This window comes from Aquicella siphonis (assembly GCF_902459485.1).
Taxonomy (GTDB): domain Bacteria; phylum Pseudomonadota; class Gammaproteobacteria; order DSM-16500; family DSM-16500; genus Aquicella; species Aquicella siphonis.
In genome coordinates this window covers 2,131,013-2,188,683 of record NZ_LR699119.1, presented here as the reverse complement: position 1 = coordinate 2,188,683, position 57,671 = coordinate 2,131,013, and the positions used below count along the sequence as shown (strand labels likewise).

50 protein-coding genes and 1 tRNA gene (2 of these 51 running past the window's edge) are annotated in these 57,671 nt (G+C 50.5%); 25 read left to right on the top strand and 26 right to left on the bottom strand.

The window, feature by feature from the left end; genetic code table 11:
- The 3 genes from AQULUS_RS10120 to AQULUS_RS10110 form a co-directional block, all read right to left on the bottom strand.
- Positions 1-2,518 carry the 5' portion of a RasGEF domain-containing protein gene (locus tag AQULUS_RS10120; RefSeq protein WP_172622821.1) on the bottom strand. It extends 2,645 nt beyond the left edge of the window, so 2,518 of the gene's 5,163 nt are visible here — the first part of the coding sequence; the start codon lies at positions 2,516-2,518; the stop codon falls past the left edge of the window.
- Between the two features lie 278 nt (positions 2,519-2,796).
- Complete coding sequence (gene groL / locus AQULUS_RS10115) at positions 2,797-4,434, bottom strand: chaperonin GroEL (RefSeq protein ID WP_172622820.1); 1,638 nt, start codon at positions 4,432-4,434, stop codon at positions 2,797-2,799.
- A gap of 40 nt (positions 4,435-4,474) precedes the next feature.
- Complete coding sequence (locus tag AQULUS_RS10110; RefSeq protein ID WP_148340030.1) at positions 4,475-4,777, bottom strand: co-chaperone GroES; 303 nt, start codon at positions 4,775-4,777, stop codon at positions 4,475-4,477.
- A 238-nt stretch (positions 4,778-5,015) separates the two neighbouring features.
- Here AQULUS_RS10110 and AQULUS_RS10105 point away from each other — a divergent pair, with 238 nt between their 5' ends.
- Positions 5,016-6,830 (top strand): adenosylcobalamin-dependent ribonucleoside-diphosphate reductase, encoded by a 1,815-nt coding sequence (locus tag AQULUS_RS10105; RefSeq protein WP_197737314.1) that lies wholly within the window; start codon positions 5,016-5,018, stop codon positions 6,828-6,830.
- 32 nt (positions 6,831-6,862) lie between these two features.
- Here the strand turns inward: AQULUS_RS10105 and AQULUS_RS10100 are convergent, their stop codons facing one another.
- The 12 genes from AQULUS_RS10100 to AQULUS_RS10045 all read right to left on the bottom strand — a co-directional run bounded on the left by AQULUS_RS10100 (position 6,863) and on the right by AQULUS_RS10045 (position 16,477).
- Positions 6,863-7,462, bottom strand: coding sequence for a Maf family protein (locus tag AQULUS_RS10100; RefSeq protein ID WP_148340028.1), 600 nt, complete (start codon positions 7,460-7,462; stop codon positions 6,863-6,865).
- A gap of 50 nt (positions 7,463-7,512) precedes the next feature.
- The gene (locus AQULUS_RS10095) at positions 7,513-7,752 is read right to left on the bottom strand and encodes a type II toxin-antitoxin system RelE family toxin (protein WP_148340027.1); all 240 of its coding nucleotides are present in this window, start codon (positions 7,750-7,752) and stop codon (positions 7,513-7,515) included.
- Between the two features lie 6 nt (positions 7,753-7,758).
- Positions 7,759-8,016: a type II toxin-antitoxin system Phd/YefM family antitoxin gene (locus tag AQULUS_RS10090; RefSeq protein WP_148340026.1), complete on the bottom strand. Its 258-nt coding sequence runs from the start codon at positions 8,014-8,016 to the stop codon at positions 7,759-7,761.
- A 99-nt stretch (positions 8,017-8,115) separates the two neighbouring features.
- Entirely contained in the window at positions 8,116-9,150 is a 1,035-nt protein-coding gene (locus tag AQULUS_RS10085; protein WP_148340025.1) for a class I fructose-bisphosphate aldolase, read from the bottom strand.
- 167 nt (positions 9,151-9,317) lie between these two features.
- Positions 9,318-10,823, bottom strand: a complete 1,506-nt coding sequence (proS, locus tag AQULUS_RS10080; RefSeq protein WP_148340024.1) for a proline--tRNA ligase — start codon at positions 10,821-10,823, stop codon at positions 9,318-9,320.
- Positions 10,810-11,271, bottom strand: a complete 462-nt coding sequence (gene bcp, locus AQULUS_RS10075; protein WP_148340023.1) for a thioredoxin-dependent thiol peroxidase — start codon at positions 11,269-11,271, stop codon at positions 10,810-10,812. Before bcp ends, proS begins: the two co-directional genes overlap by 14 nt.
- A gap of 230 nt (positions 11,272-11,501) precedes the next feature.
- The gene (locus AQULUS_RS10070) at positions 11,502-11,702 is read right to left on the bottom strand and encodes a hypothetical protein (RefSeq protein WP_148340022.1); all 201 of its coding nucleotides are present in this window, start codon (positions 11,700-11,702) and stop codon (positions 11,502-11,504) included.
- A 49-nt stretch (positions 11,703-11,751) separates the two neighbouring features.
- Entirely contained in the window at positions 11,752-12,600 is an 849-nt protein-coding gene (locus AQULUS_RS10065) for a 23S rRNA (adenine(2030)-N(6))-methyltransferase RlmJ (protein WP_148340021.1), read from the bottom strand.
- Between the two features lie 4 nt (positions 12,601-12,604).
- Complete coding sequence (murI, locus tag AQULUS_RS10060; RefSeq protein WP_148340020.1) at positions 12,605-13,432, bottom strand: glutamate racemase; 828 nt, start codon at positions 13,430-13,432, stop codon at positions 12,605-12,607.
- Positions 13,433-13,945: 513 nt separating this feature from the next.
- On the bottom strand, positions 13,946-14,683 hold the full coding sequence (dapB, locus tag AQULUS_RS10055; RefSeq protein WP_148340019.1) for a 4-hydroxy-tetrahydrodipicolinate reductase: 738 nt from the start codon (positions 14,681-14,683) through the stop codon (positions 13,946-13,948).
- Positions 14,684-14,756: 73 nt separating this feature from the next.
- On the bottom strand, positions 14,757-15,527 hold the full coding sequence (locus tag AQULUS_RS10050) for an ABC transporter ATP-binding protein (RefSeq protein WP_148340018.1): 771 nt from the start codon (positions 15,525-15,527) through the stop codon (positions 14,757-14,759).
- Positions 15,521-16,477, bottom strand: coding sequence for a FecCD family ABC transporter permease (locus tag AQULUS_RS10045; protein WP_148340017.1), 957 nt, complete (start codon positions 16,475-16,477; stop codon positions 15,521-15,523). The genes AQULUS_RS10050 and AQULUS_RS10045 overlap by 7 nt, the downstream gene beginning before the upstream one ends.
- Positions 16,478-16,544: 67 nt before the next feature.
- On the opposite strand from AQULUS_RS10045, the gene rppH reads away from it, so the two are divergent.
- The 4 genes from rppH to AQULUS_RS10025 are packed head-to-tail and all read left to right on the top strand — an operon-like array spanning position 16,545 to position 20,930.
- Positions 16,545-17,078, top strand: a complete 534-nt coding sequence (gene rppH / locus AQULUS_RS10040) for an RNA pyrophosphohydrolase (protein WP_148340016.1) — start codon at positions 16,545-16,547, stop codon at positions 17,076-17,078.
- Positions 17,078-19,348 (top strand): phosphoenolpyruvate--protein phosphotransferase, encoded by a 2,271-nt coding sequence (gene ptsP / locus AQULUS_RS10035; RefSeq protein WP_148340015.1) that lies wholly within the window; start codon positions 17,078-17,080, stop codon positions 19,346-19,348. The genes rppH and ptsP overlap by 1 nt, the downstream gene beginning before the upstream one ends.
- A gap of 2 nt (positions 19,349-19,350) precedes the next feature.
- Positions 19,351-20,139, top strand: a complete 789-nt coding sequence (gene lgt / locus AQULUS_RS10030) for a prolipoprotein diacylglyceryl transferase (protein ID WP_148340014.1) — start codon at positions 19,351-19,353, stop codon at positions 20,137-20,139.
- Positions 20,136-20,930 (top strand): thymidylate synthase, encoded by a 795-nt coding sequence (locus AQULUS_RS10025; RefSeq protein WP_148340013.1) that lies wholly within the window; start codon positions 20,136-20,138, stop codon positions 20,928-20,930. Before lgt ends, AQULUS_RS10025 begins: the two co-directional genes overlap by 4 nt.
- A 54-nt stretch (positions 20,931-20,984) precedes the next feature.
- On the opposite strand, the gene AQULUS_RS10020 is transcribed toward AQULUS_RS10025, so the two are convergent.
- Both AQULUS_RS10020 and AQULUS_RS10015 read right to left on the bottom strand, forming a co-directional pair.
- The gene (locus tag AQULUS_RS10020) at positions 20,985-21,209 is read right to left on the bottom strand and encodes a hypothetical protein (protein ID WP_148340012.1); all 225 of its coding nucleotides are present in this window, start codon (positions 21,207-21,209) and stop codon (positions 20,985-20,987) included.
- A 53-nt stretch (positions 21,210-21,262) separates the two neighbouring features.
- Complete coding sequence (locus AQULUS_RS10015) at positions 21,263-26,005, bottom strand: hypothetical protein (protein WP_148340011.1); 4,743 nt, start codon at positions 26,003-26,005, stop codon at positions 21,263-21,265.
- 340 nt (positions 26,006-26,345) lie between these two features.
- Between AQULUS_RS10015 and rnr the strand changes: the two genes are divergently transcribed.
- Positions 26,346-28,670: a ribonuclease R gene (rnr, locus tag AQULUS_RS10010; RefSeq protein WP_148340010.1), complete on the top strand. Its 2,325-nt coding sequence runs from the start codon at positions 26,346-26,348 to the stop codon at positions 28,668-28,670.
- Positions 28,671-28,856: 186 nt separating this feature from the next.
- Complete coding sequence (gene rlmB, locus AQULUS_RS10005) at positions 28,857-29,603, top strand: 23S rRNA (guanosine(2251)-2'-O)-methyltransferase RlmB (RefSeq protein WP_148340009.1); 747 nt, start codon at positions 28,857-28,859, stop codon at positions 29,601-29,603.
- 74 nt (positions 29,604-29,677) lie between these two features.
- Here rlmB and AQULUS_RS10000 read toward each other — a convergent pair whose 3' ends face one another.
- The 9 genes from AQULUS_RS10000 to lolB form a co-directional block, all read right to left on the bottom strand.
- Positions 29,678-30,448: a CvpA family protein gene (locus AQULUS_RS10000; protein WP_148340008.1), complete on the bottom strand. Its 771-nt coding sequence runs from the start codon at positions 30,446-30,448 to the stop codon at positions 29,678-29,680.
- A gap of 225 nt (positions 30,449-30,673) precedes the next feature.
- Positions 30,674-31,765, bottom strand: a complete 1,092-nt coding sequence (gene ychF / locus AQULUS_RS09995) for a redox-regulated ATPase YchF (protein ID WP_148340007.1) — start codon at positions 31,763-31,765, stop codon at positions 30,674-30,676.
- 21 nt (positions 31,766-31,786) lie between these two features.
- The gene (gene pth / locus AQULUS_RS09990; RefSeq protein WP_148340006.1) at positions 31,787-32,374 is read right to left on the bottom strand and encodes an aminoacyl-tRNA hydrolase; all 588 of its coding nucleotides are present in this window, start codon (positions 32,372-32,374) and stop codon (positions 31,787-31,789) included.
- A gap of 105 nt (positions 32,375-32,479) precedes the next feature.
- Positions 32,480-33,163 carry a 50S ribosomal protein L25/general stress protein Ctc gene (locus AQULUS_RS09985; protein WP_148340005.1) on the bottom strand — a complete coding sequence of 228 codons (684 nt, stop codon included), beginning with the start codon at positions 33,161-33,163 and terminating at the stop codon, positions 32,480-32,482.
- Between the two features lie 165 nt (positions 33,164-33,328).
- The gene (locus AQULUS_RS09980; protein ID WP_148340004.1) at positions 33,329-35,239 is read right to left on the bottom strand and encodes a M10 family metallopeptidase C-terminal domain-containing protein; all 1,911 of its coding nucleotides are present in this window, start codon (positions 35,237-35,239) and stop codon (positions 33,329-33,331) included.
- A 153-nt stretch (positions 35,240-35,392) separates the two neighbouring features.
- Complete coding sequence (locus AQULUS_RS09975; protein ID WP_232051874.1) at positions 35,393-36,685, bottom strand: MFS transporter; 1,293 nt, start codon at positions 36,683-36,685, stop codon at positions 35,393-35,395.
- 222 nt (positions 36,686-36,907) lie between these two features.
- Positions 36,908-37,849, bottom strand: a complete 942-nt coding sequence (locus tag AQULUS_RS09970) for a ribose-phosphate pyrophosphokinase (RefSeq protein WP_332066324.1) — start codon at positions 37,847-37,849, stop codon at positions 36,908-36,910.
- 69 nt (positions 37,850-37,918) lie between these two features.
- Positions 37,919-37,993, bottom strand: a tRNA-Gln gene (locus tag AQULUS_RS09965).
- A gap of 228 nt (positions 37,994-38,221) precedes the next feature.
- Positions 38,222-38,824, bottom strand: coding sequence for a lipoprotein insertase outer membrane protein LolB (gene lolB / locus AQULUS_RS09960; protein ID WP_172622819.1), 603 nt, complete (start codon positions 38,822-38,824; stop codon positions 38,222-38,224).
- A 74-nt stretch (positions 38,825-38,898) separates the two neighbouring features.
- On the opposite strand from lolB, the gene hemA reads away from it, so the two are divergent.
- The 18 genes from hemA to AQULUS_RS09870 all read left to right on the top strand — a co-directional run.
- Positions 38,899-40,167, top strand: a complete 1,269-nt coding sequence (hemA, locus tag AQULUS_RS09955) for a glutamyl-tRNA reductase (RefSeq protein WP_148340001.1) — start codon at positions 38,899-38,901, stop codon at positions 40,165-40,167.
- Positions 40,164-41,246 (top strand): peptide chain release factor 1, encoded by a 1,083-nt coding sequence (prfA, locus tag AQULUS_RS09950; protein WP_148340000.1) that lies wholly within the window; start codon positions 40,164-40,166, stop codon positions 41,244-41,246. Before hemA ends, prfA begins: the two co-directional genes overlap by 4 nt.
- A 6-nt stretch (positions 41,247-41,252) precedes the next feature.
- Positions 41,253-42,134 carry a peptide chain release factor N(5)-glutamine methyltransferase gene (prmC, locus tag AQULUS_RS09945; RefSeq protein ID WP_148339999.1) on the top strand — a complete coding sequence of 294 codons (882 nt, stop codon included), beginning with the start codon at positions 41,253-41,255 and terminating at the stop codon, positions 42,132-42,134.
- Between the two features lie 86 nt (positions 42,135-42,220).
- Positions 42,221-42,682, top strand: coding sequence for an RNA polymerase-binding protein DksA (dksA, locus tag AQULUS_RS09940; RefSeq protein WP_148339998.1), 462 nt, complete (start codon positions 42,221-42,223; stop codon positions 42,680-42,682).
- Between the two features lie 336 nt (positions 42,683-43,018).
- Positions 43,019-44,167 (top strand): type IVB secretion system coupling complex protein DotM/IcmP, encoded by a 1,149-nt coding sequence (gene icmP, locus AQULUS_RS09935; RefSeq protein ID WP_148339997.1) that lies wholly within the window; start codon positions 43,019-43,021, stop codon positions 44,165-44,167.
- A 53-nt stretch (positions 44,168-44,220) separates the two neighbouring features.
- Entirely contained in the window at positions 44,221-46,578 is a 2,358-nt protein-coding gene (locus AQULUS_RS09930) for a TraM recognition domain-containing protein (protein WP_148339996.1), read from the top strand.
- Complete coding sequence (locus AQULUS_RS09925; RefSeq protein WP_172622818.1) at positions 46,571-47,353, top strand: OmpA family protein; 783 nt, start codon at positions 46,571-46,573, stop codon at positions 47,351-47,353. The genes AQULUS_RS09930 and AQULUS_RS09925 overlap by 8 nt, the downstream gene beginning before the upstream one ends.
- 12 nt (positions 47,354-47,365) lie before the next feature.
- Complete coding sequence (locus AQULUS_RS09920) at positions 47,366-47,578, top strand: hypothetical protein (RefSeq protein ID WP_148339994.1); 213 nt, start codon at positions 47,366-47,368, stop codon at positions 47,576-47,578.
- Positions 47,579-47,584: 6 nt separating this feature from the next.
- Positions 47,585-48,205, top strand: a complete 621-nt coding sequence (locus AQULUS_RS09915; RefSeq protein WP_148339993.1) for a DotI/IcmL/TraM family protein — start codon at positions 47,585-47,587, stop codon at positions 48,203-48,205.
- 1 nt (position 48,206) lies between these two features.
- The gene (locus AQULUS_RS09910; RefSeq protein ID WP_148339992.1) at positions 48,207-48,890 is read left to right on the top strand and encodes a DotI/IcmL/TraM family protein; all 684 of its coding nucleotides are present in this window, start codon (positions 48,207-48,209) and stop codon (positions 48,888-48,890) included.
- Between the two features lie 74 nt (positions 48,891-48,964).
- Positions 48,965-49,624 (top strand): DotI/IcmL/TraM family protein, encoded by a 660-nt coding sequence (locus AQULUS_RS09905; protein WP_148339991.1) that lies wholly within the window; start codon positions 48,965-48,967, stop codon positions 49,622-49,624.
- 5 nt (positions 49,625-49,629) lie between these two features.
- On the top strand, positions 49,630-50,727 hold the full coding sequence (locus AQULUS_RS09900) for a DotH/IcmK family type IV secretion protein (protein WP_172622817.1): 1,098 nt from the start codon (positions 49,630-49,632) through the stop codon (positions 50,725-50,727).
- Positions 50,727-53,045 (top strand): TrbI/VirB10 family protein, encoded by a 2,319-nt coding sequence (locus tag AQULUS_RS09895; protein ID WP_148339989.1) that lies wholly within the window; start codon positions 50,727-50,729, stop codon positions 53,043-53,045. Before AQULUS_RS09900 ends, AQULUS_RS09895 begins: the two co-directional genes overlap by 1 nt.
- A 117-nt stretch (positions 53,046-53,162) precedes the next feature.
- Positions 53,163-54,377: a hypothetical protein gene (locus tag AQULUS_RS09890; protein ID WP_148339988.1), complete on the top strand. Its 1,215-nt coding sequence runs from the start codon at positions 53,163-53,165 to the stop codon at positions 54,375-54,377.
- A gap of 59 nt (positions 54,378-54,436) precedes the next feature.
- Positions 54,437-55,075, top strand: coding sequence for a hypothetical protein (locus tag AQULUS_RS09885; protein ID WP_148339987.1), 639 nt, complete (start codon positions 54,437-54,439; stop codon positions 55,073-55,075).
- 68 nt (positions 55,076-55,143) lie between these two features.
- The gene (locus AQULUS_RS09880) at positions 55,144-55,524 is read left to right on the top strand and encodes a type IV secretion protein IcmD (protein ID WP_148339986.1); all 381 of its coding nucleotides are present in this window, start codon (positions 55,144-55,146) and stop codon (positions 55,522-55,524) included.
- A 49-nt stretch (positions 55,525-55,573) separates the two neighbouring features.
- Positions 55,574-56,206 carry a type IVB secretion system protein IcmJDotN gene (gene icmJ / locus AQULUS_RS09875; RefSeq protein WP_148339985.1) on the top strand — a complete coding sequence of 211 codons (633 nt, stop codon included), beginning with the start codon at positions 55,574-55,576 and terminating at the stop codon, positions 56,204-56,206.
- A gap of 15 nt (positions 56,207-56,221) precedes the next feature.
- Positions 56,222-57,671 carry the beginning of a type IV secretion protein IcmB gene (locus tag AQULUS_RS09870; protein WP_148339984.1) on the top strand. The gene runs 1,577 nt beyond the window's last position, so 1,450 of the gene's 3,027 nt are visible here — the first part of the coding sequence; its start codon is at positions 56,222-56,224; the stop codon falls past the right edge of the window.

The following is a 57,671-nucleotide window of genomic DNA, read 5'->3' as shown; positions in this document are numbered from 1 at the left end:
TTACGTCAATCGGGACTTCAGTTCGTACTGTTCTTAACCCTTCCAGAGTATGCGAAGATTGCTGCGCAGCCATGCCGCAAATATTTTCATGCAGGCGAGCGAGTTTGACCAGAATGTCGAGGATTTCTCCGTGTTTTTGCGCGTCAAATTTTTGCATGGATTCGCGCAGAAATTCGAGTTTTTCAAGCGGCGATATGTTTCCGTTACCAAGTGTGACATATATGCCCGTGATCAGGGGTTTTAATTCGGCTGGCTCAACATGGGATTGTTTTTCTTTTAATTGTTTGATGAGTTCATCTTTTTCCCTGAAAACCAGGTTCAGCAAGCCAGTGATTTGTTTAACCGCGGAACTCTCTTCTGTCAGAATGAATTTTTTGTAATTTTTCTTTTGTAATATGTCGCACTTGGCAGATTTGTAAACCGCATCATCTTTGTACGGTTTGCTGTGTTCCTCGCATCTTTTTTCGACCACGCGTATTTCTTCATCTGATCTTCCTTCCATGACGCTGCGTGTAAAGGGGGAAAGTGCGGCGGCGGCGGGCTTGGGGAGCAGCGCTTTTTGTTTTCTTGATAATTCCTCTATGACTTCATCGTTGGCCTTTTTGAATCCGGCGTAGGCATTCTGGTATTTTTCATCAAGTTTTTTGAGTTCGCCTGCCCAAAAATCCTTGTCATCCGAAAGCATGTGTTCGCTGCCGTCAACCAGTAATTGATTGAGCTGTTCCAGGCGGCGTTTGTTTCTATTCAGTGTGTCTTTGAATTCTGTGCCGATAGCCTCCAGCCGTTCCTGATCTCCTTCCTGGGGTTTACCTTCAGCGATACGGTCTTTAATACGTTTTTTTTCTGATGATAGCGCGCCTAATTGTTTTGATATTTCGGCCAGGTCGGATTTGACTTCTTCCAGGTCGGTTCTTTGTTGAGACTTGGCTTTTTCAAGTTCCTTGATGACGAGATCTTGAGGGTTAATTTCAGCGATATGTTCCCGCATCATGTTTTTTAACTCTGCCAGTTTTTCATCCTGCTCGATTTTCCGGAGTTTTAATGGTTCCAGTTCCTGTTCCCTTAATCTTTTTGCTTCCGCGGGGGCGGCGTGTGCAGCAAGAATTCTTTTTTCAATTTCTGCGATTTTGACATCCGCTTCTTTTCGCTCTCGCACCAGTTTTGCAAGTTCTTGTGTGTATGTTTCATGAAGCCCGTTTTTTTCCAAGGATTCTTTGTGTTTTGCAAGCAAGCCATCCAGCAGCATGACTGCATCTGTCCAATCCTTTTTTTCAATGATTTTATCGGCAAGATTAAGCCTTTCTATCAATTCCTTGCCTTGTGTTTCATCTACTTTCCCATCGTTTATGGTAAACAGGGAGATATACCAGCCGTAATGAGGGATGTATTGGTCTTGTCTGTCCTGGCTGATACGAAGGCCGAAAAAGGAAGTCACGCTTTTCCCGTCATACCGCAGATGCTCGAGTACTTGTTTTGCCGTGTCAGATAAATCATCGGTAATATTGAAACGAGCGATAGGCACGGCATCAAACGATGCCTGTATGGCAGAAGCGATGGTGAAATTCCCTAACTCCATGCTTCTTTGCAGGATGGCCACCCATCGTTCCATGATGAGCGCTCTCTGTGCCTTGGATTCAGCAAAAGTGATTTCTTCGGTGATATAATTGGTCAGGGTGTTATAAGCACGGGTTAATTGCTGTATCGATTCCGGGCGCGGTTCTTTGATATTGGATAATTCTTCCTTGGGAATATTCAGAAACAAAATGGCGCTGGCTTGCCGCAGTTCCACAGAGAGAGTTTCCAGATAAGATCTATATAATTTATTTAGGGCTTGACGCTGCTTCTTAGTCAGGGTCTTTCTTTGTTTTTCTTCAGCCAGTATGCGCTCTATTTCAGCCAGTTTTCTCTGGGTGTCATTTTCATGGGTTTCGTCCAGTGCTTGTTTCAATAGTGAAATGTTTTGCAGCATGGCTTTAGTGACAGCCAATTTGCTTGTCGCTTCTCTGGCTGTCTGGCGCAGTGGCCGTGGTATGCTGCGCGCAGATCTGCTGCTTTCCAGGCGGGTTTGTGAGGCAGCGGTTTTTTGCAGCGTGTCCCGGCAAGCGCGGAGCGCGGCTTCGTAGTAAGGCTGTAAATCTGTTTCAGGTTCTGCGGAAGTGGCGGGCTGGTCTGGCGCGAGCATTTGGTTAAATGCCGCAATCGCAGAATTTCCCTTTATGTCTTTTGTCAATCCATACAATAACTGAGTTTTGGTTTGCAGATCCAGGGGTGGAGAATCCTGTTCAATGACGGGAAGTAAAAACTCATTGAACTTGTCAATCAGGCTGACGTTCGGGCTGCCCAAGATGCCGAGAATATACTCTGGTTTTTCAGCGGGGGATATTTTCGCCAGAATTTGTTTGGCTAGCGGTACTTCTTCAGCTTTCATTTGCGCGAATAAAATATCAGGATGGACATCTTTTAATGGTTCTTCACTTCCCAGGGCATCATAAAACTCCTGCAATGTGGGTGATTGCATTCTCAGCACCTGATTTCTCCTCATGCTCTAAAAATTGAATATTTTTTATCTTTATTATCTTAACAATAGGCTTTTCAAATTAAATTAACCTTAACTACCCTTAACCGGCGGTATTACTTTAATTATAGACCAGATAAATCAAACGGAATGGCATGGTTATGGTTTTACAGGAATTATATGCGCACGCCCGGCAGCGGTGCCTGGATTCAGGGCAAAAAAAAACCCCGCCGCGGCGGGGTTTTTCCCCGCAACAAGTGCGGGGGCAACAGTTTTTTGAATTACATCATGCCTTCCATGCCGCCCATTCCGCCGCCGTGTCCACCCATAGGGGCTTCTTCTTTTGGCAGTTCGGTGATCATGCACTCGGTGGTGATCATCATGCCGGCAACGGATGCAGCCTGTTGCAGCGCGGTGCGTGTCACCTTGGTGGGATCCAGGATGCCCATGTCCAGCATGTCGCCATATTCGCCGGACGCGGCATTGAAGCCGTAATTGCCTTTGCCTTCAACAATCTTGTTGAGGACAACGGAAGCTTCGTAGCCGGCATTGCCGACGATTTGACGAACAGGCGCTTCGAGAGCGCGGCAGATCAGCTGTACGCCCACGGTTTGCGCTTCATTGTCACCCTTGGTGTTTTTGAGTGACTGCATCACGCGTATCAATGCGACGCCGCCGCCAGGCACCACGCCTTCCTCGACTGCTGCGCGAGTTGCGTGCAATGCGTCTTCAACGCGGGCTTTCTTTTCCTTCATTTCGATTTCGGAAGCTGCGCCAACCTTGATAACAGCCACGCCGCCAGCGAGTTTGGCAACGCGTTCCTGCAGTTTTTCGCGGTCGTAATCGGAAGTGGTTTCTTCCATGCGGGCTCTTAATTGCTTGACGCGGTCCTGGATGTCTTTCTTGTCACCGGCGCCATCAATGATGGTGGTATTGTCCTTGGTGATGTGTACGCGTTTTGCGGATCCCAGATCCTGCAGGGTGGTGGATTCCAGCGTGCGGCCCACTTCTTCGGCAATGACCTGGCCTTTGGTCAGGATAGCGATGTCTTGCAGCATTTCCTTGCGGCGGTCACCAAAGCCCGGTGCTTTCACGGCGCAGACTTTCACAATGCCGCGCATGTGGTTGACCACGAGAGTGGCCAGCGCTTCGCCTTCCACGTCTTCAGCAATGATCAACAAGGGGCGGCCTGACTTGGCAACGGCTTCGAGCACGGGAATGAAATCGCGAATCGAGGAAATCTTCTTGTCGGTGATGAAGATTAGTGGGTTGTCCAGCTCGGCAGACATGTTTTGCTGGTTGGTGACGAAGTATGGCGATTGGTAGCCGCGGTCAAACTGCATACCTTCAACCACGTCGAGTTCGTTATTCAAGCCGGAGCCTTCTTCAACCGTGATGACGCCTTCCTTGCCGACTTTCGCCATGGCATCCGCAATGATGCGGCCGATTTCTTCATCGGAGTTGGCGGAAATGGTGCCGACTTGCGCGATGGCTTTGTCATCCTTGCAAGGCACGGACAGCTTTTTCAATTGCTCGACGGCGGCGACAACAGCTTTATCAATGCCGCGCTTCAAATCCATGGGGTTGTAGCCGGCAACAACGGCCTTCAAACCTTCGACGAAGATTTGCCGGGCTAACACGGTGGCGGTGGTGGTGCCGTCGCCAGCTTCATCAGACGTATGGGAAGCCACTTCCTTGACCATCTGGGCGCCCATGTTTTTGAATTTTTCCTTGAATTCAATTTCTTTGGCAACGGTTACGCCGTCTTTGGTGACCAGCGGAGCACCAAAGGATTTGTCTATCACCACATTGCGACCGCGCGGGCCCATGGTGATTTGTACGGCATCGGCCAGTTCTCTCACGCCGGCAAGCATGAGTTGGCGGGCATCTTCGCTGAATCGTAATTCTTTAGCAGCCATGATTTTTTTCCTCTTGAATAGTAGCTAGTTGATAAATTGGTTACTCAATAACGCCCATGACATCTTCTTCACGCATGACAAGAAATTCCCTGTCTTCGAGCTTGATGTTGGTGCCGGCATATTTGCCGAACAGCACGCGGTCGCCCACTTTGACTTGCAGCGGCTGCATTTTGCCGTCGATGTACTTGCCGTTACCAATGGCAAGAACCGTGCCCTGCATGGGCTTGTCTTTGTCAGCGGTGTCGGGGATCACGATCCCGCCGGCGGTTTTGGATTCCACTTCTTTGGGTTCAACAACGATTCGATCAGATAATGGACGAATCTTCGGAGTATTTTTGGACATAGTATAGTCTCTCCATTTAATTTAATTAGTCATCAATTTATAGGCCAATTGGTAGGCACAAGAGCTATATAGGGGCAATAGCAGCCAGTTCAAGGGGAGGTTCCCACTTTTTTATTTATTTTTAATGAATTTGTTCCCGGCGGGGTGCGGCAAGGAAGTTTTCAGGGAGAACGCCCTGGATTCCGCTTGGATACGTCTGCGCGTGTTAAAATAATAAATAGGTGGCTGCCGAGGGGGGATGATGAAAACCCTGAATGAACCTATCTCCATGATAGTTTGGGAAAATAAATACCGGTATCAGTGCGGCGGGAAAATTGTTGACCAATCTGTGGAAGATACCTGGCGGCGGGTCGCCCGGGCCATGGCGGGGGTAGAGCGCAAGCCTGAACGCCGTGAGTGGCAGCGGCAATTTTACCGGATACTGGAGAATTTTCACTTCTTGCCGGGCGGCCGCATCCTGGCGGGCGCGGGCACGCGTCACAAGGTGACTCTGTTTAACTGCTTTGTCATGAATATCGCTTCTGATTCGCTGACGGGCATATTCGATGCCCTGGAGGAAGGCGCTTTGACTCTGCAGCAAGGCGGGGGTGTGGGGTATGATTTCTCCGTGTTGCGCCCATTCGGGGACACGGTCAAAAAGACGGGAATTCAGGCTTCCGGCCCGGTGTCATTCATGCGCATATGGGATGCGATGTGCGGGGTGTTGCTGTCAACGGGTACGCGCCGCGGCGCCATGATGGGTGTTTTGCGCTGTGATCATCCGGATATAGAGGCATTCATTACCGCGAAAGAAGATCCGCGTGAGCTCAGGCATTTCAATGTGTCTGTCATGGTTTCGGATGATTTCATGGCCGCTGTTAAAAATGATGCGGAATGGCAGCTGGTTTTTCCCGTGGAAACGGAAGGTGAGGCAGGCAGGGTGGTGTTCCGTCAATGGGGAAGTGCGCCTGGGCCCGTCCCTTGCAGAATTTACCGTACTCTCCGCGCACGGGATTTGTGGGAAAAAATCATTCGTTCTGCCTATGAATATGCGGAGCCGGGGGTATTATTCAGCGATACCATCAACCGCATGAATAACCTGTGGTATTGCGAGCGGATAGCCGCGACTAACCCCTGCGGTGAAATTCCACTTCCTCCCTACGGCGCCTGCGATTTGGGTGCCGTTAACCTGACGCAGTTTGTGACAGCGCCGTTTTCCGCCGGTGCGGCTATCAACTGGAACGCCCTGGAAGAAACAGTCAGGGTCGCAACGCGTTTTTTGGACAATGTGATTGAGGTGTCGCGTTATCCGCTCAGGGCGCAGCGGCAGCAGGCGTTCGCCACGCGCCGCATCGGGCTGGGTGTGACGGGCCTTGCCGATATGTTGATCATGATGGGCATACGCTACGGAAGTCCGGAATCACTGGCGTTCGCGCGTGACGTGATGAAGCGGGTCGCGGATGCGACCTGGCAGACATCCATCGAACTTGCGCATGAAAAAGGCGTGTTTCCTGCTTATGCCAGATCATATCTGCAAGGCAGGTTTGTACAGTCGCTGGATGCGTCATTGCGCGCCGGGCTGGACAAATTTGGCGTGCGCAACAGCCACCACAACACCATTGCGCCCACTGGCACCATCAGTCTGCTTGCAAACAATGTTTCCAATGGCATTGAGCCGGTGTTTCGCGCGGAATATATCCGGCACATGCGCATGCGCAAGGGTGATGCCGTCTCGTTCCGCGTGCAGGATTATGCGTATTATCTTTGGCGCAGCAACCACCCGGAGACTGACAGCCTGCCGCCGGGCTGGATGGATACGGATACGCTGCCGCCGGCGGCGCATCTGCAGGTGCAGGCGGCGGTACAGCCGCATATCGATAATGCGATTTCAAAAACCATCAATATCCCCCGGCATTTTCCCTTTGAACAGTTGATTGACGTCTATTCACAGGCTTATGCGCTGGGATTAAAGGGATGCACAGTCTTTCGCCCCAATCCAGTCACTGGCAGTGTCATAGAAGTGCCTGAAGAGCATTGCTGCCAGTATGACGGCGAAAATGCCCTGCAAAAATAATCCCCGGCCGAGTTCCGGTTCGGTTGCAGCGGTTATTCTCCCAGTGGATTCACGCCGGCTTTTTCCAGCATGTCCACCAGACGGATAAGAGGAAGGCCTATCAGCGCGGTATAATCATCGCCATGAAATTGATTGATCAGGACAACGCCTAATCCTTCGGCCTGAAAGCTGCCGGCGCAGTGATAGGGTTTTTCATGCTGAAGGTATTGGTTGATCCGGGCGTCTGATAATTCGCGGAAATGCACATCATAGATTTCAATCGCGGATTGAAGTTGTTGGTTGCGGGTATCAAACAGGCAGATCGCGGTGTAAAACCGGATCGCTTTCCCGCTCATGCGGCGCAGTTGATGCACAGCGGTTTCGTGCGTCAACGGTTTGCATAATACGGTGTCTTCCAGGATGCCGACCTGATCACAGCCAATCACCAGCGCGCCCGGGAAAGCGGAGGCTGCTTTTCTTGCCTTGAGTTCCGCCAGCCGCCGTACCATGCTTTTGACATCTTCATCCGGCAGCGGTGTTTCATCAATATCCGGCGAAAACACGGCGTGTGGTAAAGGCAGGCGCTTCAACAAGGCGCGTCTTGCCGGCGAAGAAGAGCTCAGTACAAGCAGGGGTATCCGGGAGTCAGTCATGCGGCAAACCTCATTGTGATGGTGTATGGATGCGGTTGCGGAGAAAGAGCTTATTTCACCATGAGCAACAGGACTTCCTGTTCTTCAACCTTGTAGATCAGACGGTGATGGTTAACATCTTCAGAATAAAGCCCCGTCATGCCTTCAATTTTCGTTACCCCGGGCGGCCGGGGATTGATGGCCAGCGCTTCAATCAGTTTGATGATGGTTTTTTGATTTTTGGCAGGCAGGGCACGGATATGCCGCTGTGCTGCCGGAGCAATTTTTACATGATAAGGTGTTTGTGCCACGGTTACCTAACCTATTTCGGCTTTCAGGTCTTCAAGCGTCATGGTGCCCTGGCTTCTCGCTTCCTGCAAAGCTTCTACCGCTTCGTCGAGATCCAGTTTATTTTGTGATTCCTGCAGATACTGAAAATCTTCCAGTGGGACGATGGCCGCGACTTCTTTCCCGCGGCGGGTCAACAGTATGCGTTCCTTGTTATGTGAAACGCGGTTGATCAGTTCAGAAAATTCTTCCTTGGCATCTATCGTGCTGACATACGTAGTTGACATACGCTTATCCTTGTTGAAGTGCCTGCGTAAGAAACTCTCCTGTTGTTCCGGCTTTTACATACTCGGGACAACAGGATGCGTTATTCCGCCGCGCAGATGTCATGCGTGTGAAACAGCTTCTTTTTCCATGGTCTCGGCATAGGTACCGGTTGCGGCCAGGCTGTTCAGCTTTGCCCGCTTTGCGAATGCGGCCTGGGCTGCGGAAATGTTTTTAGGCTGACCGGCCCAGGCTTTCATTGCGTAGTCCTGCAGCGCGCGCGCATAGGAAAAGCTGAGGTTCCAGGGGAGACGGCCGGACTGGTTCATGGCGTTCAGATGGGCTGTGGATTGTTCAGGGGTTTGGCCGCCGGAGAGGAAATTAATGGTGGGAACAGCGCCCGGGACCGTGCGCTTCAGCACTCGGAGTGTCGCTTCGGCTACTTCTTTCACGCTGGCCTTTTGCGGGCAAGCCTTGCCATTAATCACCATGCTGGGCTTGAGGACGATGTATTCCAGTTTGACCTTGTGACGGTATAAGGCGTTGAATACTGCATGTAAAACAGGTTCGGATACTTCTTCGCAGCGCGCCAGGGTATGGTCGCCGTCAATCAGGACTTCCGGTTCAACAATCGGAACAATGCCGTGTTCCTGGCACAAGGCGGCGTAACGCGCCAGCACTTCCGCGTTGGTTTCAATTGCGAGTGCGCTGGGAGTGGAGGTGGAAATGGCGTAAACGGCGCGCCATTTTGCAAAACAGGCGCCTTTGGTTTTGTATTCGGTCAGTCGTTCCGCCAGTCCATCCAGGCCCTGGGTTACTTGTTCATCCACGGTGTTGGCGAGATGGACCAGCCCTTTGTCAACCTTGATGCCTGGTAAAATGCCCTGGTTTTTGAGGGCTTCCGGAAACGGGATGCCCTGGCTTGTTTTCTGATTCAGGGTTTCTTCAAACAGGATGACGCCGGCAATATATTGATTGCAGCCCGGCGTGGTCATGAGCAGTTCGCGGTAAGCGCGGCGGCTATCTTCGTTGGATTCAATGCCAATGGCCTGGAACCGCTTGCTGATGGTAGCGGTGCTTTCATCAGCAGCCAATATGCCTTTGCCTTTGGCGGCAAGCTTGCTGACGGTTGCTTCTAATTCTATGAGGTTAGTCATTCGGGTTGTCCTTTTGAGCAGGTTGAGTGCGTGAGAGGGTAGCATAAATTTGCCGGGAGATCGAGTCTGGACAGGCTTGAAAAAGATCTGGTACGGGCAGGGTATGCGAGCCAAGAGGGGCAGCAGGATTTCTGCCGCCCCTCGCTGCCGCTATTTTGAAATGAGATCTAGTATGCCTTGGCAAAGATGACTCTTTGCGGACTGGGTTCGCCAGTGAATATGCACTGACCAGGACCGGAATGATTGTCAAACGGGATGCAGCGCAAGGTCACGCTTAAATCCTGTTTTACCTGGGCTTCTGTTTCAGCGCGCCCGTTCCAGTGCGCCAGCGCAAAACCGCCGCTTCCCGAGAAGAAGTCATAGAACTCATCCCGGCTGTTAATGGTGACTGTATTGCCATTGTGAAATTCCTGGGCACGTAGCAGCAAGTGCGCCTGAATGTCATCGAGTTCTGCCTTGACGAGATGCAGGAATTCCTGACGGGAAAGTGTTTTTCGGTCTTTATAGTCGCGGTCGCGCCGTCCCATGAATACTGAATTGGCGGAGTATTCCTTGTTGCCGATTTCAAGGCGGATGGGAACGCCTTTCTTGACCCAGCTCCAGCTTTTTTCACCGCCGGGCAATTCCCGGGTGTCAATTTCCACGCCCAGCCTGCGTCCGTGGTAATGCATGTCCCGCAATTCATCCGCCAGCTGCTGGCAGTAGGCGAGAATGTTCGCGCGGTCTTCCTCTTTGTGTATGACAGGCAGGATGACAATATGGGAGGGCGCGAGCTTGGGTGGAAGCACTAAGCCGTTGTCATCGCTGTGAGCCATGATAAGCCCGCCTATCAGTCTGGTGGAAACACCCCATGATGTGGTCCAGGCAAATTCTTCTTTGCCGGCGGCGCTCAGGTATTTGATATTGAAGCCGCGTGAAAAATGCTGGCCCAGGAAATGCGAGGTGCCGGCTTGCAAGGCTTTTTTGTCTTGCATCATGGCTTCTATGCAATAAGTGTTGACCGCGCCCGGAAAGCGTTCACTCGCGCTTTTTTCCCCTTTTACGACTGGCATGGCCATGTATTCTTCCGCGAACCGCGCATAGACATCCAGCATGAGACGGGACTCCTGCATGGCTTCTTCGGCGGTCGCGTGGACCGTGTGCCCTTCCTGCCAGAGAAATTCCGTGGTGCGCAGAAACATGCGGGTGCGCAACTCCCAGCGCACCACATTGGCCCATTGATTGATGAGCAGCGGAAGGTCACGGTAAGACTGTATCCAGCGGGAAAATGCATCGCCGATGATCGTTTCCGATGTGGGGCGCAAGATGTAGGGTTCTTCCAGCGGGCTCGCGGGAATCAGTTTGCCTTCTTCATCTTTCGCGAGGCGGTGATGGGTGACGACGGCGCATTCCTTCGCAAACCCTTCGATATGCTCGGCTTCCTTTTGCATAAAGCTCAGAGGGATCATCAGTGGGAAGTATAAATTTTTATGCCCTGTTGCCTTGAATGCGTCGTCCAGTACTCGCTGCATGTTTTCCCAGATGGCAAAGCCCCAGGGCTTGATGATCATGCATCCGCGCACCGGCGATACTTCCGCCAGGTCAGCGGCTTTGATGATTTGCTGATACCATTCAGGATAATTTTGTTCGCGGGTAGGCGTGATAGCCGTTTTAACAGCTTTATTTGAGTTCATCTAATACTTGCTCCACATGTCCGGGGACCTTGACCTTGCGCCAGATCGCGCGAATGATGCCCGCTTCATCAATAAGAAACGTTGATCGCTGTATGCCTAAAAAGGTTTTTCCAAACAGGCTTTTTTTATTGATGACACCATAGGATTCGCATACGTCCCCGTTGGTATCAGCCAGAAGTGTGAAGGGCAGCGCGTACTTTTCCCTGAACCGGGCATGGCTTTTGGTGCTGTCCCTGGATATGCCAAGGACTTCCACTTTCCGCTGCTTGAATGTATCAAACTGGTCGCGAAAGTCGCAGGATTCTTTTGTGCAGCCGGGAGTACTGTCTTTGGGATAAAAAAAGAGCACCACTTTTTTGCCGCGCAGGTCAGCTAGTGTCACTTCCTTGCCTTCAATATCTGTTGCCAGCGTAAATTCCGGCGCTGGATCGCCAATTTTCAGAGCCATGGATTGTCCTCAATAATTTTTTATTTTGGCAAGAATATCATCTAACTAGCAGATCGTCATCTCATCTGGCGAGGCTGCCTGGAATACGCGAGGGAGCATGGATATGGATGTGTGTGCAAGGATGGAAATAAGAGATAGAAATAAAGGCTATAAGAATGACACTCCCTCCGGAAAGAAAATTTCAGATTCCGGAGGGATAACAGTGTGATAAAGCCGGCTAATCATTGGCATTAGCGAGTAACTGCGTGCCCAATCAGGCCGCCGCCAACAGCGCCGACCGCTGTACCCGCAGCACTGCCGCCAGTTACACCGTAGCCGACCACACCGCCTAATGCAGCACCGCCAGCTGTTCCCATTTCCCTGTTAGTACAGGCGCAGAGCAACCCGGCTGCCAAGATGACTGTCATCATTGAAAGTGTAAGTTTTTTCATATAACCACCTCGTCCATTAATTAATGTAGTCACACTATTATTCTAGCAATTATTTCAGCATTGCGGTGTGATATGCGCCTTGGCTGTTGATTGTTAAGGTTTTCCATAGCCAGGGGAGAATTTCTTTCATGGATTCGGGGAATTGCCAGGGCGGATTGATGACCGTCAGGCCGCAGCCGTTCAAGTGTTGCGGCAAATCTGGGTAAATTGTTAATTCTATTATAAAAATTGGCAGACTGACGGCGGCTTTCAGCGCGCGGTAATAATGTTCGATGGAGGATTTGTCCTTGATCGGATACCAGATGGCGTAAATGCCGGTTTCCCAGCGTTTTATCGCGTAAGACAGCGAGTGTGCGATACGGGTAAATTCATCAGGATCTTCATAAGGAGGGTCAATGAGCACAATTCCGCGGCGTTCCCGCGGAGGCAAAAACGCCTTGAGTCCGACAAACCCGTCTGTATGGTGCACAGCCACTTGTTTGTCGCCCGCGAAAGCGGACTTGAGCGCCTGATATTCCTGAGGCTGCAATTCACAGGCGATAATGCGGTCATGCGCGCGCGAGAGACAGCGCGCGATCATGGGTGAGCCTGGGTAATAGCGCAGGGAAGAAAACCGCGAGGCAGTCAGACGGTTATTGACTTGATGCACGCAGTCCAGATAGCGTTTGACCAGCGGCGGTGGATTTTCCTGTTGTATCACTTTTTCTATGCCGCCTTCATATTCCCTGGTTTTTTTGGAAAATTCCGAAAACAGATCATAATATCCTGTGCCGGCGTGTGTATCGATGTAGCAAAAAGGCGTGTCCTTGCGGTAGAGAGAAGTGATGAGCGCGGTGAGAATGACGTGTTTGACTACATCCGTGAAGCTGCCCGCATGGTAAGAATGCCGATAATTCATCTTGTCAATCCCAAAGCGGATAATGTTCTAAGGTAATTTCCTCGCCAAAAAACAAGCGGGCATTCGCCGCGAATGATTCCGTATAGTCAGAGACGTAAAAATGTTTTGAACAGACGCCGTTGGCGTTAAGCAGGTTATGCGTTTCCAGCTGTTTTTTGACCGCCTGCGCGACAATATCGGAAGAGTCGATGATATCGATGGTGTTGTGGTTGGAGGAAACATACTGTTCCAGTATCTTGTTTTTAATAACCGGATAATGTGTGCAGGCCAGGACCAATGCGTCAATATTCCGCAGATTGGGATGAGACAGGTAAACGCGCAGCAGTGAATCCAGCACCTGGTGATCGCCAAATTCTTCAATGGCTGACGCCAGCAAGTTGGTGGCGTGGGATGACAGCCGGATGTTCAGGTTCAATTCATCAATTTTTTTCTTGTAAATATGTGAATTTACGGTCTGCCGGGTACCGATGAGGCCAATGTGCCTGGATGCGTATTTTTCTTTTAACAGCCTGACAGTCGGGTCTATGACATTCGTGACCAGTGCCTTGCTGCCAATGTACTCCTTGACTAATTCATATGCGGCCGCGGAAGCCGAATTGCAGGCAATCAGTATGAGCTTGCATTCCTGCTGCAGCAACATATGCGCAATTTTGACAGAATAAGCCTGTATGGCCGCTGTGGATTTGTCGCCGTAAGGCAAATGTGCGGTATCGCCAAAATAAATGATATTTTCTTTTGGCAGATAACGGACGATGGCGTGAGCGACGGTGAGTCCGCCTATGCCGCTGTCAAAAATGCCTATGGGCTGCGTGGATGCATGGTTGGGTTTCATGGAGAATATTGTATGTTCCGATCCGGCAAAAGTCTTGTGTTTTGGGAAGCTGCCGCGGCATTGGCGGCATGGTTGTGGATTCGGGTTGATAAACGCCCTCGAATTGTGACTAACAAACAGGGCTGGCAAGAATCATAGGTAAAATGAGAAATATTTTTCCTATAAACAATTATTGGCCACATCATGAGCATTCGGCGGTGTTGTTTGCCAGTGCAACCCGGCATTAAATATCTGTATAATGAAAATGTTGATTTAAATTTTTTTTACTTAAGTAAACAAAAGGAGTTGAGCAATGAAGAAAGTGACTGGATTATTACTGGTAGTAATGATGATGGGTGTACTGGGTGGATGCTATTCAACCGCTTGTCAGCAACCCGCTCCAATGAATATGAAAGGCGAAGGCTAAACCTATTCGACCTGTCAAAAAGGGCATCGCAAGGATGCCCTTTTTATTTTAAGTCATCCCTGCGCTTCTGCGCCGCTTCCAGCGTAACCTGGGAACAGCAGCCGTCATCAAAGGATTTCTTCAAGGCCGTATATCAGGTGGTCAATATCCATGACTTTTTCGCAGGCAAGGCAGACGCCGGGCATAAAACATTGCCGGTCCAGGCTGTCATGACGCAGAGTCAGTGTTTCGCCGGTGTTTCCGAAAATGATTTGCTGGTGCGCCAAAAACCCGGGCAGCCTGACGGCGTGAATCGGGATGCCGTGATATTGCGCGCCGCGTGCTCCCGGCACGGTTTCGCGTGATGTCTTGACGGGCTGGTTTACGTCTATCGCCGCCTGTTCCAGCATCTCGGCGGAACGTAGCGCGGTTCCCGAGGGACTGTCAGCCTTGTTGTCATGATGCATTTCAATGATTTCAACATGGGGAATGTGCTTTACGATTTCTTTCGCGTATTTCATCATCAATACAGCGCCCAGCGAAAAATTGGGCGCGATGATTCCGCCTAATTTCAATTTTGCGCACTGGTCTTGCAGCGCGCGGATTTGGGCGCCGGTCAGGCCGCTGGTGCCGATTACCGGGCGTGCGCCGGTTTCTATAATGTCACTGGTGTTTTTGAATACGGATTCCGGATGCGTGAAGTCAATCACGACTTGAGCGCGACTGTCACGTATCGATTTTTTTAAATCATATTCACGGCCGGTCTGGCCGACCAGTTCTAAACGGGGATGAGTGCTGATCGCTTTGACGGTCATCTGGCCCATGCGGCCGAACGCGCCATTAACAAGTATTTTGATGGGTTTCATGCAATTTGTCCTGTATTGCTTCGCTCAGAATCGGGATCCATTCAAGGCTGCGGATGTTTCAGGTCGGGAAACCTCAGCAACCAGGCCTGGGCTGCCAATATATCATATCCCCATGATGAATGGAGTCTATTGGATGCCGGTAAAGACGAGTCAAATGTTCCGGTGTCAGCATGTCAAGAATCTTTCCCTGCATGGTTTCGCCGTCAGGGTACATCAGCAAGACATGGTCGCAGTAATGCTGGGCGAGATTGGCATCGTGCAGTGACATCATGACAACGGCGTTGTTTGTGTCTGCCAGACGGCGAAAATGACCAAAGACCAGGCCTTGATAGCGCACGTCAAGGTGATTGGCGGGTTCATCGAGAAAATAGATCGCGGGTGTCTGGGCCAGCAGGGCGGCGATGGCGAGGCGTCTTTGCTCGCCGCCGGATAATTGCGTAACACGGCGGCGAGTGTGGGATTGCAGCTCCATGGTTCGCAGTGCTTCGCTGATAATTTGAATATCTGCCGCGCTTTCCTGTTTCAGGAATGGAAGATGCGGATAGCGCGCCGCGCGGCAATAATCCCAGACTGTTTGGGGGAACACAACGGTAATATCCTGGAACAGCAATCCGATGGAGCGGGCAATGGTTTTGACCGGAAGCTGGTTCAATAATTGACCACCCAGTCTGATTTCTCCGCAGGTAACCGGCCGCAAGCCGCATAGCGCGTGCAATAACGTGGTTTTACCGCAGCCATTAGGCCCTAAAATACCCCAAACCTCGCCGGCACGTAATTGAAGATTGAGCGATTGACAAAGTTTTCTGTTCCCCATGGTGAGGGTGAGGCGCGAGGCTGTCAGCATGATTGTCTCTGTAATAACCAGATAAACAGCGGCACGCCCAGCAACGCCATTAAAATCCCGACCGGGATTTGCTGCGGGGCAAGCCAGGTGCGCGCGCAAGTGTCCGTGAGTGTGAGAAAACTTCCCCCAAGCAGCGTAGAGACGGGTAGTGTGATGCGATGGTCATATCCACTGATCATGCGCGTCAGATGAGGGATGATCAATCCTATAAAGCCTACACAGCCAGCCAATGTGACTGCCGCAGCTGTAAACAGCGAACTCAGCAGATAAAGCGCAAGGCGATATTTTTCGCTGGGAAGACCCAGAGCGCGGGCTTGCTGTTCTCCACGGCCGAGGATATTCAGTCCCGGAGCAAGCAGCAGGCAGACGGGCAGGCCTATGGACAACACCAAAAGTCCGGTCCAGGGAAAGCGCGCGTCATTCAAATCGCCGGACAGCCAGAAAAGCATACTGTGGAGACGGGACGCGGGACTCACGAGGAGAATGAAATTGATGCAGGCGGAAAATCCGCAGGCAATCGCAATACCTGAAAGCAGCAAGGTATTTGTCTGCCAGCGGTGCTTGCGGGACAGCAGCAGAATAATGGCGATCGTGAGGAGGCTGCCAAACCAGGCGCCGCCCAGTATGCCGAAAGTACCGGCGCCCAGCGACATCATGATCAGGGTGAAAAGTGCGGCACCGCCTGATATTCCCAGTACGTAAGGGTCGGCCAGGGGGTTTTGCAGTAATAATTGCATCAGGCTGCCTGAAAGGGCAAGCAGGCCGCCGCATACAAAGGCGGCCGCGGTCCTGGGGAGGCGAAGCTGTAAAAAAATCGTACTAAACTGATTGTTTTCACTAAACAAAAGTTGATAGATCGGGATAGACGTACTACCTTTAGATAAGGATAGTAAAATCGTCGATAAAACCAAGCTGACGACCAAAAAAATAAGACGGGACCTGGATAGCATATTGGAACTCGTTTGCTCATGAGATGGTATTTTGGAACAATGCGAAAAAGATTATAGGTGACAAAAAGTGATTGATAAAGCTGGCTACAGGTATGGTGTGGGGATCATTCTGGTTAATGGTAACCGTCAGGTTTTTTTTGCCAAGCGCATAGGCATGCTTGCCTGGCAGTTTCCCCAGGGCGGCATGAAGGAAGACGAGACGCCTGAGCAGACCATGTACCGGGAGTTAAAAGAAGAAGTGGGTCTGAATCCGGAAGATGTTGAAGTCCTCGCCACGACCAGGCGCTGGCTGCGATATCGGCTGCCAAACCGTCTGGTGCGGCATTACGCAAAACCTTTATGTATCGGGCAAAAGCAGAAATGGTTTTTGCTGCGCTTGTCCAACCAGGATGCAAAAATTGATTTGCAGGCTAACAATGATCCGGAGTTTGATTCCTGGGCCTGGGTCTCATACTGGTATCCGTTGCGTCAGGTGGTGACATTCAAGCGGCGGGTTTATGTGATGGCGCTGAAAGAGTTTGCCAAAATTGTTTTATCGAAACGGTTTTGGAATCAGGACAGCAGCAGCCGGTTGGCTGGCGGCGAGACAGAGGCGAAATAATGCTGACGATTTTGCGCCATATTATCCAGGAGGTGACCAGCGCCCAGAGCTTCAGCGACGCGCTTGAAATCATGGTAAAGCGCATCGCTAACGCCCTTGCGACGCAAGCCTGTTCTATCTTTTTGCTGGATAGGCATCATGGCGAGTATGTGCTGGTTGCGACCCAGGGGTTGAATCCGAAAGCGGTGAACAAAATACGCGTTCCCATCAACAAGGGATTGATCGGTCTTGTGGGTGAACGCGAAGAACCTATCAATATCGATGACGCCACCAAGCACCCCCGCTTTTTGCATGTCGCTGAAGCGGGAGAAGAAGCATACCGTGCGTTCCTCGGCACGCCGGTCATTTATCATCGCCAGGTACTGGGGGTGTTGATTGTCCAGCAAGAGGAACCCCGGCGTTATGATGAATCAGAAGAAGCATTTCTCGTCACGCTCGCCACGCAGCTGGCTGCCATCATCGCTCACGCTGAAGCGACGGGCGCTCTCGCTGAGCTCATGGAAAATTCAAAAGGCAAGCGTCACGATCTTGTCTATTCCGGCGTGCCCGGCGCTCCCGGCATCGGTATGGGGACAGGGGTGGTCATTTATCCGCCGTACGATCTGGATTCAGTGCCTGATCGTGAACCCGACAATATTGAAGCGGAAATCGAATTGCTGGATGCGGCTTTCGCGACGGTGCGTGAAGATTTGCGGCAGTTGAGCGAGCGTTTGTATCCCACCCTGCCTTCAGAAGAACGAGCCTTGTTTGACGTTTATCAGCGCATTCTGGACAGTGCCGATCTGGGCAAGGAAGTGGCTGACAACATTCGCGCGGGAAACTGGGCGCAAGGCGCGCTGCGGCAATCCATACAAACGCATGTGCGTCGTCTCGAAAGTCTGGACAATGAATATATGCGCGAGAGGGCGGTGGATATTAAAGATCTGGGGTTGAGGGTGCTGGCCTGCCTGCAGAAAAATAATCGTATTACGCCTCAGTATTCAGAAAAAACCATTCTGATTGGTGAAGCGCTTGCGCCGACTGATTTGGCGGAAGTGCCGGAAGGATGTCTTGCCGGAGTGGTATCTGCAAGCGGTTCGGGAAATTCCCATGTCGCCATTCTGGCGCGCGCCATGAAAGTGCCGACAGTCATGGGGGTGGGCGAAGCCCAGATTCATGACTTGCAGGGCAAGGAAATCATTGTTGATGGTTATTATGGCCAGGTACATGTTTCTCCTGGGCTGTCATTGCGCACCGAATTTGAGCGCCTGATCCAGGAAGAAAAAAAACTTGACGCGGAACTGGATGAAATCCGTGATTTGCCGGCGGTGACCAAGGACGGGCAGCGCATCGGGCTGTTGGTCAATACGGGATTGGGTGCGGATATCAGTATATCGCTGGCTGCCGGCGCGGAAGGGGTGGGTTTGTACCGCACGGAAATTCCGTTTTTAATGCGCGATCGCTTCCCGTCAGGTGAAGAGCAGCGCATTATTTACCGCCAGCTTCTGGCTTCGTTTGCTCCGCGCCCGGTGATTCTTAGGACGCTGGATGTGGGCGGAGACAAGCCGCTGCCTTATTTCCCGATCAAGGAAGATAATCCGTTCCTGGGGTGGCGCGGCATACGCATAACCCTGGATCATCCGGAAATCTTTTTGTCACAAATCCGCGCCATGATGCGGGCCAGCGAAGGTCTGAACAACATGCGAGTCATGCTGCCCATGATCACGGATGTCACCGAAGTGGATGAGGCGTTACGCCTGTTGAAGAAAGCTTATGCGGAAGTGAGAGACGAGGGTTACGATATAGAAATGCCTCAGATAGGCGTGATGATTGAAGTGCCTTCGGCGGTGTATCAGGCGAGAGCGCTCGCGAAGCGGGTTGATTTTCTCTCGGTGGGAAGCAATGATTTGACCCAGTATCTCCTGGCGGTCGACAGAAATAACCCGCGTGTCGCAAATCTTTATGACGCGCTGCATCCCGCCGTACTGAGAGCTTTGATACAAATAGTGGAAAGCGGGCATCAGGAAGGAAAACACATCAGCATTTGCGGTGAGCTCGCCGGCGATCCTGTGGCGGTGATGCTGCTGATAGCCATCGGATTCGATTCGCTTAGCATGAATGCGTCTTCGGTGGGCCGCATACGCTGGGTCATCCGGCATGTCACCAAGAAAAAATCGGCGAAATTATTACACGAGGTATTGAGTATGGAGAGTGCGGTCATGATTCGGTGTCACATGGAGCTCGCCTTGGAGCGGGCCGGACTGGGTAATCTGATTCGGGCGGGAAGATAACCATGTTGACGTATCCGGCAATCGATCCCGTCGCGTTTCATATCGCCTCCTGGCCTGTGTATTGGTACGGCCTCATGTATCTGATTGGTTTTCTGGCCGGCTGGGCGCTGCTTTCCCTGCGTACCCGTTATTCGCCGCGAGGTTTTACACAAGACCAGGTTTCGGATATCGCGTTTTATACCGCGTTGGGCGCTATCATCGGCGGCCGCCTGGGTTATATGTTTTTTTATGACTGGAAGGTTTTGTTTTCAGATCCGCTGTTGATTTTTCAAACCTGGAAAGGCGGCATGTCATTTCATGGCGGACTGCTCGGCGTCCTGATCGCGATGATGTTGTTCGCCCGCAAGGCGAAGAAGCCTTTTTTGGCGCTAACGGACTTTATTGCTCCTGTTGTGCCCATCGGATTGGGTGCGGGACGCATTGGCAATTTTATCAACGGCGAATTATGGGGCCGGATCACGGACGTCTCGTGGGGAATGATTTTCCCTCATGGCGGTCCCTTGCCGCGTCATCCCTCCCAGTTGTACGAATTTTCCATGGAGGGAGTGCTGCTGTTTCTTATCCTGTTTGTCTATTCCTGGAAGCCGCGTCCCTTGGGGGCGGTTTCCGGATTGTTTGCCTTGTTTTATGGCTTGTTCCGTTGCATAGCCGAATTTTTTCGCGAGCCCGATGCGCAAATCGGTTATCTTTTTGGCGGGATGACTGAGGGTCAGCTGCTTTCCATCCCGCTGATTCTGGCGGGTTTACTCCTGCTTTTGTGGTCTTACAAGAAAGGAAAAATGGTGACATGAGGCAATATCTCGAATATTTGCAGTATATTCTCGATCATGGTACGAGCAAGGTCGATCGTACCGGTGTGGGGACACTGAGTGTTTTTGGCTATCAGATGCGGTTTGATCTGAGAGAAGGATACCCTTTGGTCACGACGAAAAAACTTCACACTAAAAGCATCTTCCATGAATTGTTATGGTTTTTGCGCGGTGACACCAATATTGAGTATTTGCGGCAAAACGGTGTGAGCATCTGGAATGAATGGGCGGATGCAAATGGCGACCTGGGGCCGGTTTATGGCAAGCAATGGCGCCGCTGGCAGGCATACGACGGCCGCGTAATTGATCAAATGAGTGAATTGGTGCAGCAGATCAAGCAGAATCCCGACTCCAGGCGTCTGATTGTGAGCGCCTGGAATGTGGGTGAACTGGATAAGATGGCTTTGCCCCCCTGTCATCTCCTGTTCCAGTTTTATGTTGCAAACCGGGAGCTGTCCTGCCAGTTATATCAGCGTTCCGCCGACTCGTTTCTGGGCGTTCCTTTTAATATCGCCTCATATTCCTTGTTGACTCATATGATTGCGCAGCAATGCGATCTCGAGGTGGGAGATTTTGTCTGGACAGGCGGTGATTGTCACATTTACCTCAATCATCTCGAACAGGTGCGGCTGCAACTGACCCGCGCGCCTTATCCGCTGCCTCAGCTGCGATTTGTGCGCCGCCCGCCATCGCTGTTTGATTATGCCTTTGACGATATAGAGATTCTGAACTATCAGGCGCACCCGCACATCAAGGGCACGGTGGCGGTGTAAGGGCGCTTTGAACACCCTCTGTAAAACACGACCACTCTCGGAACCTGTGCCTATTTATTCCTCACAGTTTTCCCTGTCGTAAGTCCTTTGCTGCAGGGGTTCCTCGCTGGCCTGTATATTGGCTTCGCGGGTATTGCTGGTGGAACCGCTGAATACCATGCTGCTTTTCAGCATATTGCAATAGGCGCGCTTGGCCGCGGTCGGCGTCATGGATGAGCAGGAAGTCAAGCCGGCGGACAATAACAGGGCGCAGATGACCATGCGAAAAAGAGGTTTCATTCAGACAGGCTCCTTGAAAAGGATTTCCATTCATATTCTTACATTGTATTGCCTTATTCACTGGAAGGGAATATGGATTTTTTATTCTGACCGCGGTCATTGACAGGATGAAAATATTTTTCTGTGACGGCGCGCATTTCCCGCAGCAGTGAGATATATGGCCTGGCATTCGGAAGACGGGGATTGCTCTTGGGTTCAGTCATGAGTTGTTCCAGGCACGTTGAGACAAGAGAAATATTTTTTCCATCGATCAGGGTGCGCCCAAGCAGCGCGTAAAGGCTGATCAACCCCGCCATTCTGGCTGCGTCAGCGTCATGTTTGAGGGCGAATGTTTTCTTGAGTTCGGGCAGGGTGGTGAGTGCATTGATCCTGTTTTCATGAAACTCCGCATCATTGCAGTATTGTTTGAAAGAATCCAGTTGGTTTTTGTTGATAATATGCAGCAGGTATTTTTCGATTTTATGCATCAACTCCAGGGAGACTGCCTTGTAAACGCTGGTCATGAGCGGCTGGGCCGATTTTTCAAATTCAGTTCTGTCTTGCCATAAAAACCTGTTTTGCGTCGCTAGCTGTACTTTTCCCATTTGTTGATCCAGCGCCTGCATGGAGGACTGGATTTTTTCGATTTGAGGCAGGCGGCTGAGATAGGATTTGAGCAGTGAATGCTGATTTCTGGCTCTCGCCAGAATGGCATCAGAAACCTTGGCGAGAAGCCTGATCATGAAGTGAACGTATTGAACTTTCACATGCGGATTCAGGTTTTCGATAAGCAGTTTGTCGGCGCATGCGTTCCAGAGGCGGAGCAGATGTTTGTCTTTTACCCGCGCATCGATCAGCATCGAGTTGAAATCCCGGGATTCCGGCTTCACGGAGTCGACGCCGGCTTCCTTGATCAAGGACAGTTTGATCAGCTGATGCGTGCGGCTCTTGATCCGGGTCAGGTGCTTCGCGAATAAAAGCGCGTGCCGGAAATCGTTTTCTGACAGGAATGCTGCGTCTGGTTTGCGCGACAGTTTCTCGAGCTCTGCCACGCTGTTCTTTTCATCCAGGTGGTTGATCAGGGTATACCAATAGGGATTGTCCTCGAGATGTTTCAGATTGGCATTCAGCAGCAATAGTTTCATGTTATCCGACGCCAGGTAGCGCATCAAATTCGCCAGCGTGAAAAGTACCTGGAAATCCAGGGTGCTCTCGTGACGGGAAAGGATTATGTCAACGCGGCGCAGAATTTCATTGTCGAAAAAAGCCAGATACTGGTTGATGTTCTGGTCGGACAGAATTTGTTTACGTTCAATTTTTGTAATGGTCTGTATGATGGACAAAATCAGATTGTGCAATTCGACGTGGTTTTCTGATATGCCAAGCAGTGAAGATTGCTGTTTAATGACGGTGTGCATCTGATAATGAAGCTGGATCTTTTTTTTCATTTCGTCTATGCCGGATAAAAAGGTTTTTGCCTCCCGGTTGTTTCCGTAAATTGTGTAGAGCGAGGCGAGCGGTTTGACGCATGCAATGACTGTAAGCAGGTTTTTATATTCAAATCGGGTGATCTCCCGGGAGTCAAGATGATGGTTTGCCTCTATGAGATCTCTCAGCAGAAGACTGATTCTGTCAGTCAGGCGTTTGATGTTTTTTTCACCATAAAATTGCGTGTAAAATCGGACTTCCTTTTCGCGGTCGTCCGGTCGGCGGGTCTGCGCGTCCGCCAGTGCCTGTCCTAGCCATGCGGCGGAAAAATCGGCCGGGTTATCCAGGTAATGCAGGGTGTGGCGCAAGTGAAGCTCCTGTTTTTGTTCCTGTGAGCCGCAAACATGGACGACTTGTTCCAGCATGAACGACCATGTCTGGCCGGCAATCAGATGGTCGAGATAAGTTTTCAGATTGAAATGAGAATCGACGGGGGTCTTGATATCCAGTATGTGGTTTTCAATGGATATGCGGGAATTAAGAGTCGAGGTGAAAATTTCGAATAGAATTTTGGCTGCCCTGTCATCAATGCGGCCCGGTGCCGAGAGAGAAATCAATTCCAGGATTTTTTTCATCCGGTAGGCGTATACCGACTTTTCATCTCCGAATAATTCGATGATGGATGCCGCCGCCGGTTTCCAGGCGGCGGCTGCATCAGCCAGGCTGGACTGGATGACGGGAGCGAACTGGCGCCGTGCGGACTGAAGCATGCCCGAAATGACTGATTGTGAAGAATATTGCGAAAAAAACAGATAGTCGTCCGGATCGGCCTCCTGGCAGTGCAGGATGTAATCCAGGCGCCTTTTTGCAAAGCGCGTAATAATGCTGTTTTGGGCGGGAGTATTCAATTTCGCGAAGAGGCGCGTAAGCAGCGGCTCAAGATAAGGTGTCGTGCCGTCGTAGGTGTCAGCGAAGGCCGAGAGTATCTTGATCATGTCTTCATCCCCGCCCAGGCCGGCTATCAGGTCTTCTCCTGCCAGCGTGCTGATGTTGCTGAAATATTCCATATCGGGCTTTTCATTTTTTTCAACGCACCGTATGCAATATTGTTTGACCAGGGAAAGAATGGATTTGGACAGGGATTCAAGAATGATCTTTCTGCATTCGATGTTGGTAAAGAATTCATTGATGCGTGTTAAAAGCAAGGCGAGCCTGTTGACGCTAATGTTGTCGGCGTCGGGCAAATACAAATAACTCTTGATCATGAAGAAATCGTTGATCCTGGCCAGAATGCATCTTTCCAGTTCCGCTCTAAGTGATGCCAGTACATCCTTGCGTATCATCGGTTGTTTGATGTCGCGCTCACAATCCTGTCTGATATTATTAAACAGGGTTAATATTTCGTTATCGTCGAAATTGCCAAAATCAATATAGGGCGACAGCGCGCTGATTTTGAGCATCACATTTTTGACATAGGCGCAGATGGAAAATAAATATATTTGCTCTGTGGTCATTCCGGGTGTGATAGTGAATGCAGGGCTCCACTCTTCTCCATAGGTCTCTGCGATGTGTTGATGCCGTTTGACCGCGGTGGCCAGGCTGTCCTGGGTGAGCGACGGTGATTCAAGAATGTTAACCAGCAGATGCAGCAAGCCGGCTTCATTTTCCTCATGCAGTTTTTTCGCAGAGTCGGAAACTTTTGCCAGCGCTTTTTTCAGAGATGAATAATCTTTATCGTTTTTTTTCGGGGAAATGTATGGAATGAATTCAATGATATTGTTGATTTGTTCGGGCGTGAGGTCATGATTGGACAGAATCAGGTGTTTTATCCTGCTGGCGAGCGCCAGGAACAAGTCAGATCCGGAATGGTAGTGTTCATGCGGGAAATTCCTGAAAAACAGCCTGGCTTGCCTGATCTGATCCAGCGCGCATGAAAGGGTTTCTGCATTCAGCCGGGCGCCGCTTAATATGTGATCCGTCAAGTCGCTGACCAGGCTTTTGACTTCGATCTCAAATTTGATGCTTAATTCTTCCAGGAAGCGCGCATAAACCTTATTCTGGTCCTGTATGCTCTTTATCAACAGGTCACGCAGGGCGCCGGGTTTTTGTCCGGCAATACGTCGTTCTTCCTGTGCCATGTATTTCATGAGCGACTTGAGTTTGTTCAGAACGAAACCTTTATCCTCGAGCTTTCCCTGTTTCAGGGCGTTGGATGCCAGGCGGACATCTTGATGGGCTTCTTCAATCAGGAGCGGTAAGGTGTTTGCGCTGAAAAGGAACACCGGGTAAGCGCGCAAGCCTGTCAATGTGTTCTCATCTTCGCACATGCTTTTCCAGTGACGGGGAATGTTCTGCATGCGAAACTGTCGGAGATTATACAAGATGGATTTTTCAGAGGGATTATCTTCACAGTATTTGTTAATCACTTTTAAAAAATCCGCCATCAATCCGGGCGTGAGACTGCGCCTGGCATCCGGCTTTTTCCCGGTTCCCAGAATGTTGATGCCGCATTGGTCTTTGATCATGCCGCAGACGTGCGTAATCAGATCATCCATTTTAATGTCATGGTAATACTCCGCACATGCCAGTCTGAAATACATGGATTGGACGGCGGATTTTTTTAACTTTTTAACTTCATAACGAAGAAAGCCCAGATAATTCCTGATAGCGGGATGCCATTTCTTGGTTTGCGAATTTTGGGGATCCAGGGCCTCGTTCAGCCATCCTTCTATCTTGCGGATAAAATTCTGATAGAATTCCAGCAGTTTTTCACTGGAATAGCCGCAAAAAAACTGATGGGATATCCAGTCGTTTTTTATGTCAATCAGATGGTGAATTTTGCTTCGCGCCGCCTGATCTTCCTCGTGCTTTTTTCCGCTGTCATTAACAATCATATCCGTCATGTTTTCCCAAAGCTCGAGCTTTTTTAATGAATCCTGGTTGGCGCTCCACCATTCTATGACATGATTTAGAGGAAGCAGGGCTTTTTCATTGGCGACAACTTTTTTGATGGCTTCCATGGAGACGTCGCCCTTTTGCCTGAGCATTTTGAATTCCCTTACTTCCTGGATCAGGCGGTGTAATTCGCGAACCTGTTTTTCATCCAGTCCGGGAAGCATATTGAAACGGGCCATGATGTCTATGAATTGGTTATGCAGTCTGACCAGTTCCGTGAGCAAGGGATCTTTGGCGAAAGTCTTTCTGATTTCTTCCTGTTGGCTATAGTCAAGACGGGTTTTTTGCGACTGTTCAGCGTATTGAATCACTTGCTCCGCATCCAGCCGGTTGATTTCGACTTCATGAATCAGGCATGTCTGGGTATTTGCAGCTTCATTTTGCGTGCCCTGAGGCTGAGTGTGACGGGAGTGAGTCAGCATTGATCTGTTCATGTGAAACCCTCCTGGTTGTATTGTCCGTCTTGAATGCGGACAAGGTGCGATGGTGTGTTCCCCGGAGCGTGCTAAGGATGAAGTCACCTTTTTTGATTGTTTTGTTTTATACAGGATAGCTGGTCATCAATTAAAGAAAGCTTAAATTGGCGCATATAGGTTGAATATTGATCATCCGCTGACCTATATTCCCGTCAATGTTGGATATTTCCTCTATAATGATTGCAATGATTTGTGTTACCGCTTATTCTCCTCTAGTAAGTGAGAAATTTTAGAACACAATTCGGGTATTAAGGAATGTTTGAAAAGGAGAGCCTTAGGGCTAGCATAGGTTTTATTGATGTCAAAGATTAACAATAAGAAAGATCCATTTGCAGAAAGGGAATCTCAAAAATACGAGAACCCTATTCCCAGTCGGGAGTTCATCCTGGAATATCTCGCCGAAAGAGGCCGCCCCGCAACACAGCGGCAAATTGAGCAAGAGCTGAATCTGACAACTTCCGAATCACAGGAAGCCTTGCGCCGCCGTCTGATTGCCATGTGCCGGGACGGGCAATTATTGAAAAACCGCAAGAGCGCGTACGGACCGCTGGAAAGCATGGAATTAATTGCCGGGCGGGTGATAGGCCATAAAGATGGCTTCGGATTTGTTGAGCCCGACACAGGCGGAGAAGATTTGTTTCTGAGTCCCAGGCAGATGCGCACAGTGTTTCATGGAGACCGTGTGCTTGCCAGGGTGTCTAATGTTGATACCCGCGGCCGCCGGGAAGCGATGATTGTAGAAGTGCTGGAACGCCATACTCAGCAGATTGTGGGACGGTTTTATGCGGAATCAGGAACTGCTTTCGTGGAATCCGCAAATCAGCGCATTACCCAGGATATATTGATACCGCCCGATGAGCAGAACGGCGCAAAGCATGGCCAGATTGTGGTCGTGGCGATTACAGATCAGCCGACCCAGTATACGCGTCCCCTGGGCAAAATTATTGAAGTCCTGGGCGATCATATGGCGCCCGGCCTGGAAATTACCGTTGCGATACGCAACCACGAGCTTCCTTACATATGGCCGGATGATGTGCTGCTTGAGGCATCGCGTTTCGCGCCGCATGTCACGGAAGACGCCCTGGATGGACGTGAAGATTTACGTCATCTGCCTTTTGTCACCATTGATGGTGAGGATGCGAAGGATTTTGATGATGCTGTTTATTGTGTTCCGCGCGAAAATGGCGGATGGATGCTTTATGTCGCAATCGCTGATGTCAGTCATTATGTAAAACCCGGCACAGCGCTGGACAAGGAAGCTTATAACCGCGGAAATTCGGTGTATTTCCCCGGTCGCGTTATTCCCATGCTTCCTGAAACCTTGTCCAATAATTTGTGTTCCTTGATGCCTGATGTCGATCGTTTGGCAATGGTCTGTGAAATGAGTATTCATCCAACAGGCCGCATCATGAAATACCGTTTTTGTAATGCCGTGTTCAAGTCTCATGCCCGGCTGACATATAACCAGGTTCACGCCATGATGGAAAAAAATGACAGGCGCATGCGCGAACGTTTTACCCAGCATGTTCCCTATCTTGAGCATCTGTACGATTTGTTCCGTGTCTTGCAAAAATCCCGAAAGGGGCGCGGCGCCATTGATTTTGACCTGCCCGAGACCAAGATCGTGTTTGGCAAGGACCGCAAGATAGAAAAAATTGTTCCCTATGAGCGGTTTGATTCGCATCGTGTTATTGAAGAATGTATGCTGTGCGCGAATATCTGCGCGGCTCGCTTTCTGGAAAAGCATAAACAGCCCGGTCTTTATCGCGTTCATCAAGGGCCCACGGAAGAAAAACTGGAAAATTTGCGCCGTTTCCTTAATGAAATCGGCTTGAGCATGCCGGGGCATCGTGAGCCCGTCCCTGGCGATTATGCGCATATCTTGCGTGTGATCCAGGATCGTCCGGACGCTCACATGATACAGACACTTTTACTGCGCTCGATGAGCCAGGCTATTTACAGTCCTGATAATCGGGGGCATTTCGGGTTGGCGTATGATGCCTACGCGCATTTTACCTCGCCCATCCGCCGTTATCCTGACTTGCTGGTGCACAGGGCAATCAAGCATATTCTGACCTACAAGAAACCCAGCGCCAATGAGGCCGAGCTGGTGCGCGCAGGCGAACACTGTTCCATGACCGAACGCCGGGCAGACGACGCAACGAATGAAGTGACTGACTGGCTGAAGTGCGAATTCATGATGGACAAGGTTGGCAAGGAGTATGATGGTGTCATATCGGGTGCGATGAGTTTCGGGGTGTTTGTCGAGCTCGCGGAAATTTATGTGGAAGGTCTGGTGCATATCAGCGCCTTGCCAGAAGATTACTATCAGTTTGATCCTGTCAAACATGTATTAATGGGCGAGCGTTCCGGGCGGCGTTTTGGCCTGGGTGATCCGATTAAAATCCGGGTAGCCCGCGTGGATCTGGATCAGCGTGAAATTGATTTTGTGCTGGCGGAAGATGTCCGTGAAATGGCAGCAGGCAAGGGCCGTGGAAAAACTGCCAAGCGGAGAAATGAAAAAAAGCCACGCGGCGGCAGAGGAAGCGAAGCTCCGCGCGGCAGAAAGAAAAGTGAGCAGGGCGAGAGCGTAAAAAAGAAAAAGAAGAGAAGACGAAGATAATCCTCCTCTGGCGTTGTCTGACCAGGAATGTGCCGGCGTAACACTTGTATTGCTGTTTTCAGTCTGTCTGAAGTCATGATAGGTTTTCTTGCGTCATCAAGCCTTCTGAATAAAATGGGGATAATCAGGGTGAATGCGGTTCGACCTGAAATGCGAGGTTCCTTTTGGGAGTAAAATGAAAACGCCATGAGTGCAAGCAAACAATATCTATTCGGGCTTCATGCAGTTGAAGCCTTGCTGCAAAATCAGCCTGAGCGAGTGATCCGCTTGTGTGTGTACCAGGATCGTCAGGATAAAAAATTGGGTGAATTGGTGGCGGCTGCCAAAAGGCTGGGGGTACCGGTTGACCTGGTTTCGCGCAAGGAGCTGGATAGAATGACTTCTGAGGCAAACCATCAGGGCGTGGCCGCATTTTGCACCCGGGCCCGCGCTTATGAGGAGAGTGATTTGAAGCGCTTGCTGCAGAGTCTGGGCGTTCCGCCGCTGGTGCTGGTACTCGATGGTGTGCAAGACCCGCATAATCTGGGCGCTTGTTTTCGGTCCGCCGACGCCGCAGGCGTGCATGTCATCATTGCGCCCAAAGACAAAGCAGTGGGTGTGACACCGATTGTGAGCAAGGTCGCAAGCGGAGCGGCGGAAACTGTGCCATTTGTGCAGGTGACCAACCTGGTGCGGGCGCTGGAAGCATTAAAGGAACTGGGTATCTGGATTTATGGCGCGTCGGGTGATGCGGCTCAGTCGCTGTATCAAACTGATTTGACCGGGCCGGCTGCCATCGTTTTGGGCGCGGAGGGTTCAGGGTTGCGCAGGTTAACCCGCGAACACTGTGACATGCTGCTGCAAATACCCATGCGCGGATCCGTTTCCAGTTTGAATGTGTCCGTCGCAGCTGGAGTATTTTTGTTTGAGGCGGTGCGTCAGCGGAGCGGGTAAGCGCCTTATTGGCGAAACAAAGTGATGATTGTTCGGGATGCATTAGGTTAAATGAAATCACTGAAAGCCATGCCTCACGGGCTTGACGGCGCGACACCTGAGGGACTGCCCGGCCCGGGGCCGAATTGTCCGCCTGGGAAGGTTTGGGTTGAGGGATTGATCGCTGAGCCGTTTTGGCCTGCCGGCGCGGGTTCGGTGATGTCTTCGGGTTTGCTTAAGACCTTATAAAGCTGTTCCGGTTTGATGTTTTGTTTCATATAGAGTTCATGGTATTTCTCAACATCTTGCGAGCTGATCAGTTTGTCCAGGAACAGGGTTTGTGAAGAAAACAAGCCTGCAAAATATGAACCGGAAACCAGACGGCTGTCAAAACCAGGGTTCAGGTGAATGGCAAGTATGGACAGGAAAAGAAGGTTAATGATATACCCGCGTGTCAGGCCTAGCGCCCCGCCCAGTTTGCGGTTGATCACCGCGGTGGCAAAGCCATACGCTTCAAGAAAGCCTGTCATGCTGAGCCCGGCCTCGCAGGCGGAAAATGTTCCGACGAAACACACCAGCATGCTGATGGTATAGCCTAGTTGGTTAAGCAAATCCACTGTCAGCGGACCAGCATCAATAGCCTGCATGAAATTTTGCATAAATGTATTATTCACGACGCCTTCGATCAGAGGGGATGAGTTGATCAGGTTGGCCAGGGGCACAGTGAATCTGATGGTAACTATCAGTGCGGCGCTGAGACACATCAGGGAAATAGCTTCCCTTGATCCGCCGCGCACCATCCCGAGTACAGTATTGACGACCAATATGATGAAAATAAGAAAATCCAGTCCATTCCAGCCGCTCATGTATTCCTATAGTCCTTTCTGAGTGAGTAGAAATAAGCCACTCCATACCATAACATGAAATGAGTACAGCTTCTAGCGTCTGGCGATGAGAGCAGCGGTGTGATCATATTAGAATATCCCATCATGAGACTGTCCAGCAGTGTAAGAAATTCTGGCGGGCTGGATACCCGTTTGTGAAGAACCGGGTTTGGAGCTGGAATTCATGATGCGGGCCTTTTATGAGCATTACACATTAAAACGAAAATGCATGATGTCGCCGTCTTTTACGATATATTCCTTGCCCTCCAGGCGCCATTTCCCTGCCTCCTTGGCGCCTTGCTCGCCGCCAAAGCGGATAAAATCTTCATAGGAGATGACTTCGGCACGGATAAAACCTTTTTCGAAATCTGTATGGATGACCCCCGCTGCCTGAGGCGCGGAATCGCCGACGTGAATCGTCCACGCGCGGACTTCCTTTTCACCGGCGGTAAAATACGTTTCAAGATTTAAAAGTTTATATGCGCTATGAATCAGGCGGTTCAATCCGGGTTCTTCCAGATTTAATTCGGCAAGAAAGATTTCCTTTTCTGTATCATCGAGCTCGGCAATCTCGGCTTCAATGGCGGCGCATATCACCACGACTTGTGCTTTTTCGCTTTCGGCAATTTTTCTGACTTCGTCCAGCAGCGGGTTGCTGGTGAATCCGGTTTCAGAAACATTGGCAGCGTACAAGGTAGGTTTGAGCGTCAAAAGATGCAGCGAATTCAGCAAGGGTTTTTCTTCCTTGGTGAAATCCAGAGCGCGCGCCGGTTTCCCCTGGTCCAGCTGCTTTTTGATCCGCTCAAGCAGGCCCAGCTCGATAAGGGAGGCTTTATCTCCGGATTTTACGCCTTTTTGCACCCGCTGGATGGCGCGGTCCACGGTTTCCAGGTCGGCGAGGGCAAGCTCGGTATTGATGACTTCGATATCCTGCGCCGGAGAAACCTTGCCGGCGACATGCGTGACATTGGAATCTTCAAAGCAGCGTACCACTTGTACGATGGCGTCGGTTTCGCGTATGTGTGACAGAAACTTGTTTCCCAGGCCTTCTCCCTGAGAGGCGCCTTTGACAATGCCGGCGATATCAACAAATTCTACGGTCGTGGGAAGTATGCGTTGAGGCTTGACGATTTCTGCGATTTTATCCAGGCGGGGATCGGGTACGCCCACAATACCCACATTGGGTTCAATGGTGCAGAAAGGATAGTTGGAAGCGGCAACGCCTGCTTTGGTCAGGCAGTTGAACAAGGTTGACTTGCCCACATTGGGCAATCCGACAATCCCGCATTTTAAACCCATAAAAACGTTCCTCGAGTTGAGTTAGAGTGGAGTTTCCGTGTGTAACTTTAGCATCGCTTTTTGAATGTCACCGCGCAGGATTAACGGCAGTGCCTCTTGGGCGCGCAACAGCGCGTCATCAATTTTATGCCTCTCCGCTTTTGACGGCGGATCCAGCACATAATCTGCCACGTCCTTACCATGGGAGGGACGCCCTACGCCTATGCGCAAGCGGTAAAACTGTTTCGTGCTCAAATGCCTGATAATGTCTTTCAAACCGTTATGACCGCCGTCGCCGCCGTCAAACTTCAGTTTGATGACGCCTGCAGGTAAATCAATTTCATCATGTGCGATCAGCACAGTATCGGCAGGGATCTTGTGATAACTCATGCAGGCGCGCACCGATTGGCCGCTCAGGTTCATGAAGGTGGAGGGAATGAGCAGATGACAGGTTTGGCCATGCAGCTGTACCAAGCCGTGCAGCCCGTGGTATTTGGCTTCCATACGCAGTGACGTATTCAACTGGTTTGCGATGGCTTCTATGAACCAGGCGCCAGCGTTATGGCGGGTTTGCTCATATTCTTTTCCCGGATTCGCTAATCCAACGATTAATTGAATGGGCTGCGTCACGGGATCTCCTGGAAGTCGCAAGATCAGACAAGGCGGTTTTCATGACCGCCTTGCAGTTGAAAGTTAAATTTTATTCTCCGCGGCAGACCGCGGAGATTTTTATATTTATTTTTCTTCACCTTCGGCTTCTTCACCTTTCTGCGCTATCGCAGGCACTTCAGAAGGCGCTGGAGCTTCGGTTTCTTCAACGACGGGTTCTTCTTCCACGCGCGGCATGTGCACGGAAACGACCGGCTTGTCATCATCATGGCTGAGCGCGACAATTTCTACCCCTTTTGGCAACTTGATATCAGACAGGTGCAGAATCTGGTTCAGCTGCATTTCTGAGATGTCTACTTCAATGAATTCCGGCAAGTCATCCGGCAGGCAGGCGATTTCAACATCACTCATGATGTGGGATACCAGGCCGCCCGCGTCTTTTACGCCCGGGGCCTTGTCGGCGCCGACAAAGTGCAAGGGAATATGCATGTGCAGCTTTTCATCCGCGCGCACGCGCTGAAAATCCACATGGGTAACGCGGGGTTTGTAGGGATGGCGCTGAACATCTTTCAAAATGACGCGTTCCGATTCGGAACCGGTTTTCAAGGTCAGGATATGAGAATAAAATGCTTCATTTTCAAGAGACTTGGCGACATGCTTATGTTCGAACGTCAGGGCAACGGGAGCTTTTCCACCACCATAAATAACGCCAGGAACTTTTTGTTCACGACGCAGGCGGCGGCTCGCACCTTTCCCCATATCGTGGCGAACAGTAGCTTCGATTTCAAACTTTTGCTTCTTCGATGCCATTGTTTAAACTCCACTTTATAAGTAATTGATAATAAGAACAGACCCGTTCCCGCGACCAGGAAAGGGATCGCATATTTTACACAGTCTGCAGGAATGTTCAATGAGCCCGCATGGCCGGGGATGTTCATTGAATGCTTTCGCGTCGCCTGGCTATCTTCCGGCAGGCTAGGCGCAGAGGGTTTTATCGGTACTGACCGGCTGACTGGGGGTGTTGATTTTTTGCTGACGGCAAGAGTTTTCAATGGACGACTTGATCATGTTTCCGGCCCACATCGTAAACAGACTGCCGGCAAATCCTCCCGCGAAGGAAACGGCTGTGCGTGCCAGCCCCAGCGGCGTCATGTTTTGAAACAGAGCGATGCCGCCTGTTACCGCCAAGCCTGCGTATTGAGCAAACGTGTCATCGAAACTGAGAGATTTTAATAGTTCTGTTGTTAATATTCCGGGCCCATTGGTCAGGATGGCACAGTTATAGATGATGTATAGTGAATAGAGCAGCCGCTTGGCAAGATAAATCGAGAAGTCACTGCAGCGATAATAGCGCATCGCTTCTTCCGAAAGGGATTCAATGAATGCGAGAGCCGCGCCGGCCTGAAAGGCGTCAAAGAAATCTGAACATAATTGCCCAGGCAGGACGGCCAGAATATCACGCATCATGGATTGACTGGACGGCAGGGCGGTTGCGGATTCCTGGCCGGGTGAACCGGCAGGAATAATCTGTTTATCTACCTGCACGGTGTCATTGCGCATCTGATCGGCAGATACATTGAACAGCGTGATGGAGTTGTGACTGTCGAAATCCAGCCGGGTGGCATTCTGACGGCATGAAAGGGAGGTCCCGTCAAGGTGGGGCATTTCCACCGGTTTCCATGCAAGTGTCTGCCCCGGTTGTGCTGCAAGCACAATCTGATCACGCTGAGGATTAAAACCGGAGACTGTGTCTCTGCCGCTGTGCAAGGGATCGATTATCAGCGTGGTATGCTGTGATGAAGTGACATCAACGTGATTGTCCAGTTCATTCAGAAAAATAATGTTTCTGCCATGCCCGCCTGTTACATCCTCGATTTGAATATTGGGTGTCATGACATAGCCGTCAGGCAGGATGGATCGCCCATAGCGTCTGATATCAAGGGTCACATCCGCACAAATGGAACTCGCGCTTAACCTGTCTCTTCCGCCGGCATCCCAGGGCAGGCTTGCAATGGTCTTGTACATGGCGCTTGCGGATTCAGCAGGAATATAGTCTTTTAGCAGGTAAACATCGTTGCCTGTGCGGGCTGCCATGTTTTTCCCATAAAGATATTGTGCGGCATCCATATCCGCAGGCATGGGAGTGACGGAAATCAATGTCTTGTTGCCCAGGGGTTCGATTTCATTCTCATACGCCATGACTGTGTAACTGGTGGTATTCTGATAGGCGCAGGGGGCAATATGAGGAGGATCAAAGGGATGCGTCAGGCTGATCATGGTGTGGCCGGTTTCATGAAATACCAGATGGTGCACCGGTGAGGTCCAGTTACTGCGTGCCAGAGAATCCAGATAATTCTGGTTGAAACCAATGCCTGTTGTGTAACTGCCCTGACTATGGCCCATCTGGCCATAACCCGCCACGACAGGAGTGTGATTGTCCGCATGAGTAAACCCGAAAATGGGAAGAGGGTGAGTTCCTTCGCCTTGTCTGAACTGCAGGTTCACCGTGTTTTGCCACCAGCGCAGACTGTTTGTCACAATTGCTGCGGTTTCGGGGCTCAATTTCGTCAAGGCTATGCTGCGGTTGACATAAGCAGGCTGGGCATCCATCAGGATTTGCGCTGCCTTGGGGTCATTGGGTAATTTGAAGGTATAATGGATGATTGAAAATGGCGGCCAGGCAGTTTCGCGGGAGACCAATATTTTCACTTGCACAGGCGCAGCGGCCCAGCGGATGTCAAAAATGGGGAGCGTTGTCCGGGCAGAGGAGAGTGTTACACAGGAAGCTCTGATAAGTAATGATTCGTGCCCCTCTTCTTCGTGATTGTCCTCGTCATTCTTAACAGAATTGTTGTGGACATCAGGATTGTTTACCAGACGTAACATAAACCACCCTCGTTTAATAATAGTTATATGGCAATATTATGCAGAATATTTATTTCCGCATCAATTTTGGTCTTGTTCAGGTGGCTTATTCAGTCGTTCGCGTGCAGACGCAATCCGGGTTTTCTGGCTGAGGTTGACTTGCCGGGATACTGACTATGGCAGGAATTCCTGGCTGGCATCCGCAGGTATCGTGTTCTTTTCGCTGCCTTTGAAAAGCAGTTTCATCAACAGGGCGGACAGGGTGAGTCCTGCCGCAGATAGCACAAGGGGGATGCGGATGTCCAGGTTGGCCAGCATGGCAACGAGAATCCCGTTTATCCCGAATGCAAATGCCATGATGGAGCCGGTAATTCCCATGACCCAGCCTTGGGATTTTTCATCGACCTGGTTGGAAAACAGGGTGAGGATAGTGGAATAGGCGATAGCCATGGCGATGGCAAGGGGGATAATATAAAACCAGACGAAATGAATGTCTGGTGCGGCCAGTGTCAGCGCGCTGGCGATCGCGGCAATCAGCGCGCCGCCCATGGTGCACTGTCTGAGTGAAAAATAACGTGTGCAGCGCTCGACCAGCAGGCCGGTGCCGATTCCAAAGCCTGCGCCCATCACCCCCATATAGATACCGGTTTGCAGGGAATTAAAGTGATAAACATGTAATAAAAACATGGGAATGAAGGAGTAAAAACTGCTCCAGCCGAAAATCATGACTAACAGGATGATGGATAATTCCCTGACTTTTTCATGAGTGAAGGCGGAGACAAAAATTTCCAGGGAGTGGCTCAATTTGAACCGGAGTTTTTCTGTTCGCGTGAAGGTTTCCCTGAAAAAAAGCTGCAGCAAAACAGCGTTGATGAGCGAGATGGCGGCTGCGAAATAAAACGGTGTGGCATAGTTGAAAGAAGATGACAAGTCCTGATCGGACAGGACGCCTCCGGCGAGAGGCCCGAACACAAAGCCCATGGAAATGACGAACAGCATCAAGCCCAGGTTCCTGGCTTTATGTTCGCTGGAACTGATATCAACGATGGCAGCTTGCGCAATCGATTGACTGCCTGCGGTGAAGCCGGCAATGATGCGGCCCACGATTAACAGCGTAAGGCTTTGGAAGATTACGGACAGGGCGGAAAGCAGGTATCCGAATACAGCGCCGATCAGGCATATCATGAGCGCTCTCTTTCGGCCCATCTGGTCGGACAGGTCGCCCAGGATGGCTGCGCCAAAAAACCAACAAAACATGTAAATCGCTATGGTCAGGCCAAAAATGATATTACGCATGCTGGCGCTAATTTGCCCGGATACGAAGTGTGCATTAGGGTCAACGACCAGCGCGTTCATGATAGGGAAAACCAGGCCTAGTCCCATGCTGTCAATAAAGAGCACGAGAAACAATGGCGCGGCCGCAAGAAAGAAACGGCTGCGTTGAGTGTGAATCTGATGGTTCATCATGCCAAGAGTCTCTGAAAAAAAATGTTTAATACCAAGATGATTAAGATTAAATAGCTATCCAAAGTGAGAAGAACGGGAGCGTAGCAAAAGTCCAGCAGGCGCTATCCGGTTTCAGTAGATCCAGCAGCCGCTTCGGGTTTCTCTTTGACTTTGAGCGGATTTCCTCTAGATCATACACGAGAAAGATTAAAAAAAAATTAGCAGTGCAGGCTTTCTCCCGGATTAATCCAGAAACATACGGCTTAATGATCCCGCGCCGCTGATCCGGCGTATGGCTTCGGCAATGGTATGGCTTAGGCTGATGCAGCGTATTCGCGAACATTCTCGGGCATCTTTACCCAGCGGAATCGTGTCAGTCACCACTAGTTCGTCCAGCATGGAATTATTAATATTTTCAATAGCCTGTCCGGAAAGGACCGGGTGGGTCACATAGGCGGCAACCTTTGAAGCGCCATGGTTTTTCAAGGCTTCAACGGCGCGGCACAAAGTGCTGGCTGTGTCGACTATGTCATCCACAATGATGCAATCCCGGTTTTTTACATCGCCAATGATATGCATGACTTGCGCTTCGTTTGCGCGCGGGCGGCGTTTGTCTATAATCGCCAGATCCGCTCCGTTGGCGAAATGCTTGGCGATGGCGCGGGCGCGCACAACGCCTCCCACATCCGGTGAAACGACCATGACATTATCGTTATTATATTGCTGGTGCATGTCTTCTATCATGATGGGGGTGCTGTAAAGGTTGTCGACCGGCATATAGAAAAAGCCCTGGATTTGGTCGGCATGCAAATCGACGGTTACCAGGCGGCTGATGCCGACGGCAGCCATCATGTCGGCAACAATTTTTGCCGTAATAGGCACACGGGCCGAGCGTACACGCCGGTCTTGCCGGGCGTATCCAAAATAGGGAACCACGGCGGTAATTTTGGCTGCAGAAGCTCTGCGCAAGGCATCTGAAAGCAGAATCAGCTCCATCAGGTTGTCATTGGAAGGAGCGCAGGTTGACTGGATAACAAAGACATCGCGGCCGCGCACGTTTTCCTGGATTTCAACCATGGTTTCGCCGTCGCTAAAGCTGCCGACATAGGCTTTGCCGATAGACAGGTTTAGATGAGCTGCAACCCGGGCTGTTAATTCCTGGCTTGCGTTACCGCTAAAAATCATTATTTCTGGCACAGTGTTATCCTTAGACAAATCGATCTTTTGCGAAGAGCGTGTTTTATTTTCTGAATTTGGCTGGGGTGCTAGGATTCGAACCTAGGAATGCCGGGATCAAAACCCGGTGCCTTACCGCTTGGCTACACCCCAACGTCTTGGCAACATGACATCGAAAATTTACGGAAGCGCTATTTTGCTGAGAGAGCACATGAGTGTCAATGGGAGAATGGCCATCTTTACTGGAAATGCAAAATCCCCTGCGGAAGATGGGGTGCGCTCATTGAACTGCGCCATTGTTGATGATGGCGCAGTTCTTCAAGGAGCATGTGCGAATAATATTTTCGCCGCCCAATACGCGGGTGCCGGGCCTGGTGAGTATCAGGCGCGCAGTTTCCATTGATAAATGACAATTTTTACACGCAGCGCGGATGAGGTAATTGACATGCGCTCAGGCAAGTCAACGCCGCCGGCATTGGTGTAGCCTAGATATTCCACATTCCATCCCTGCTGTGCCAGTGCGGTCAATCGTCCGTATTTATCAAAATGTGTGCTTGAGGCCAGACCGGGAACAGGCAGACCCCGGACCCAGTATTTCATGTTTGAAACAGGCAGGTGGAAACCCCAGCGAGACGCAAGCAATTGTTCCGGCGAGGCTGCGCTGTAACTTTTCCCATCGGAGGTTTGCAGGGTGACCCGGCCTGGATGTCCTGACAGCCGCATGCCGCTTGAGCCCAGCGGGCCAGTCAGCGAGATTGTATAACTGCGTGTGTTCTGGGCCCAGTCCACCGTGGCGCTTCCTGAATCCTGCCGTGTCTGCACACCGATTTTGCCGTTTAACCACCAGCTTTGGATCCGGTTTAGGGCAATTTGCCGGTCTTCCCAGGTGGCTTTGGGGGCGGCGGGGGCGGCAGGCGGGGGGGTTATATTTGAACAGCTGGTCAGTAAGGCGGTGAGCAGCGAAATCCATATTATGCGCTTCAATGTTAATATCCTTTGTTTTTCCATAAGGTTTAAGCATAAAATATGCCCAAAATAATATAACTTGGCAACCTCTCATGTCGATTTTCGTTGTAGGTATGAATCACAAGACCGCCCCCGTTCATTTACGTGAGCAGGTCTATTTTGCGTTCGACAAGCTTTCGCTCTATTTACAGGATTTACTGGGACGCGAAGCGGCCCGGGAAGTCTTGTTGTTATCCACCTGCAACCGCTCCGAACTGTATTGTGAAACAGACGACGTCACTCTGATACGAGACTGGTTTTGTTCGCAGGTTCCCCTGCCGGCAAGTGAAATGGCACACACTGTTTATGTTTTGCAGGGTGAGGCAGCGGTAGAACACATTATCCATGTCGCCTGTGGCCTCGACTCCATGGTATTGGGCGAGCCCCAGATCCTGGGGCAAATGAAGGAAGCCTTTTCCGAGAGCTGTGCGGCCGGTGCGGTTGGCGGCGTTTTTCATCAGCTTTTTCAGCATGTTTTTTCTATCGCGAAAGAAATTCGCACCACTACCGCTATCGGGGCTTGTCCTGTTTCCGTGGCATCCGCCGCGGCGCGTTTCGCAAAACAGCTTACTGATACGTTTGAGCAGGCCAGGGTGGTTCTGGTGGGTGCGGGAGATACGACTGAATTATTGGCAAGGTATCTTAAAAATTCGCTTGCCGCCCCTCTCACACTGGTGAACCGGAACACAGAAAATGCAGCAGTCATCGCGCAGGCGGTCGGAGGCCAGGCGTTGAGCCTGGATAAACTCGCGCTTGCGCTGGCGGAGGCGGATATCGTGTTTTCTGCGACGGGAAGCCTTGCTCCCATTATCAGCCGGGCGGCGGTCGAAAAAGCCATGCAGGCGCGCAAGGACCGGACTATGATCCTGATTGATATTGCTGTCCCTAGAGATATCGAACCCGCGGTGGCTGATATAGAAAACGTGCGCCTTTTCTGCATTGACGACTTGAAAGTGATTATTGAAAAAAACCTCCAGGGTCGTGAACACGCGGCGGACAAGGCTCGCGAGTTGATTCGCAAGAAAAGCGCAGACTTCATGATGTCACTGAAATCCTCGGACAAAGTCGCGAATACCATACGCGCCTACCGCGGCCAGATTGAAGAAATCTGCCGGGCGGAACTGCTGAAAGCAAAGCTGCAGCTGAGCCAGGGTGATGATCCCGAACAGGTGCTGGAAATGTTTGCCCACGCTTTTATCCGGAAACTGCTGCATGCGCCCAGCGTGCAATTGCGGCAGGCGGGCGTTGAAGGCCGTTTTGAATTATTACGCTATGCAAAGCAGTTATTTGCTATTCCAGATCCGGAAGCCGAGAGGATATGAAGCCATCCATTCAGAATAAATTGCAAAACCTTGTCAAACGGTATGAAGAATTGAAGGAATTATTGTCCGATCCCAAGGTCACGAATGACCTGAACCGGTATCGGGATTTATCCAGGGAATTTGCCCAGATTGAGCCTAATGTGCAGTTGTTTCTTCAGTATCAGGATTACCAGAGACAATGGGAAGACTCAAAGGCGCTGCTGGAGGAAGACGATCCCGAATTGCAGCAAATGGCCAAGCAGGAAATCAAAGTCATAGAAGAAAAACTGGGCGGGCTGGAGGAGGCGCTGCTGGTTGCTCTTGTTCCCAGGGATCCTCATGATGACAATAATATCTTTCTTGAGATCCGTGCCGGCACCGGCGGCGATGAAGCGGCGATCTTCGCGGGAGATCTGAGCAGAATGTATATGCGCTATGCCGAAACGCAGCACTTCAAGGTTGAAATCTTGAGTGAAAGTCACGGAGAGCATGGCGGGTATAAAGAGATCATCATGCGTGTCATCGGTCAGGGCGCGTATTCCCGTCTTAAATTTGAGTCCGGTGTCCATCGCGTGCAGAGGATTCCCGCTACCGAAGCGCAAGGGCGCATACATACCTCAACTTGTACCGTCGCGGTACTCCCCGAGATGGAAGAAATAGAAAGCATTGATATCAATCCGGCTGATTTGCGTATTGATACTTTTCGCGCGTCGGGAGCGGGCGGGCAGCATGTGCAAAAAACAGACTCCGCTATTCGTATTACACATATACCCACGGGAACGGTGGTCGAATGCCAGGATGAACGTTCCCAGCATAAAAACCGCGCACGCGCGATGTCGCTGCTGAAATCGCGTATTTTGTCAGCCGAACGTGAAAAGCAGCAAAAACAGCAGGCTGAAACCCGCCGCAGCCTGGTGGGAACCGGCGATCGTTCCGAACGCATCCGCACCTACAATTTTCCGCAGGGCAGATTGACAGATCATCGTATCAATCTGACGCTCTATCAGCTCCCGCAAATAATGGAAGGAGATTTGTCGCCTGTGATCGAGGCATTGAGCCAGGAATATCATGCTGATCTGATTGCGTCACTGGGGGAATGAAGAATCATGGCCTTCGATTCCGGTTGTTTGGGTTTGCCGCCGTGCGCGACTGTAAGCGCAGCGTTGTTGGCTGCGAAAAATCAGCTCGCCGTGGTTGCCGAATATCCTCTTCTGGAGGCGGAAGTGCTTTTATCGCATGTGCTGCAAAAACCGCGCAGTCATTTGCATGCATGGTCAGAAAGCAGTATTGATCACGCGCAATTCCTGCAATTTTCAGTTTGTCTGCAGCGCCGATGCAATCGTGAGCCGCTGGCTTATATCACTGGCAGGCGAGAATTTTGGTCGCTGGATCTTATGGTCACTCCCGATACTCTGATACCCCGCCCTGAAACCGAGTTGATGGTTGAATGCGTGCTAGAAAGCATGCCGGAGAATAATCCTCTGACTAGGGTCGCTGATCTGGGCACGGGCAGCGGTGCGATCGGACTGGCAATCGCTCATGAAAGACCGTCCTGGCAGATTTACGCAACCGATGCCAGCGAAAGCGCATTGCAGATTGCCAGAAAAAACGCACAGCAATTAGGGCTGGATAATGTATATTTTTCCTGCGGCAACTGGTGTACTGCCCTGCCTCGCGCAGACTTTGACGTGATTGTCAGTAATCCTCCCTATATCGGCGAATCCGAATGGGCGGCCTATGCTGAAGGCCTGGAATACGAGCCCCGCTCCGCCCTGGTTTCCGGCAGTGACGGGCTGGATGCAATACGCACAATTAGCCATACGGCTAAATATTTTTTGCGCCCTGCCGGGTATGTGCTTGTAGAACATGGTTTTTTGCAGGGTGCGGCAGTTCGCAGACTGTTTGCAGCTTCTGGATACAGTCAGATTCATTCTGTGCGCGATTTGTCAGGTCGGGAGCGAGTGACGATAGCCCAATACCATCCCTGAGCTAAATTTATTTGCTGTAAGAGGGTTTTTTTTGGTATAGCTGTCAAACTTGGACTACAATTAATCTCAGGGTAGGAGAATTTATCATGGTAGCTAAAGAAAAAGATATTTTGGAGCCCAGCTTGGAAGTCTTGGGGATTTCTCCCTACAAGCAGAAAAAGACTGAAGAGTATATGAGCTCAAAAATGCAAGAACACTTCAAAAGTATTCTGATGGCTTTGCGTCAGCGGATTCTTGAAGGTGGCGATAAGATCGTGACCCACATGAAAGAAGAAGCGATTAATTACCCTGATCCCAATGACCGCGCGAGTCAGGAAGAAGATTTCCGCTTGGAATTGAGAACCCGTGACCGCGAGAGAAAGTTGTTGAAAAAAATCGAAGAATCGCTTGAGCTGTTGCGCGAAAAGGATTATGGCTATTGCGAGGTTTGCGGAGTGGAAATCGGCTTGCGCAGGCTAGAAGCCAGACCGACCGCAACATTGTGTATTGATTGCAAAACACTGGACGAAATCAAGGAAAAACAGCAAAAACAGGAAGAAGAATATTAATATTCATGATCTTGCCAGCGTCTGCTGTCTTGCATTGTCCGCATGCATCAAGTTTTATGATGACGTGTAAGACGGCATCCATACCTTATGTCATCATCTATAATATAAATATCGATGTCCGCGGCGTTTGGATGCGGATGAGCAGGTAATACAGGGAGGGCGGCAGCGGGAGGCTCAAGCGGTGTCTGACCGGCACAAAGGGATAGACAGACGGGATGCGGGAAATCTTCAACAGTTAGAGCCGTGCGTGTGCTTGTCAAGCTGCCAATCCATGCCGAAAGGTTTTAACAGGCATTTTCAAAACGGGAAGCTAACATCTTAGAGAGGTTAGGGGATATGCCAGCAGCAGCACCACAGGGCGGAGGCCAGGGCGACAACTCGGCGGGAATATTATGGGGCATAGCCGCGATCTTCGCTGCTATCGGCGTGATCTGGTATGTTTTTAAAACCAGTCTTGTCAGGGCGTATCTCACGATCAAGATATACGAGCTGGATTTGCTGAGTTATCTGGGAAACCTGTTTCACCATCCCTATTATTTCGAGCCGCTTCGTCAGGCCTTGTTTTCCGCGCGTTATAACGCTGCCACGATTACCTTCAACGACCTGGTGACTATCGGATCCAATGTGGGCGTCTGGCTGCGCCTTCCATTCGTGGTCTTGCTGCTGGTACTGGCGGTGATTGTCTATGTAGGCAACACCACCCGGGTTTATAAGCGTATCTACAACATGAAAGAATTTGCCAAGCTGGAAAGCAAAAACTGGCCTCAAATCACACCCATTCTCAATCTGGACCTGATCAAAACCGATATTGACACCGGCCCCTGGGCAATGGCGCTGACGCCCATGCAATTTTGCAAGCGTTACAAGCTGCTGGAAGAAGTGCGTCCACAGCGGCGTGAAGGCATGAGCAGAAAAGACTGGGACAAAATCGAAGTTGTGCTCAAGCGCGGCGAGGCGAACAAGATTTTCTCCATGCAGTTAGGTCCGCTATGGGCTGGCGCCAACAGGTTGCCGCCGCATGCGAGGGCATTATTTGCAGTATTTGCCGCACGTATCAACGCGGATTCGCAAGCCGCAGCCAAACTGTTGGCGCAAATCGCGGCTTCGTCGCTAAGCAAGGAGTTGAATTTTGCGGGTGCGGATGAATTGCTGAAGAAGCATGAAAACACCAAGCTGGTCCAGAAAGTGGTACAGTCTCACGCTTATGTGACCACGGTCATGGCTGCCATGCTCCTGGCTGCGCGTGATGATGGTGTGCAGGCATCGGCGGATTTCCTGTGGCTGAAACCCAGGGATAGGCGGCTTTGGTACACGTTGAATACGGTGGGCAGGCAAACACCTTTTATCGAGGTGGCGGGAATTTTTGCTCATTGGGTGGCGGAACGCGAAGCGGGAAGAAAATTAATGGTGCCCATGGTTGAGGAAGCAACCAACGCGGTGGAGCTGGCGTTGAAGGAAGTGGTTTACCGCCCCGAGGAAGAATGATGCGGGCATGACTTGCGTTAGCCGGGAAGCGGCTGGAACGTAAAGAGAGGTGTATGATGGGTATGCGCGGTTTAGAAGAACAGCATGAGCTTTCACCCCAGTTGCTGTTGCGAGATACACGCACACTGGGCATGAAGATTGTTGATTTTTTCAAGGACCCGACTAACAGCGCTATCACAATGTTCGGGTTTGCCTCGGCTGCGTATGTGTTTCCGGGGATTTGCGAGTTTATTGCCCTGATAGGGGCGTGTGTTTTTCTTTATGCCTACACGCGTACCAGCACCCTGCCTTTTCGCATGCCTTTGCGCTCCAAGGCAAAGGATTACAACGACCCGTTGCCAGGTTCCAATAAGCCTCGCATTGCCCGCGGCATTTCATTTTTTGGCAACCGCAAATCCAACAATGACGAATTGTGGTTTAATAACGATGACATGCGTACGCATGTACTCATTTTTGGCTCAACCGGTAGCGGTAAAACAGTTGCCTTGACGTCTTTGTCGTTCAATGCGCTGGTGCAAGGCAGCGGTTTCTTATACGTGGATGGTAAAGGTGATAACTCGCTTTTTGCCAATGTCTTTTCCATGTGCCGCACCATGGGGCGTGAAGATGATCTTTTGCTTATCAACTTCATGACGGGCGCCCGTGACGTCATCGGTGCCCAGGAAAAGCGGTTGTCGAATACCATGAATCCGTTTTGCAACGGCTCATCCAGCATGTTGTCGCAGCTGGTGGTGAGCCTGATGGATTCCGGCAGTCAAAGTTCCGATGGTGATATGTGGAAAGGCCGCGCCATCGTGTTTGTTGAAGCGTTGATGAAAGTGCTGGTTTACATGCGTGACAAGGGCAAGATCCTGCTTGACGCAAACTCGATTCGTAATTATTTCGAACTGACCCGCCTTGAAGCCATTGCAATGGACAAGATGTTTCCTCGGGACAATCAGGAACCGGTCAGCCTCGCGGATGCGCCTGAGCTTATTATTGAACCGATACGAAACTATGTCAAAAACCTTCCGGGTTACGATGTTTCAAAGAAAGGCAAACAAGGTTCTCAGGTTCTGGAGCAGCACGGCTTTATCACCATGCAGTTGACTAAAACCTTCGGTTCGCTGGCGGATACCTATGGACATATCATCCGTGTTAACCTGGCTGAAGTGGATTTGAAAGACGTTGTACTTAACCGCCGCATACTGGTGGTGCTGCTTCCGGCTCTGGAAAAATCGCCGGATGAATTATCCAACCTGGGCAAAGTGATTATTGCCTCATTGAAAGCCATGATGGCGGCAGGCCTGGGAGACTCAGTGGAAGGTTCCTATCGCGAAGTGATCACGCGCAAGCCAACCAACGCCCCTACGCCTTACATGTGCATCCTGGACGAATACGGATATTATGCCGTCAAAGGTTTTGCCGTTGTTCCTGCGCAAGCACGTTCGCTGGGGTTTTCCGTGATCTTTGCCGGACAAGATCTTCCCGCTTTCCAGAAGGCGTCCAAAGAGGAGGCGGCTTCAATCGGAGCCAACACCAATATTAAGATATGCATGAAACTGGAAGATCCCATGGAAACATGGGAATTCTTTCATAAAACAGCCGGGGAATCTTATGTTACCAAGGTCGATTCCTTCCAGACCAACGCGGGCAGTCTGCTGAACAATTACATGGACAGCCGCAGTGCTTCCTCAGAAAAGCGGCAGCGCATTGATTTGCTGGATTTAAAAGAACAACGCGAAGGCGAGGCCCACATCTTCTTCAAATCCAAGATCATACGCGCGCGCATGTTCTTCGCCAATCCCAAGCCGCCTGTGAAAATGCGGCTTAACCAGTTCCTGAAGGTGGAGCCGCCTCTTAACCGCACTTTAATGGATCTGGAAGAGCGAATTGACCGTTTCAGGGAAATTCTCATTAACAATGAATCCGTTGCCATGCCTAGTGATGAGGGTGAAGAAATCCAGATTATTTCCGATTCAATCGCCTCCCAGCCGGACGCCAATCCAATCGAGCGTGCCCTGGCGTCTCTGCTTGCTTTCCATAACCGGCATGCGACAGCTGAAACAGCGGAAGTCGCGGTTGAAGAAGAAATGCCGGAAGGCAAGCTCAATATTTTTGCAAAAGTGGCGCTGGATGAAACCGTTAAGGCAATAGTCGGCGCAACTCAGATTGCACGTTTTAGCGAGCCGCTGATTAACAAGAGTGTTGCCAAGGATAAAATCGAATTGCTTGAGAGACTAATGGGCAGATCCGCATCTCAAGCCAATCCCATGACCAATGAAATCATCAAGGACATGTCCCTCGCGACGGAGTATCCGCCGCCTGTTGAGGGGGTGCTTTTGCCCAGTGAGGAAGTAGTAGCTATTGCAAATGAGTTATGTGATTATGTAACCTCTCTAAAGACAAATGCTCAGGAAGGGGATGTATAGCAAAGTGGAGAAACGGTTATTTGCCAGGGTCGGCGCTCTCTTTTCCAAAGAGAAACTTGTTTTTTTCTCAATACTCGCGATGTCTAGTCTTGTCCTCTGCGGGTGTGCTTCCTCGAATGTTTCCCGTGACGTAACCTCCAATATAGATGACGGTGTTGATAACGCCAGAAACCTGATTGACGGCACAACCGGCGGCAATGTTGCCGATTCTTATCAGAATGCCAGTCAGCGCGCGAAAGGCGCCATGCTGGGCGGTGCGGCAGGGGGGGTAACCGGCGCCATGTCTTCTGCCATTGGTATTGTTCCCGGCGCCGTGGTGGGGGCGGTTTTAGGCGCGAGCTATGGCGGCTATATTGATAATAATGCAAGCGTTGAAGATCAATTGCAAAACCGCGGTGCCACGGTCGTTGTATTGGGCGACCAGATATTGATTGTCCTGCCCTCGGCGCGCATATTTAATCCTATGTCTTCCAAGATCAAGCCGGATGCCTATTCAACCTTGAACCTGGTTTCCAAATATATTAACAGCTATACCAAAATGCTGGTCAAGGTGGCGGCTTATACCGGTGCTTTTGGATCCAACGATGTCAATCTTTCTCTTTCCCAGGAGCAGGCGGAGAGTGTCGCAAAATATCTTTCAGCTGCCGGTGTCAATGCGCGTGTATTGTATGCAACCGGATATGGCGGTACTCATTTGGTCCAAAGGAACTCCAATACCTGGGACGGGAATGAGAATTACCGAATCGAAATTACCTTAGAAAAACTCTATGTGTAATGAGGTGGAGTCATGCTTGGAAAGCGACACGAAATAGCCTGGTTGCAGAGTGGGTTTTACAGGGAAAAATTCCGCAAAGTGCTACGTTGGCTGACTGTATCTGTTTTTATCATGTTTTTTTTGATTGGCGCCATTATCTATGTCGTATTGTTTCAACCGACGGTGCATTATTATGCCAATACCATAGATGGGAAAATTATGGATATGCCTCAACCCAGGACGTAACTGACGATGGCACTGGATGATAAACAGGAAATTTATATAGCGCGAAAAAACGATTTTTATCGCGAACACTATCATCATGTCATTATGGGATTGATGGGCACTATCGTTTTGATGATGGTCACGCTGGGTGTGGTGTTATACCAGGTATTAAATCGTCCTTTGCCGCAATTCAATGCGGTTCAGCCTGACGGCGAAACCATGCTGCTGATTCCTTACGAACAGCCTAACCTGCTTCCCAGCACTATTTTGCGCTGGGCCAGCAAGGCTGCTACGGTTTCCTACACGTTTGATTTTGTCAATTACAATAACCAGATCGCCGCCGCGCGGCCTTATTTCACTGAAGACGGATGGCAGGATTATCTGAATTCCGTCAGCAAACTGATCAGCAGGATAGTTCAGGGGCAATTATTTATAAACGGCATTGTCTCGGGTACCCCGGTGATATCCAATCAAGGACCGCTGCCAGGGAGGGGATATGTGTGGCGGGTGCAAATTCCTTTCCTGGTCACCTACCAAAGTGCGAACGCGACCAGTAAGAATTCATTTTATGTGGTGTTATCCATTGTCCAGGTACCCACAAGCGTGAATAAACAAGGCATCGGTATTGATCAATTTGTAATGGTGTAAAATGAATTCCAAAGACGCATTAGTGCTGATTTTTTCACGAAACAGCTTTTACAAGCGCCTGCATTTTTTGGCGCTGGGAGCGCTGGCGTTAAGTATTGTTGTCATCTGCATACTGGTGGCGACACTCGTCTATCTGCTTAAAAATCCCGCTAAACCGCTTTACTTCGCTGCGGATGATGTGGGCAGGCTGATACAGATTGTTCCGGTCAATACACCCAACATGTCAACCGAAGATGTCACGGCGTGGGCGCAGGAAGCAGTAGAAGCGGCATTTTCATACGATTACATCAACTATCGTTCCCAGTTGCAAAGCGCGCAAAAATATTTTACGGATTATGGATGGTCAAAGTATATGAGCGCCTTGTCCCTGTCCGGCAACCTCCGGGCCCTGACTGTGAGAAAACAGATTGTTCTCGCCCAGGTGATAGAGCCGCCAAAGATACTGGGCGCGGGACTGTTGAGCGGTGCCTATGCCTGGAAATTTCAAATGCCGCTGCTGGTGACATACACCATGCCTCCCTACGACAGTGCATCTCAATTCTCAAACGCTTTGATTGTCAGTGTTATTGTACAGCGGCAGCAAGTTCTTAAAGGTTATAAAGGACTGGGTGTCGTGCAGCTTCTTCCTCAACTTGCCACATCAGGTACGGGTCAGGACCAGCTGGATACGACATCTGCGGGGTGAAAATTTTTCAGACCTGGTATATAGTTCAACAATCTGATTCAGCGAATATATTGAAATTTTGGAAGTGAGGGAGCATGGCTGGAGAAGAAGTAAACGTCAGCGAATTGCGGGACAGCTTTTATCGAGACAGTTTCGGTAGAGTTATCTTTGTGATTGTGAGCGTCGGCGTGTGTATTGTAACGCTGGCAGCGCTATCCCTCTATTTTTACCTTGATAAACCGCCGCCGGTTATTTTTCCGGTAGACAACGAGATGCGTGTACAAAAGCCGGTGCCTCTCAACCAGCCTTATCTTTCCACGCCGGATTTATTGCAGTGGGTCGCGGATGTGGTGCCCCGGTCTTTCGTCCTGGACTTCAATCATTATAACGACCAGCTTAAAGACTACACCCAGTATTTTACTTCCGATGGCTGGAAAACATTTTTAAACCAATTGAATATCTATGCAAACTATAATAATGTTCAAGCATATAAGCTATTTGTCACGGGTACGCCGTCAGCGGCCCCGTTTATTATGCGAGAGGGAGTTATACCCGAATCAGGGAAATATGGATGGTGGGTGCAAATGCCCGTCACAATTAATTATGCAGGTTATAAACCGCCGTCAGGAACAACGTTGACACTGCAATTCCTGGTGGTTAGGGTTTCAACCCTGAATAATTTGACCGGCGTGGGAATTGATAATGTAATACAGGCACCCATAACAACAGGGAATCAGGCGGGCGGGAACGGATGACATGCATGGCTAAACGCTTCTTCAAGGCAGCTCTATTATTCCTAATTTCGATAGGCATGGTACCATTTGCGGCGGCCCAGGAGGCTGCTTCGACGGGATCCAAGCTTATGTCGCCCGCCGAATTTCAGCAATGGCTGCAAACAAACGGCTATACCCAGGAACAAATGGCCGCTGCTTCGGCTTCGCAAGGCGCGCCTTCAGCTGGCAGCACCAGTTCTTTTGCCGGTTCCAGCATGGCCAGCAATTCAAAATTTGCTTCAGCAGCCATGTCTTTTGAAGAAAACCAGCAGGCTATGATAGACAGTGCCCCTCCGGTCAAGACGCCCCCCGGCTCGGATTCGACCGCCGCTTTTAATTCCATGCTGCAGCAAAATATGCCTCTGGCTCCCCAGCAGGTAGTGCAGCTGCACCAGCAGATTGATGTTGCTCAGCGGGCAGCCGCGATTCCTGCGAATATTCCTCCCAAGCCGGTTTCCACCACCTTGATGGTGAATCTGGCGCCGGGAACCACGCCTCCTGCAGTGAGACTGGCGCAAGGTTATGTTTCCTCGCTGGTGTTTGTGGATTCCACGGGTTCCCCTTGGCCTATCGCCGCATTTGACATAGGCAATCCCAAGGCAGTCAATATTCAGTGGGATGGTAAAAGCAATATCCTCCTGATCCAGGCGGTTTCACCCTATAGCAATGGGGATATTGTCGTGCGTCTGGTCGGATTGCCCACACCCGTGACGCTGGAGCTGGTTTCTGGCCAGCGTGTTGTGGATTACCGGGTGGATTTGCATATATCCGGAATCGGCCCCAATGCAAAAGACCTGCCAATGGGCACGTCACTTCCCAATAGTGCAAATCAATTGTTGTTAGGCGTGCTGGATGGCGTTGCGCCGGCGGGCAGCAAGCTGTTGAATGTGAGAGGAGCGGATTGTCAGGCTTGGCAGCTGGGAGAAAAGATGTATCTGCGCACACGTCTGACCGTGTTGTCGCCGGGATGGATAGGCAAAATGGTAAGCCCCGATGGAATGCAGGCTTACGAGCTTCCAAAGACCTCCTCGGTACTGATTTCCCGCTACGGGGAGCCTGCTGAACTTAAGATTGAGGGATTCTGATGGCATTCGATTTTTCTAAATTAAATTTTTTTAAAAATCTGGATGCGAGAGCAAGGGTATTCATGCTGTTCCTGGCTGTCATCGGCCTGATTTTTCTGGTTTATCTGGGCACCAAATATCTGACTGGCGGTGCGAGCACGATTGGTCCGTCGCGTGTCGCGAATGCGCCGGCCGGCATGGAGTCTGTTCCCGGCGGCGTTTCACCGACTGCTTCTTACCAGCGGGCTGTCGCACAGGCGAATGTCCAAATTGCCGAAGCCGCCAAGATGACAGGCGCGAGCGCAATTCCGACCCAGATTAATACAGGCGCGGGAAGTTTTGGGCAGGGATCATGCATCATTTGTTCGGATAAAAGCGCGAATGTGAAAAATCTGCTGGATCAATGGGTCAGGGAAGGCAAGGTTAGTCCGGATGTGGCTGATATGCTGGAAGATCTGGCGAGCAAGAATGTATCGGTAGATGAATATGCGGCTGCGCTGGATAAGCTGGTCAAGGAAGGCAAGCTAACGCCTGAGCAAGCGCGGGCCCTTCTTGAAGAATACAAGAAACAGCATGCTAATGCCTTGCTTGGCGATAGCGAAAAAACGATGGACGATATGATCAAATCGGGCGAACTGCCTCTGGATGTCGCGAATCAGTTGCTGGATGCCCAGAAAAAAGGCATGTCTACGACTGAGTACGCAGCGTTGCTGCAAAAACTGGTGCGGGAAGGGAAATTGTCCCCGGCCGCGGCCCAGCGTCTGCTTCAGCAATACAGCAAGCAATGTCTGTCTGAAGCGACAAACAAGCATATCGTAATGATCAAGCAAATGCAGGGTAGCGGAACAGTGACGCAGGATGTGGGGAACAAGCTGATTGACCTCACAAAAAATAACTCACCTGCCGATGTGTATGGCGCTGACATGAATAATCTGGTCGCGCAGGGCAAGCTGACCCCTGCGGCAGCGGGCACTTTGCTTGACGCGTATCGCAAGGGAAAAGCAGCCTGCGGATCGGCAGGAACACTCAATGAGTTACTGCAGCAGGCAGAAAATGAAGCTTTCCAGGAATTAAGCGACTTGCTGGCAGCAGGAAAAATCTCACCCGAGACAGCCGCGCAATTGACCAGCATGATTCAAAACAATGTGTCTATGGATGAATACAAAGCAACGGTCAATCAGATGGTGCAAGATAAACGGCTGACGCCGCAGATTGGACAACTCAAGATAGGCGATTATGAAAAAGTGAAACAACTGAGAGATGCGCAGCAGTTACTTGCCGATTTGCAGGCTAACAATGCGACGCCGGAGGAATATGCGGAAGCATTGAAGCGCCTGGTTGCAGCCGGAGTGATTACTCCTGAGCAAGCTGCGCAGCTGCTGCAGGAATATCAAGCCCTGGCAAGCAGAACGGCCGCAGCCCAGCAGGCGGCATCGGGTGCCTTTGGAGCGTTGCAGCAAAAAGTGGCGGGCGGCGCAGCTGTGCAGCCAGGCGCCGTGGAAGGAGAATTCGAAGCCGCGCAAACACAGGCGGTGCAGGAAACAGCGCAGGAACGCCAGGCGCGCCTGGATGCGTTGACGACAGCTATGACGGGACAGGCTTCGCAATTGATTGCTTCATGGGCTCCGCCCAGCATGATGCACAGGGAAGGCACGCCTGAATCCACAACTGCAAAGAAGGAAGGAGAAGGCGCGGGTTCAAAAGAATCATCCGCGACCGGGGGAACCGGAACCGCTTCTGCCAGCAGCACAGGCAGCAGTTCCGATCAATTTTCCGGCACGCCGCTCATCAAGGGAGGCACGATTCTGTTTGGTGTTCTGGACACGGCGATTAACAGCGATTATCCGGATAGTCCGGTATTGGTCACCATCGTGGACGGGAAGTACAAGGGAGCGAAACTGCTTGGAAAAATCGTGACGACCAAAGGCGTATCGGGACAACTGGACAGGGTTACCTTGAATTTTACCTTGATGAATGAAGACAGCTGGCCCAAATCAAAAAGCATCACCGCTTATGCGATTGATCCTGACACGGCGCGCACAGTGCTGGCGAGCAGCGTGGATTATCACTACATGATGCGCTATGGGGCTATGATAGCCACTTCTTTCCTGCAGGGGTATGCTTCTTCCATCACAAACGCCGGCACTTCAACAACCGGCATTTTTGGTACCAGCACCACCCATCCGGAGTTGAGCCCGTCTAACAAGCTTTTGGTGGGGCTGGGTCAGGTAGGTCAGTCACTGGGTACAGCTACTCAGAATTATATAAACAGACCGCCGACAGTAAGAGTGGATTCCGGTGTGAGTCTGGGTATATTATTTATGTCTGATGTAACCTAAGGATTTTTTTGACTAAGTTGTGCCAGTTGCTTCACGGATTCACAAGTGTAGATGAACTATACTTAATAGTATGAAGACCATGATTGAATTTAGGGATAAATGAGAGAGGCAAAAAAGATGGTTAATGATCGTGATGACAAATTTGAAGGTCAGGATGAAAGCGAGTATCACTTTTCTGATGAGGAAGTAAGCTACGAAGTCGAACCGGAACATGAAGCGGCGAAACAGCCGGCTGAAGGCGGAGGCGGAGAAGCAAAGGAAAGCATCATTAACCGTTTGACCCGCTCTAAGCGCATGCTGATCAGCCTGGGTGTTTTTCTGGTATTGGTGGTTGTTGTGTACAAGATGGTTGCGCCGACCACTTCTGTTCCGTCAACAGACATTACTTCCGCGCCAGTCATGGCGAGCCAGCAGAATGCGATGCCTGCTACAGGCGCACAGGCGCCAGGTGCGGCTGCAGTGCAAAATCAGCCTGCTTCCGTAGCGGCGAATACAGCGGCGCAAGCACCTGCTGCAATCCTGTCTGCTCCAGCCGGTCAGCCCGGAATAGCTCCCGCAGGGCAAGTGCCAGCATCAGAGCAAGTCACACAGGCTGCGATGGTTCAGCCGTCCGTCACAGCGCCAAGCTTTCAGAATGTCCCTGTGACGCCGCAGCCAGGCAGTCTCCAACAAGCGGCGCAGCCGCAAACCATGGCTCAACAGCAGGCCATTCAACAGCCTGGTGGCATCATACAGCAATTGCAGCAAAACGTGCCTATAGTCGCCAATTTACCCGGAGTCATACCTGTACAGTCATCCCCAGCGCAGGCAACGGGTTATAATGCTGTTCCTACCGGCATGCAGCCGGCTACCACTCCGGCTGCCAGCGGCGGCGTGGATGCCAAAACCGCCATGCTTGCCGCGCAAAGCGACCAGTTAATGAACCAGCTGCAAAATCAGTATTCGCGGCAAATGAGTGATTTTGACAGTAAAAACAAGGCATTGCAGGATCAGCTTCAATCCCTCACCGCGCGGGTTTCTGTGATGGAAAACCAGCTTAATCAATTAGTTCAAGTACTTACGCGCAGGACTCAGGGCGGCAGCAGCCAGGCGAATCCTGTGGCGCCTGCTCAGCTGCCTGCGGCAGCTGATATGAAAATCGCGTATAATGTACAAGCGATTATTCCTGGCCGCGCCTGGCTTAAGTCTGATAATGGCGAAACGCTGACCGTGGCGGAAGGAGACATGATCAAGGACGTTGGCCGTGTCACAAAAATCGATCCTTACGATGGCATTGTTGAAATCAATACCGGTAGCAAGGCTGTATCTTTATCTTATGGAAATGGAGGCTAGCACCTGACGCAGTTAACAACAGCACGGAAGCAATGATATGACAGAGAGAGGTAACCTGAATGTTGCCAAGATATTTTCAATTTAAATCTGCATCAAAGGCTTTCGGCTTAGGCTTGTGCGTATTGCTGGTGTTTGTGGCCATACCCGCTCATGCTCAGCTATCGGGAATCGGGTCTGAGCTGACCAGCTTGACCCCCGAAGCTATTCTCGCCAATATCCAGCGTACTATTCCCAATCTGACGCGAATGGTGACCGCGATAGCCTATGTGATGGGCATGTACATGATTATTTCCGGTGTGGTCAAACTCAAGCATGTGGGTGAAATGCGTACCCAAATGTCATATGAGCATAGTATTGCAAAACCAATTGTCCAGATTTCAGTCGGCGCACTGCTTTTATATCTGCCCACCTCCGTGCAAGTGGGCATGAGTACTTTCTGGACTGATCCTAATCCTTATGGTTATGTCATTCAGCAAGACCAATGGGAGCAATTTATTAATGTCTGCTTTGTGGTGGTGCAGTTTATCGGCATTGTCGCATTTATTCGGGGATTGGTGATGCTTAGTCATTTGGGAGGGCAAGGAGGGCACCAGAATTCACTTAGCAGAGGTTTGACGCATGTCATTGGCGGTATATTATGTATCAATATCTATCAATTTCTACAAGTAGTGTTGAATACGATAGGAATTCAATCATAATCGTTACATAATAGATTGGTAAGTTCATAGGAAGCTATAAAGGTTTTAATATTTAAAAGGAGATAGAAATGAAGAAAGTGACATTAGGATTGCTGGCGCTTGTTTGTCTTGGCATAGGAACAGCTGCTCTGGCCCAGGTTTCGGGCGTAGGCTCGGTTGCGGCCAAGGTAACATCCAACGTTGCAAATATCGCTAGATTGATTACCGCTGCTTCTTACGTCGCAGGTATGGCTTTTGCTGTGGGTGCCATTGTGAAGTTTAAAGCGCACAAGGACAACCCGACACAAATCCCAATCGGTACGCCTATTGCGTTATTGTTCGTAGGTGCTGCTCTTATATTCATCCCCACTGTGTTCAAAGTCTCTGGCGCGACACTGTTTGGCGGAAGCGGTGAAGTTGCCGGCGTTTCGGGTGTAGTCTCATTTGGTGTGCAAAAGGCTGGCGGATAATTTTAGTAGAGGCAGTGTTATTCAAACTCTGAATGCATGAAAAGACAATATGCATGAACTCAAACTGGCGGTGAATTTATCGGGCTGGAGGGCTTTTGTCAGACGCAAGAATGACAAGGCGTTCCAGCCGGTCCAGAAGCGGGTTTTTGCTCGTGATTATTACACATGCCAGTATTGCGGGTTCCAGGCCAGGGAATATCAAGAAGTGGTCAATCTTGATGGTAATTATGCAAATAATCAATCAAGCAACATGATAACAGCATGTTGCTTTTGCTCTCAGTGTCTTTTTCTACAGTCGGTAGGTGTGGATGAAATGGGCGGGGGACAGTTGATTTATTTGCCCGAAATCAGTCAGGCTGACCTCAATAGTTTTTGTCATGTGCTTTTTTGTGCTATGGAAAATAATACGGGTTACCAGGACAGCGCCCAGTCTATTTATCGCAGTCTGAAATTCCGCAGCCAGCTTGTTGAAAACAAATTTGGTTCCGGCACGAGTAATCCGGCGGTCATGGGGCAGATCATGATCGAGTACAAAAGCCAGTCTCCCAAGGAGAAAGTCGATATTTTGAAAGATATGCGCTTATTGCCGTCACACACCAAATTCAAGGTACAGTTGGATGCCTGGGCTGTTGCTGCTCTGCAAGAACTGGAAGCGGAACAAAAAGCAGCCGAAAAAGGATAATACAAGGATAAGGGAATGCGCGACCGCACCTTTATAGACCCATTTCTGGATAGCATCGATGCGATTCTGGCATGGTTTAGCACTGAGCTCAAACAAACGGTTGAGTCATACTGTGATCTTGAAACAGCTGATGATCCGAATACACTGGTTGCGCGTGATGGATCGCTGCTTTCCGTCGTTCGTGTCTATGGGGTGACAAGACTGATCGGACAGGAAGAGTTCGATATGATACACCAGGGACTGACACAAAGCCTGCAAGCCACGCTGAAACGGCCGGGACATGTCGTACAGGTTTATTTTGGCTATGACAGAGAAGCGGTCAAACCTGAAATTGAAGAAATATTGTCTCCGGCGAAAGCTACTTCCAAACGTCTGAACCTCGAACTGGATGATTTGTTTGCCGAGCGTGTTAATTATATTTCCAAATATTGCGCGCATGAAGAATTATATTTTGTCTTATGGACCAGGCCTTATTCCTTAAGCGCAGAACAGTTAAAGCGCTCAACCAAGGACAAGTTGAACTTCATACGTGAAAACAAGATCCCTCCTTTCAAGAATGGTCAAAACCTGATAGCCGGAATTCCGGATTTGCGTGAAGCGCACTCGTCATTTGTACGGTCGATAGTCACTGATTTGAATGCTCTCAATGTTTATTGCGGTTTGCTGGAAGTGCATGAGTCTGTTTACGCCATGCGTTATTGCAGTGATCCCGATTATACCTCCAAAGACTGGCGCCCTGTATTACCAGGGGACAAAATCCCCATTCATGAAGCGAGCCCGGCGGCCGGGGAGATTTCCGGTTTGATGTATCCTCCCTTGGCCCGGCAAGTATTTCCGCGCGATGCAAAAACTATGGATTTGCGCACAGTCCGGGTCGGTGACCGAATATACACGCCTATGTTCATTGATCTGTTTCCTCAGGATTTAAAATCCTTCATGGCTCTTTTTGCCCGCACACTGCCTACGCGTGTGCCATGGAGAATGTCATACCTGATAGAAAGCGGCGGCTTGGCAACCCTCAGTTTCAAATCAGCGATGGCGTCCATTTTGAGTTTCAGTTCCGCGCAAAACGGGCTGGTACATGATGCCGTCAAGCTTTTGCGCGATATCGATGTCAATACCGACGACGCAGTGGTTAAGTTACAAGTCAGCCTGGCAACCTGGGCTCCGGAAGGTAACGTGCGCTTGTTGCGTACGCGGGCCGCCGAACTGGCAAAAGCGGTTGAAGGCTGGGGCACTTGCGAGGTTTCTGAAGTATCGGGCGATGTGTTTGCCGGTGTCGCGTCCAGCCTGTTGGGGTTTACCGCAAACAGCGTGGCTACGCCTTCGGTTGCTCCCCTCTCTGATGTGGTGTACATGCTTCCCTTTACTCGTCCTGCTTCTGCATGGGCGCACGGCGCGCTGTTGCTGCGCTCGCCTGACGGCAAGCCGTGGCCGTATCAGCCCGGGTCTGCGCAGCAGACTA

Bases quoted from the DNA above. Each gene is read 5' to 3' on its own strand.
- AQULUS_RS10050 (WP_148340018.1), bottom strand. From the start codon at position 15,527: ATGCTGACAGCCTCGCGCCTCACCCTCACCATGGGGAACAGAAAACTT.
- AQULUS_RS09910 (WP_148339992.1), top strand. From the start codon at position 48,207: ATGAATTCCAAAGACGCATTAGTGCTGATTTTTTCACGAAACAGCTTT.
- AQULUS_RS09890 (WP_148339988.1), top strand. From the start codon at position 53,163: ATGGTTAATGATCGTGATGACAAATTTGAAGGTCAGGATGAAAGCGAG.
- prmC (WP_148339999.1), top strand. From the start codon at position 41,253: ATGGCCTTCGATTCCGGTTGTTTGGGTTTGCCGCCGTGCGCGACTGTA.
- dapB (WP_148340019.1), bottom strand. From the start codon at position 14,683: ATGAAACCCATCAAAATACTTGTTAATGGCGCGTTCGGCCGCATGGGC.
- proS (WP_148340024.1), bottom strand. From the start codon at position 10,823: ATGAACTCAAATAAAGCTGTTAAAACGGCTATCACGCCTACCCGCGAA.
- prfA (WP_148340000.1), top strand. From the start codon at position 40,164: ATGAAGCCATCCATTCAGAATAAATTGCAAAACCTTGTCAAACGGTAT.
- AQULUS_RS09925 (WP_172622818.1), top strand. From the start codon at position 46,571: ATGTATAGCAAAGTGGAGAAACGGTTATTTGCCAGGGTCGGCGCTCTC.
- AQULUS_RS10105 (WP_197737314.1), top strand. From the start codon at position 5,016: ATGATGAAAACCCTGAATGAACCTATCTCCATGATAGTTTGGGAAAAT.
- AQULUS_RS09915 (WP_148339993.1), top strand. From the start codon at position 47,585: ATGGCACTGGATGATAAACAGGAAATTTATATAGCGCGAAAAAACGAT.
- dksA (WP_148339998.1), top strand. From the start codon at position 42,221: ATGGTAGCTAAAGAAAAAGATATTTTGGAGCCCAGCTTGGAAGTCTTG.
- icmJ (WP_148339985.1), top strand. From the start codon at position 55,574: ATGCATGAACTCAAACTGGCGGTGAATTTATCGGGCTGGAGGGCTTTT.
- AQULUS_RS09880 (WP_148339986.1), top strand. From the start codon at position 55,144: ATGAAGAAAGTGACATTAGGATTGCTGGCGCTTGTTTGTCTTGGCATA.
- bcp (WP_148340023.1), bottom strand. From the start codon at position 11,271: ATGGCTCTGAAAATTGGCGATCCAGCGCCGGAATTTACGCTGGCAACA.
- AQULUS_RS09975 (WP_232051874.1), bottom strand. From the start codon at position 36,685: ATGATGAACCATCAGATTCACACTCAACGCAGCCGTTTCTTTCTTGCG.
- ptsP (WP_148340015.1), top strand. From the start codon at position 17,078: ATGCTGACGATTTTGCGCCATATTATCCAGGAGGTGACCAGCGCCCAG.
- murI (WP_148340020.1), bottom strand. From the start codon at position 13,432: ATGAAACCCAACCATGCATCCACGCAGCCCATAGGCATTTTTGACAGC.
- icmP (WP_148339997.1), top strand. From the start codon at position 43,019: ATGCCAGCAGCAGCACCACAGGGCGGAGGCCAGGGCGACAACTCGGCG.
- rlmB (WP_148340009.1), top strand. From the start codon at position 28,857: ATGAGTGCAAGCAAACAATATCTATTCGGGCTTCATGCAGTTGAAGCC.
- AQULUS_RS10020 (WP_148340012.1), bottom strand. From the start codon at position 21,209: ATGAAACCTCTTTTTCGCATGGTCATCTGCGCCCTGTTATTGTCCGCC.
- AQULUS_RS10045 (WP_148340017.1), bottom strand. From the start codon at position 16,477: ATGCTATCCAGGTCCCGTCTTATTTTTTTGGTCGTCAGCTTGGTTTTA.
- AQULUS_RS09895 (WP_148339989.1), top strand. From the start codon at position 50,727: ATGGCATTCGATTTTTCTAAATTAAATTTTTTTAAAAATCTGGATGCG.
- AQULUS_RS09980 (WP_148340004.1), bottom strand. From the start codon at position 35,239: ATGTTACGTCTGGTAAACAATCCTGATGTCCACAACAATTCTGTTAAG.
- AQULUS_RS09885 (WP_148339987.1), top strand. From the start codon at position 54,437: ATGTTGCCAAGATATTTTCAATTTAAATCTGCATCAAAGGCTTTCGGC.
- AQULUS_RS10085 (WP_148340025.1), bottom strand. From the start codon at position 9,150: ATGACTAACCTCATAGAATTAGAAGCAACCGTCAGCAAGCTTGCCGCC.
- AQULUS_RS09930 (WP_148339996.1), top strand. From the start codon at position 44,221: ATGATGGGTATGCGCGGTTTAGAAGAACAGCATGAGCTTTCACCCCAG.
- hemA (WP_148340001.1), top strand. From the start codon at position 38,899: ATGTCGATTTTCGTTGTAGGTATGAATCACAAGACCGCCCCCGTTCAT.
- lgt (WP_148340014.1), top strand. From the start codon at position 19,351: ATGTTGACGTATCCGGCAATCGATCCCGTCGCGTTTCATATCGCCTCC.
- AQULUS_RS10065 (WP_148340021.1), bottom strand. From the start codon at position 12,600: ATGAATTATCGGCATTCTTACCATGCGGGCAGCTTCACGGATGTAGTC.
- AQULUS_RS10025 (WP_148340013.1), top strand. From the start codon at position 20,136: ATGAGGCAATATCTCGAATATTTGCAGTATATTCTCGATCATGGTACG.
- AQULUS_RS09905 (WP_148339991.1), top strand. From the start codon at position 48,965: ATGGCTGGAGAAGAAGTAAACGTCAGCGAATTGCGGGACAGCTTTTAT.
- AQULUS_RS10015 (WP_148340011.1), bottom strand. From the start codon at position 26,005: ATGAACAGATCAATGCTGACTCACTCCCGTCACACTCAGCCTCAGGGC.
- AQULUS_RS10100 (WP_148340028.1), bottom strand. From the start codon at position 7,462: ATGACTGACTCCCGGATACCCCTGCTTGTACTGAGCTCTTCTTCGCCG.
- AQULUS_RS09920 (WP_148339994.1), top strand. From the start codon at position 47,366: ATGCTTGGAAAGCGACACGAAATAGCCTGGTTGCAGAGTGGGTTTTAC.
- AQULUS_RS10090 (WP_148340026.1), bottom strand. From the start codon at position 8,016: ATGTCAACTACGTATGTCAGCACGATAGATGCCAAGGAAGAATTTTCT.
- AQULUS_RS09970 (WP_332066324.1), bottom strand. From the start codon at position 37,849: ATGATTTTTAGCGGTAACGCAAGCCAGGAATTAACAGCCCGGGTTGCA.
- rnr (WP_148340010.1), top strand. From the start codon at position 26,346: ATGTCAAAGATTAACAATAAGAAAGATCCATTTGCAGAAAGGGAATCT.
- groL (WP_172622820.1), bottom strand. From the start codon at position 4,434: ATGGCTGCTAAAGAATTACGATTCAGCGAAGATGCCCGCCAACTCATG.
- AQULUS_RS10000 (WP_148340008.1), bottom strand. From the start codon at position 30,448: ATGAGCGGCTGGAATGGACTGGATTTTCTTATTTTCATCATATTGGTC.
- AQULUS_RS10110 (WP_148340030.1), bottom strand. From the start codon at position 4,777: ATGTCCAAAAATACTCCGAAGATTCGTCCATTATCTGATCGAATCGTT.
- AQULUS_RS09985 (WP_148340005.1), bottom strand. From the start codon at position 33,163: ATGGCATCGAAGAAGCAAAAGTTTGAAATCGAAGCTACTGTTCGCCAC.
- AQULUS_RS10070 (WP_148340022.1), bottom strand. From the start codon at position 11,702: ATGAAAAAACTTACACTTTCAATGATGACAGTCATCTTGGCAGCCGGG.
- ychF (WP_148340007.1), bottom strand. From the start codon at position 31,765: ATGGGTTTAAAATGCGGGATTGTCGGATTGCCCAATGTGGGCAAGTCA.
- AQULUS_RS09900 (WP_172622817.1), top strand. From the start codon at position 49,630: ATGGCTAAACGCTTCTTCAAGGCAGCTCTATTATTCCTAATTTCGATA.